The sequence below is a fragment of the Streptomyces sp. NPDC005551 genome, assembly GCF_042871785.1.
Taxonomy (GTDB): domain Bacteria; phylum Actinomycetota; class Actinomycetes; order Streptomycetales; family Streptomycetaceae; genus Streptomyces.
In genome coordinates, this window is sequence record NZ_JBIAJE010000017.1 from 55,757 (window position 1) to 99,935 (window position 44,179).

Annotated in this window: 37 protein-coding genes (1 of these 37 only partly in view); 25 read left to right on the plus strand and 12 right to left on the minus strand. The window is 71.8% G+C overall.

The window, feature by feature from the left end; genetic code table 11:
- Nucleotides 1-398 carry the beginning of a YhgE/Pip family protein gene (locus tag ACFYP4_RS33520; RefSeq protein ID WP_388790626.1) on the minus strand. It extends 1,687 nt beyond the left edge of the window, so the window shows 398 of its 2,085 coding nt (coding positions 1-398); it begins with the start codon at nucleotides 396-398; its stop codon lies beyond the left edge, outside the window.
- Entirely contained in the window at nucleotides 370-1,311 is a 942-nt protein-coding gene (locus ACFYP4_RS33525) for an ATP-binding cassette domain-containing protein (RefSeq protein ID WP_388790629.1), read from the minus strand. The genes ACFYP4_RS33520 and ACFYP4_RS33525 overlap by 29 nt, the downstream gene beginning before the upstream one ends.
- Before the next feature lie 183 nt (nucleotides 1,312-1,494).
- Here ACFYP4_RS33525 and ACFYP4_RS33530 point away from each other — a divergent pair, with 183 nt between their 5' ends.
- The 3 genes from ACFYP4_RS33530 to ACFYP4_RS33540 all read left to right on the plus strand — a co-directional run bounded on the left by ACFYP4_RS33530 (nucleotide 1,495) and on the right by ACFYP4_RS33540 (nucleotide 3,785).
- On the plus strand, nucleotides 1,495-2,034 hold the full coding sequence (locus ACFYP4_RS33530; RefSeq protein ID WP_358853489.1) for an SAV_6107 family HEPN domain-containing protein: 540 nt from the start codon (nucleotides 1,495-1,497) through the stop codon (nucleotides 2,032-2,034).
- 312 nt (nucleotides 2,035-2,346) lie between these two features.
- Entirely contained in the window at nucleotides 2,347-3,117 is a 771-nt protein-coding gene (locus ACFYP4_RS33535; protein WP_358853488.1) for a methyltransferase, read from the plus strand.
- Nucleotides 3,118-3,392: 275 nt separating this feature from the next.
- The gene (locus ACFYP4_RS33540) at nucleotides 3,393-3,785 is read left to right on the plus strand and encodes a DUF3040 domain-containing protein (RefSeq protein WP_358853487.1); all 393 of its coding nucleotides are present in this window, start codon (nucleotides 3,393-3,395) and stop codon (nucleotides 3,783-3,785) included.
- Between the two features lie 394 nt (nucleotides 3,786-4,179).
- Here ACFYP4_RS33540 and ACFYP4_RS33545 read toward each other — a convergent pair whose 3' ends face one another.
- The 4 genes from ACFYP4_RS33545 to ACFYP4_RS33560 form a co-directional block, all read right to left on the minus strand.
- Complete coding sequence (locus ACFYP4_RS33545; protein ID WP_358855306.1) at nucleotides 4,180-6,570, minus strand: DUF3488 and transglutaminase-like domain-containing protein; 2,391 nt, start codon at nucleotides 6,568-6,570, stop codon at nucleotides 4,180-4,182.
- Nucleotides 6,567-7,928: a DUF58 domain-containing protein gene (locus ACFYP4_RS33550; RefSeq protein WP_388790634.1), complete on the minus strand. Its 1,362-nt coding sequence runs from the start codon at nucleotides 7,926-7,928 to the stop codon at nucleotides 6,567-6,569. Before ACFYP4_RS33550 ends, ACFYP4_RS33545 begins: the two co-directional genes overlap by 4 nt.
- Nucleotides 7,928-8,965 carry a MoxR family ATPase gene (locus ACFYP4_RS33555; protein ID WP_358855308.1) on the minus strand — a complete coding sequence of 346 codons (1,038 nt, stop codon included), beginning with the start codon at nucleotides 8,963-8,965 and terminating at the stop codon, nucleotides 7,928-7,930. The genes ACFYP4_RS33550 and ACFYP4_RS33555 overlap by 1 nt, the downstream gene beginning before the upstream one ends.
- 232 nt (nucleotides 8,966-9,197) lie before the next feature.
- Nucleotides 9,198-9,746, minus strand: a complete 549-nt coding sequence (locus ACFYP4_RS33560) for a carbonic anhydrase (RefSeq protein WP_358855309.1) — start codon at nucleotides 9,744-9,746, stop codon at nucleotides 9,198-9,200.
- 430 nt (nucleotides 9,747-10,176) lie between these two features.
- Here ACFYP4_RS33560 and rsmH point away from each other — a divergent pair, with 430 nt between their 5' ends.
- From rsmH to ACFYP4_RS33640, 16 genes are all read left to right on the plus strand, one after another.
- Entirely contained in the window at nucleotides 10,177-11,178 is a 1,002-nt protein-coding gene (rsmH, locus tag ACFYP4_RS33565; RefSeq protein ID WP_388790638.1) for a 16S rRNA (cytosine(1402)-N(4))-methyltransferase RsmH, read from the plus strand.
- Between the two features lie 79 nt (nucleotides 11,179-11,257).
- Nucleotides 11,258-11,803, plus strand: a complete 546-nt coding sequence (locus ACFYP4_RS33570) for a septum formation initiator family protein (RefSeq protein ID WP_388790640.1) — start codon at nucleotides 11,258-11,260, stop codon at nucleotides 11,801-11,803.
- 5 nt (nucleotides 11,804-11,808) lie between these two features.
- Nucleotides 11,809-13,761: a peptidoglycan D,D-transpeptidase FtsI family protein gene (locus ACFYP4_RS33575; protein WP_388790643.1), complete on the plus strand. Its 1,953-nt coding sequence runs from the start codon at nucleotides 11,809-11,811 to the stop codon at nucleotides 13,759-13,761.
- Between the two features lie 208 nt (nucleotides 13,762-13,969).
- Entirely contained in the window at nucleotides 13,970-15,490 is a 1,521-nt protein-coding gene (locus ACFYP4_RS33580) for a UDP-N-acetylmuramoyl-L-alanyl-D-glutamate--2,6-diaminopimelate ligase (protein WP_358855313.1), read from the plus strand.
- A 4-nt stretch (nucleotides 15,491-15,494) separates the two neighbouring features.
- Nucleotides 15,495-16,901, plus strand: a complete 1,407-nt coding sequence (gene murF, locus ACFYP4_RS33585; protein WP_388790647.1) for a UDP-N-acetylmuramoyl-tripeptide--D-alanyl-D-alanine ligase — start codon at nucleotides 15,495-15,497, stop codon at nucleotides 16,899-16,901.
- Entirely contained in the window at nucleotides 16,901-17,971 is a 1,071-nt protein-coding gene (gene mraY, locus ACFYP4_RS33590) for a phospho-N-acetylmuramoyl-pentapeptide-transferase (protein WP_358855322.1), read from the plus strand. The genes murF and mraY overlap by 1 nt, the downstream gene beginning before the upstream one ends.
- Entirely contained in the window at nucleotides 17,953-19,371 is a 1,419-nt protein-coding gene (gene murD / locus ACFYP4_RS33595) for a UDP-N-acetylmuramoyl-L-alanine--D-glutamate ligase (RefSeq protein ID WP_388790650.1), read from the plus strand. Before mraY ends, murD begins: the two co-directional genes overlap by 19 nt.
- A gap of 67 nt (nucleotides 19,372-19,438) precedes the next feature.
- The gene (gene ftsW, locus ACFYP4_RS33600; RefSeq protein WP_358855316.1) at nucleotides 19,439-20,791 is read left to right on the plus strand and encodes a putative lipid II flippase FtsW; all 1,353 of its coding nucleotides are present in this window, start codon (nucleotides 19,439-19,441) and stop codon (nucleotides 20,789-20,791) included.
- Nucleotides 20,792-20,797: 6 nt separating this feature from the next.
- The gene (murG, locus tag ACFYP4_RS33605; RefSeq protein WP_356170210.1) at nucleotides 20,798-21,892 is read left to right on the plus strand and encodes an undecaprenyldiphospho-muramoylpentapeptide beta-N-acetylglucosaminyltransferase; all 1,095 of its coding nucleotides are present in this window, start codon (nucleotides 20,798-20,800) and stop codon (nucleotides 21,890-21,892) included.
- Nucleotides 21,893-21,907: 15 nt separating this feature from the next.
- Nucleotides 21,908-22,702: an FtsQ-type POTRA domain-containing protein gene (locus tag ACFYP4_RS33610; protein WP_358855317.1), complete on the plus strand. Its 795-nt coding sequence runs from the start codon at nucleotides 21,908-21,910 to the stop codon at nucleotides 22,700-22,702.
- Nucleotides 22,703-22,977: 275 nt separating this feature from the next.
- Nucleotides 22,978-24,168 carry a cell division protein FtsZ gene (ftsZ, locus tag ACFYP4_RS33615; RefSeq protein WP_358855318.1) on the plus strand — a complete coding sequence of 397 codons (1,191 nt, stop codon included), beginning with the start codon at nucleotides 22,978-22,980 and terminating at the stop codon, nucleotides 24,166-24,168.
- 26 nt (nucleotides 24,169-24,194) lie between these two features.
- On the plus strand, nucleotides 24,195-24,902 hold the full coding sequence (gene pgeF / locus ACFYP4_RS33620) for a peptidoglycan editing factor PgeF (RefSeq protein WP_388790675.1): 708 nt from the start codon (nucleotides 24,195-24,197) through the stop codon (nucleotides 24,900-24,902).
- A 6-nt stretch (nucleotides 24,903-24,908) separates the two neighbouring features.
- A complete protein-coding gene (locus ACFYP4_RS33625) occupies nucleotides 24,909-25,628 on the plus strand; it encodes a YggS family pyridoxal phosphate-dependent enzyme (protein WP_358855319.1) in 720 nt (239 codons plus the stop codon).
- A 129-nt stretch (nucleotides 25,629-25,757) separates the two neighbouring features.
- Nucleotides 25,758-26,399, plus strand: coding sequence for a cell division protein SepF (locus ACFYP4_RS33630; RefSeq protein ID WP_358855320.1), 642 nt, complete (start codon nucleotides 25,758-25,760; stop codon nucleotides 26,397-26,399).
- A 49-nt stretch (nucleotides 26,400-26,448) separates the two neighbouring features.
- Nucleotides 26,449-26,739, plus strand: a complete 291-nt coding sequence (locus ACFYP4_RS33635; protein WP_121403530.1) for a YggT family protein — start codon at nucleotides 26,449-26,451, stop codon at nucleotides 26,737-26,739.
- Nucleotides 26,740-26,791: 52 nt separating this feature from the next.
- Nucleotides 26,792-27,955 (plus strand): DivIVA domain-containing protein, encoded by a 1,164-nt coding sequence (locus ACFYP4_RS33640; protein ID WP_358855321.1) that lies wholly within the window; start codon nucleotides 26,792-26,794, stop codon nucleotides 27,953-27,955.
- Nucleotides 27,956-28,304: 349 nt separating this feature from the next.
- Here ACFYP4_RS33640 and ileS read toward each other — a convergent pair whose 3' ends face one another.
- Nucleotides 28,305-31,451, minus strand: a complete 3,147-nt coding sequence (ileS, locus tag ACFYP4_RS33645; protein WP_388790658.1) for an isoleucine--tRNA ligase — start codon at nucleotides 31,449-31,451, stop codon at nucleotides 28,305-28,307.
- Between the two features lie 609 nt (nucleotides 31,452-32,060).
- On the opposite strand from ileS, the gene ACFYP4_RS33650 reads away from it, so the two are divergent.
- The 5 genes from ACFYP4_RS33650 (at nucleotide 32,061) to ACFYP4_RS33670 (ending at nucleotide 37,282) form a co-directional block, all read left to right on the plus strand.
- Entirely contained in the window at nucleotides 32,061-33,284 is a 1,224-nt protein-coding gene (locus ACFYP4_RS33650) for a TraR/DksA C4-type zinc finger protein (protein WP_388790662.1), read from the plus strand.
- A 75-nt stretch (nucleotides 33,285-33,359) separates the two neighbouring features.
- Complete coding sequence (lspA, locus tag ACFYP4_RS33655; protein ID WP_358855661.1) at nucleotides 33,360-34,064, plus strand: signal peptidase II; 705 nt, start codon at nucleotides 33,360-33,362, stop codon at nucleotides 34,062-34,064.
- A 75-nt stretch (nucleotides 34,065-34,139) separates the two neighbouring features.
- Complete coding sequence (locus ACFYP4_RS33660; RefSeq protein WP_358855662.1) at nucleotides 34,140-35,084, plus strand: RluA family pseudouridine synthase; 945 nt, start codon at nucleotides 34,140-34,142, stop codon at nucleotides 35,082-35,084.
- Nucleotides 35,081-35,548 carry a GNAT family N-acetyltransferase gene (locus ACFYP4_RS33665; RefSeq protein WP_358855663.1) on the plus strand — a complete coding sequence of 156 codons (468 nt, stop codon included), beginning with the start codon at nucleotides 35,081-35,083 and terminating at the stop codon, nucleotides 35,546-35,548. Before ACFYP4_RS33660 ends, ACFYP4_RS33665 begins: the two co-directional genes overlap by 4 nt.
- Nucleotides 35,549-35,695: 147 nt before the next feature.
- Nucleotides 35,696-37,282: a Na+/H+ antiporter gene (locus tag ACFYP4_RS33670; protein ID WP_358855664.1), complete on the plus strand. Its 1,587-nt coding sequence runs from the start codon at nucleotides 35,696-35,698 to the stop codon at nucleotides 37,280-37,282.
- A 201-nt stretch (nucleotides 37,283-37,483) separates the two neighbouring features.
- On the opposite strand, the gene ACFYP4_RS33675 is transcribed toward ACFYP4_RS33670, so the two are convergent.
- Nucleotides 37,484-38,599 carry a mechanosensitive ion channel family protein gene (locus tag ACFYP4_RS33675; protein WP_388790666.1) on the minus strand — a complete coding sequence of 372 codons (1,116 nt, stop codon included), beginning with the start codon at nucleotides 38,597-38,599 and terminating at the stop codon, nucleotides 37,484-37,486.
- A 93-nt stretch (nucleotides 38,600-38,692) separates the two neighbouring features.
- Here ACFYP4_RS33675 and ACFYP4_RS33680 point away from each other — a divergent pair, with 93 nt between their 5' ends.
- Nucleotides 38,693-39,262 carry a dienelactone hydrolase family protein gene (locus tag ACFYP4_RS33680; protein WP_358855666.1) on the plus strand — a complete coding sequence of 190 codons (570 nt, stop codon included), beginning with the start codon at nucleotides 38,693-38,695 and terminating at the stop codon, nucleotides 39,260-39,262.
- Nucleotides 39,263-39,298: 36 nt separating this feature from the next.
- On the opposite strand, the gene ACFYP4_RS33685 is transcribed toward ACFYP4_RS33680, so the two are convergent.
- The 4 genes from ACFYP4_RS33685 to ACFYP4_RS33700 form a co-directional block, all read right to left on the minus strand.
- Nucleotides 39,299-40,285 (minus strand): zinc metalloprotease, encoded by a 987-nt coding sequence (locus tag ACFYP4_RS33685; protein WP_358855667.1) that lies wholly within the window; start codon nucleotides 40,283-40,285, stop codon nucleotides 39,299-39,301.
- A gap of 319 nt (nucleotides 40,286-40,604) precedes the next feature.
- Nucleotides 40,605-42,287, minus strand: coding sequence for an alkaline phosphatase D family protein (locus tag ACFYP4_RS33690; protein ID WP_358855668.1), 1,683 nt, complete (start codon nucleotides 42,285-42,287; stop codon nucleotides 40,605-40,607).
- A gap of 78 nt (nucleotides 42,288-42,365) precedes the next feature.
- Nucleotides 42,366-43,178 carry a DsbA family protein gene (locus tag ACFYP4_RS33695; protein WP_388790671.1) on the minus strand — a complete coding sequence of 271 codons (813 nt, stop codon included), beginning with the start codon at nucleotides 43,176-43,178 and terminating at the stop codon, nucleotides 42,366-42,368.
- A 112-nt stretch (nucleotides 43,179-43,290) separates the two neighbouring features.
- Nucleotides 43,291-43,977 carry a hypothetical protein gene (locus ACFYP4_RS33700; protein ID WP_358855670.1) on the minus strand — a complete coding sequence of 229 codons (687 nt, stop codon included), beginning with the start codon at nucleotides 43,975-43,977 and terminating at the stop codon, nucleotides 43,291-43,293.
- Nucleotides 43,978-44,179: the final 202 nt, after the last annotated feature.

Genomic DNA, 44,179 nt, shown 5'->3' on the forward strand with positions numbered 1-44,179 from the left:
TGGAGCGCGCCCGTCTCGGGGGAGTCCCCGGAGCTGGACGCGATCCGCCGGCTGAAGTCCTCCGGCATGGTGAGCGACAGGTAGTACGTGCCGTCCTCGACGCCCCTGCGGGCCTCGGCGGCGCTCACCTCGTGCCACTCGAAGGTGTCGCTCTCGTGCAGCCCCTTGGTGATGTCGTCGCCGGCGTTCAGCTTCCGTCCGGCGGCGGTCGCCCCCGCGTCGTCGTTCACCAGTGCCACGGGGATGCGGTCCAGGCGCCCGTACGGGTCCCAGAACGAGTACAGGTAGAGGGCGCCGTAGAGCAGGGGCAGCAGCAGCAGGGCGGCCAGTGCCGCGCGCGGCAGCCTTCCCCTGCCGAAGCGCCGAAGCTCAAGCGCGGCCAGTTTCGGCGAGCGCATCCGCCGTCTCCTTGTCGTCGTCCTTATCGGCCCTGTCGGCCCTGTCGGCCCTGTCGGCCCTGTCGGCCCTGTCGGCCGTGCGACCGTTGCGGTCCTCGCGGTCCTCGCGGACTTCGTCGTGCCGGGCCGCGTGCCCGGGTTCGTCCCGATGGCCGGGGCCGGGGTCCTGTCCCGCGTCCGGGCCGGGCTCTTCGGGTGCGGGGCCGGTGGAGACGACGACGGCTCCCTCGGGGGCCTCGCTGCACACCGCCACGACCGTGGTGCCCGACGCGGCCAGCGACCTCAACAGGGCCCAGACCTCCGCCCGTTCGGCGTCCGACAGCTTGAGGTCGGTGTCGTCGACGGCCAGCAGCCGCGGTTCGCCGACGAGGGCCAGCGCGACGGAGAGCCGCAGCGCCTCCAGCCGCTCCAGGTCGCGCACGGCCGTCCGCGTTCCCTTCGGCAGGGTGGCGGGGTCGAGTCCGGCGGCCCGAAGGGCCCGTTCGGCGCGCTGTCCGGCCTCGGCCAGCCGCTCGGCACGCGGGCGCAGGAGTCCGCGCACGGTGTCGCGCAGCGGGCCGGTGAACCGGCGCCGCAGCAGCGCACGTTCGAGGAGGTGCTCCCCGACCGTCAGGGCCGGCTCCAGGTCCGTGACGCCGGGGACATGGGCGAGCGCGCTGATCCCGCGGACCGCCGCCATCTGCTGGGGCAGCGCGAGGGAACCGACCGACGCCCGCCCCTCGGTGGGCTTCATCCGCCCGGTGAGCGCGAGCAGCAGGCAGGTCCGGCCGGAGCCCGACGGTCCCTCCACCGCGATCAGCGAGCCGGGTTCCGCGTCGATGCCGACGCCCCGGAACGCCCAGCCGCGCGGCCCCTTGAGGCCGAAACCCTGCGCACCGACGGCGACCGCGGCGACTTCTTCTGACTCGCCCATGTCCCCCCTCGCTCCCCTGAGGCGGGGCCACGCGGGCCCCTTTTGAACTGACTGGTCAGTGCAAAAACTATCTCGAACCCCTGACCGAGGCAAAAGGCCAGGTCGGAACGGATTGTCAGTGCCATAGCTCACGATGGGTACATACGGCCACAGTGCCGTCACACAGACGACAGGAGGTTCGTCATGGCCACCTCTTCCGCAGCCGCCGCCCACCGGCGCGGCGCCGCCGGCCCTGCACCCTCACTGACCGGTCCGGCGAGCGACGTGCACCCCGTGCTGCGCCGGACGACAGCTCCGCCCGCAGCCCTCGACCTGCTCGCCCAGGCCCGTGCCGGGCTCGAGGAGGCGACCACCCTCGAGACGCCCAACGAGCGCTATGCCACGGCGCACCTGGCGGCCCTGCGCACCGCCGCCGCCGTGCTCGCCGCGCGGGGACGCCCGGAGACCACGCCCCGGCGCCGGGCGCGCATCCGGAGCGCCTGGGAAGTGCTCCCCGAGATCGCGCCCGAACTGGCCGAGTGGGGCGCGCTGTTCGCTTCCGGAGCCGGGCGCCGGGCCCGCGCGGAAGCGGGCATACAGGGCGCGGCCGCCCCGCGGGACGCCGACGACCTGATACGCGACGTGGCCATGTTCCTGCGCCTCGTCGAGCGGATGCTGGTCCTCCAGCCGGTCCTGCCGCAGCCCAGGCAGGACGAGGACCGAGAGGTCCCGGACGCGGGGTGAGCGCGGGCCGTCGCGTTCGGCCGCTGCCGGGGCGGCCCGGGAGCGGCGCGTGGCCGGCCGGCGGTCCGCCGCGTGCTCGGTCGCGGCACCGGCGGGTGACCATCGTGGATCCGCGCGACCCACGGCGTGATCCACACCGTCATCCGCCGCGTGATCCATGGCGTGATCCACCGCGTGATCCACCGCGTGAGACGGCGAGCCGGGCACGGCGGCGGAGGCAATAAGGTGGGAGGCGCATGCAGCCTCCCAGCGGGAGGCGTCCCGATCGCTCCGCCGGACAGCAGGCGGTGCCGCGCCGAGGAGTCAACTGCCGTGTCGGACCCGATGCGCCCCCGCGCCGCCCTCCGTACCGCCGTGGTCTGGGAGGTCCTCCAGGACGCTCTCGACCGCCGCGTGAAGGCCACGGGACGGGAATCGCTCGACGTCCTCGACACCGGGGGCGGCAGCGGCAACTTCGCGGTGCCCGTGGCCCGCCTCGGCCATCGCGTCACGGTCGTCGACCCCAGCCCGAACGCACTGTTCGCGCTGGAGCGCCGCGCCGGTGAGGCGGGCGTCGCCGACCGCGTGAAGGGCGTCCAGGGCGATGCCCACGGCCTCTTCGACGTCGTCGAGCGCGGCGGCTACGACGCGGTGCTCTGCCACGGCGTCCTGGAGTACGTGGACGACCCCGCCGAGGGCGTGCGCAACGTGGTGGACGCCCTGCGCCCCGAAGGCGTGCTCAGTCTGCTCGCCGCCGGTCTGGGCGGAGCGGTGCTCGCACGCGCCCTCGCCGGGCACTTCAAGGAGGCCAGGCAGGCGCTCGACGACCCGGACGGACGCTGGGGCGAGGGTGATCCCGTACCGCACCGCTTCACCGCCGCACAGCTCACCGCGCTCGTCGAGGGCGCGGGCCTGCGGGTCGGTGCCGTGCACGGCGTGCGGGTCTTCGCCGACCTGGTCCCCGGCGTCCTCGTGGACACCGAACCGGGCGCCCTCGACGCGCTGCTCAAGCTGGAGGCCGCGGCGGCCGAGCTCGCCGCCTTCCACTCCGTGGCGACACAGCTCCATGTGCTGGGTGAGTCCCGGGGTGCCGGCGAGGCGTGAGCCGCCGTCCGTGACGCGCCGCTGATCAGCGCCGGGGCGGCGGATGGAGTACGCCACAGGCCCCCCGATCGGGCGCCCCGCGCCGTATGATCGAGGGAGACCACCCGGCATGACGGGTCGGCCGCCGGGGAATGCACGCTCCAGCGGGCCGGACCGCCGTGGCGGGTTCCGGTTGGCCGATTGGCGTAGAGGGGCGGGTTTCACGGGGGCGATTCCCTGCCTATCCTGAAGGGGACCCCCAGTCGCCCCGGCGACTGCACGATGAGGAGGACTCCGTGCCGCTCTCGGAGCACGAGCAGCGAATGCTCGAGCAGATGGAGCGAGCGCTGTACGCCGAAGATCCCAAGTTCGCGACAGCGCTTGAGGGAAGCGGGCTGCGTACGTACACCCGGCGACGGGTCTACCAGGCGGTCGCGGGCTTTCTTGTGGGTATCGCGCTCCTCATGGCCGGAATGGTCGCCCAGCAGATCTGGATCAGCGTGGTGGGCTTCCTCGTCATGCTGGGCTGTGCGGTGCTCGCCGTCACCGGTTGGCGCAAGGCCCCCAAGCCGGGTGAACAGCCGGCCGCCGGTGCACCGGGCGTCCGTCGTCAGCCGCGGCAGCGCCGCTCCATGATGGACCGCATCGAACAACGCTGGCAGCGCCGTCGAGACGAGCAGGGTCACTAGGGCCTGCCCTGACCCTGCGGGTCGCCGCAGCCACAGACATCGCGTGAGGGGGTGTCCCGCCCGGCCGGGCGGGACACCCCCTCACGCATGCCTTCACCCGGCCCCGGCTGGCGAGCCGGTCAGTCCCGCCGCGAGCGACGGGGCGAGGCCGCCCGCCCGGAAATGTGGAGCGGGCCGGTCCGCCTGCCCGGAGAGGTGGAGCAGGCCGGTCCGCCCGCCCCGGAGAGGTGGAACGTGCCGGTCCGCCCGGTGCGGCCAGGCGCGGTGAGGTGTGCCGCAACCGGCTTGCGGGCCGTCCCTCCGTCCTCGGGAACCGACAGGGGCCCCTCCCGCCGGTGACCGGGAACCGACAGGGGCCCCTCGCCCGGCGTCGGGCGAGGGGCCCCTGCTCGCGTCAGCCGTTCTGGCCCGAAGGGCGTCGCAGCAAGGCCGCCCGGCGCGCGGCGAGTCCGGAGCGCAGGGCCGTCCAGCGGGACGAGGCGGCCCAGGCCACCCGGACGGCCGAGCGCGGCGCCAGCAGCGCCCGCAGCCGGGTGGAACGGCTCACCGACGCCCGGAGCGCGTCCGTGACCCGCCGGGCGTCCTCCGCGATCCCTGCCGCCGGGTGGGGACGGGGAGCGTAGAGGACCTGCTCCACCGTGGACGCCAGCCGGTGCAGCGCCGCCTCCGCGGGCGGATCCAGCCGTCCGAGCCGGACGATCCGCGCGGCCGCCCCGCGCGGTGTCCGGGACTCGTCCGGCCCGATGCCGTGGTCCCACGCCGTGTCCGTCACCTCCTGCCAGGCGGCGAGGGCGTGAGCCGCGAGGGCCTCCTCCGAACGCCCGTGCGCCCCGAGCCGCACAGCCCGGACCCGGGCCCGCCACAGCATCGGCAGGAACGGGACCGCCAGTACCGCGAACCCGGCCAGGACGAGCAGCGGCAGCAACCACCAGGGCCGACCGCCGTCGTCGGAGCCGGCCGTGGCCAGGGCGGACTCGCTCGGGCAGGCCTCCAGCTTCTTCTGCTGGACCGAGCAGCTCTCGCTCACCGACGGCGCGGCGGACGGGGCCGTGGACGCCGACCCCGACGGCCTCGGCACCGACGGGACGTTGCTGTCCGGGGTGTCCGCCTGCGTGTACTCGGGCACCGTGCCCCGGTTGGGGGTGGGCTCGAAGCGGGTCCAGCCGACCCCTTCGAAGTACAGCTCGGGCCAGGCGTGCGCGTCCCGCAGACCCACCGACATCGAACCGTCCGCCTGCGGCGAGCCGGGCGTGAAGCCCACCGCGACCCGGGCCGGTATGCCCAGGGTGCGGGCCATCGAGGCCATCGCGAAGGAGAAGTGGACGCAGAAGCCCTCCTTCTCCCGCAGGAAGCGCGCGATCGCGGCGGAACCGCTGCCGACCTGCACCTGGGTGTCGTACGTGAACCCGCCGTCGACGGCGAAGTAGTCCTGGAGGTCGACCGCCCGCTCGTAGTCGTTCGTCGCGTCCTCGGTGACCTTGAGCGCGGTCTGCGCCACCTCGGGCGGCAGCGACTCCGGGACCTTGGTGAACTCGCGCCGCAGGGCGTCCGGCGGCTGCGGGGCGGAGGCCAGCTGCTCCGCGGTCGGCTGCACGATCAGGCTCGCCACCTCGTACCGCGCGCCGCGGGTGTTCTGGCCGTGGTCACCGACGAGCGTGCGGCCCAGCGGTTCGTAGCGCCAGTTGCCGTCGATGTCCACCTTGCTGGCGGGGTAGGGCATCGGCAGCCAGTCCTGCGCGTACCAGTCGGACGCCGAGATGCGCGTCCGGATCTCCGACCGGCGGATGTCGGGACCGAGGCCGACCGGGGTCGGCAACGTGTCCGGCACCGCCTGGATGCGGCGCTGGGCCGGCTTCCAGGCCGTGCCGTCGAACTCGTCGAGGGAGACGATCCGCAGATACAGGTCCTGTGTGTCCTCGGTGTCGGTGCGGTACGACATGACCTGGCGGTCCTCGTTCACGTTCAGGCTGTCGCGCAGCGAGACCAGGGGGTTCACCGCGGAGATCGTGCCGCCGCCCCCGGCGCCCGCCCCGGCGCCGGTCCCGGCGCCGTCCAGCAGGCCGCCGTCCAGGGCGGGCAGACCGAGCGGCACCACCAGGGCGATGCCCAGGGCCACGGCGCCGATGCGCCGCCCGGTGCGGACGGGGGCGACCGCGCCGCTCCCCGCGTCCGGACCGGGGCCGCGGGGTCCGCCGCCGAAGACACGGCCCCACTGGGAGAGCCGTTCCCGCCCCTCCGCCAGCAGCAGCATGAGATATCCGCAGGCCGCGAGCAGGAACCACAGCCACGCGGTGCCGCCGTCCGAGAGGCCCGCGGCGACCGAGTACAGCGCGAGCAGCGGCAGCCCGGCCGGGGCGGCGCTGCGGAACGTCACCGCGAGCGCGTCCACGGCGAGGCCGATCACCAGGACTCCGCCGACCAGCATCAGCCGGATGCCGTCCGACAGCGGCGCCGGGATCGCATACCGCCCGACGTCGTCCGAGCCCGCCTGGAGCAGGGTCCCCAGCCGGTCGAACACCTCCGGTCCCGGGATCACGCCCCCGAGGGCCTGCCCGCGCGCGAAGGTCAGCGTCAGCAGCACCAGCGTCACCAGGGCCTGCAGACCCACCGTCAGCGGCCGGGCCAGCGGCACCCGCCGGGCCAGCGCGCCCACCGTGGTCTGGACCGTCAGCAGCAGGGCCGCCTGCAAGATCCACGTCGCCGGGTCGACCAGCGGCAGCAGGGCGCAGGAGGTCAGCAGTGTCGCCGCCGCGGCACACAGCGCCAGTCGTGCGCGCCCGCTCATGAGCCGCCTCCCATCGGGCTGCCCGTGGCCGCGGCGCTCGTGCGCTGCCGGTCGGTCTGCCGCCACAGGTCGGCGAGATCCGCTCCCCGCGGCACCTTCACCGCGGTCCAGCCCGCCTCACGCAGCATGCGCAGCCTTCTTTCCCCGTTTCCGTCCGGCGGGCCGGGGACACCGGACGGCTGCCGCACCCACGCGTCGCTCTCCAGCAGGAAGGCGAGGGCGCCGCCGCTGCGCCGGCGCATCCTGGCGAGCACCGTCGCCTGCTCCTCGTCCAGGTCGCCGAGGAAGGCGATCAGCAGCCCCTCGCTCCCGCCGCGCAGCGCGTCGTAGGCGCGCGACAGGCCCGCCCCGTCCGAGTGGTCCACCACGGCGAGCGTGTCCATCATCAGCCCCGCCGCGTCGGCGGACTCCTGGGTGGCGCCCGCGAAACCGTCGGCGCTCTCGCCGGGCACCGAAGTGCCCGTGTCCGTCAGCAGCCGCACGGAGAAGCCCCGTTCGAGCATGTGGACCAGGGTGGAGGCCGCGCCCGACACGGCCCACTCGAAGGCCGCGTCCGGGCCGGCGCCGGCGTAGGCGATGCCGCGGGTGTCCAGCAGGACCGTGCAGCGGGCGCGCTGCGGCTGCTCCTCGCGGCGCACCATCAGCTCGCCGTAGCGTGCGGTCAGCCGCCAGTGCACCCGGCGCAGGTCGTCGCCGTGCCGGTAGCCGCGGGGTATCACGTCGTCCTCGCCGGCCAGCGCGAGCGAACGCTGCCGCCCGTCGCCGTACCCCTTCGCCTCGCCGCTCAGCCGCACCGGCGGCAGCGGCTCCACGCGCGGGATGACCGTCAGGGTGTCGTACGTCGAGAAGGAGCGGGTCAGCTCGCACAGCCCGAACGGGTCGGCGAGGCGCAGCTGGAGCGGGCCCAGGGGATAGCGGCCGCGCAGGTCGGAGCGCACGCGGTAGGACACTTCGCGGTGGCCGCCCGCCTCCATCCGGTCCAGGACGAACCGGGGACGGGGGCCGAGCACGTACGGAACCCGGTCCTGGAGCATGAGCAGCCCCGTGGGCAGCCGCGAGACGTTGTCCATCCGCAGGTGGACGCGGGCCTCGGAACCGGCGGGCACGCGCGCGGGGGAGAGCCTGCGGCTGCCGGTGACCCGGTAGCGGGTGCGGTACAGCACGGTCGCGCACAGCAGCGGCAGCACCGCAAGCAGCAGGCCGACCCGCAGCAGATCGCTCTGTCCCAGGACGTACGCGCAGACGCCGGCCGCCACTCCGGCTGCCAGGAAGGAACGCCCGCGTGTCGTGAGTCCGGCGAGCGCCGTGCGCAGCCCGCCCCCGGACTCCTCCGCGTGGCCCGTCCCCCCGGCCGTCATCACAGCCTCCGGGGCGGCTGCTGGTCGAACGCGGGCGTGCCGCGGCCCATGGCGAACCCGCTCTGCGGCTGGGGAGCCGAGGGCACGGGCGTGCGCTGGAGGATCTCCTGGACGACCTGCTCGGCCGTACGGCGGTTCAGCTGTGCCTGTGCCGTGGGCAGCAGCCGGTGGGCCAGGACCGCCACGGCGAGCGCCTGGATGTCGTCCGGCAGCGCGTACTCCCGGCCGCTGAGGGCGGCCGACGCCTTCGCCGCGCGCAGCAGATGCAGCGTGGCGCGCGGCGAGGCGCCGAGTCTGAGGTCCGGGTGCGTACGGGTGGCCGCCACCAGGTCCACCGCGTAGCGCCGGACCGGCTCGGCGACGTGGACCGTGCGGACCGCGTCGATCAGCTTCACGATGTCGTGCGCGTGCGCCACCGGCTGGAGGTCGTCCAACGGGGAGACGCCGCCGTGGACGTCCAGCATCTGGAGCTCGGCCTCCGCGCTGGGATAGCCGATGGAGACCCGGGCCATGAAGCGGTCGCGCTGGGCCTCGGGCAGCGGATAGGTGCCCTCCATCTCGACCGGGTTCTGCGTGGCCACCACCATGAAGGGGCCCGGCAGCTCGTAGGTCTGCCCGTCGATGGTGACCTGGCGCTCCTCCATGGACTCCAGGAGGGCCGACTGGGTCTTGGGGGAGGCGCGGTTGATCTCGTCGCCGATCACGATCTGCGCGAAGATCGCCCCCGGTTTGAACTCGAAGTCCCGGCGCTGCTGGTCCCAGATGGACACCCCGGTGATGTCCGAGGGCAGCAGGTCGGGCGTGAACTGAATGCGCCGCACCGAGCAGTCGATGGACCGCGCCAGTGCCTTGGCCAGCATCGTCTTGCCGACGCCGGGGACATCCTCGATCAGAAGATGTCCCTCGGCGAGCAGCACGGTCAGCGAAAGCCGTACGACCTCTGGCTTGCCCTCGATCACTCCCTCCACCGAACTGCGGACTCGCTCCGCGGTGGCGGTCAGATCCGTAAGGCTCGCTCGATCGTCATAGGTCGTCACCCGGCCCTCCTCGGCCCGTTCTCGGGCCGACGCTGCGATGCGGACCGGCCCACCCCGAAACACGGACACCACGCGCGGAAAGTTCCGCGTGACGCCACATCCGCATTCTTGTTGCCGTTACCGGTTCGTGTCACTCGACTGTGGACAACCGGCCTTGCTATGTCACGGCTTACGACCTTTTGGGTACGGACGGTGCCCGTCGCTTCCGTGCGACGGGCACCCCGGGGCCCGGCTAGGCGGGGTCGATCTCGCGCAGCAGACCCGTCTTCACGTCGAAGACGAAGCCGCGTACGTCGCCGGTGTGCAGCAGGAACGGCGAGGTGCGCACCCGCTGCATCGACTGCCGTACGTCCTGCTCGACGTCCCGGAAGGCCTCCACCGCCCAGGCGGGACGCTGGCCGACCTCCATCTCCAGGTCGTGCCGGAACTCCTCGGTGAGGGACTCCAGGCCGCAGCCCGTGTGGTGGATGAGGACGACGCTGCGCGTGCCGAGCGCGCGCTGGCTGATCGTCAGGGAGCGGATCACGTCGTCGGTGACCACCCCGCCGGCATTGCGGATGGTGTGGCAGTCGCCGAGCTGCAGGCCGAGCGCGGCGTGCAGGTCGAGCCGCGCGTCCATACAGGCGACCACGGCGACCTGGAGCACCGGACGGGCGTCCATACCGGGGTCGCTGAAGGCGGCGGCGTACCGCTCGTTCGCGCCGACGAGCCGGTCGGTGACGGAGTCCCCGGCGGCTATGGCGTCTTCGGGCTCTGTGGGCACGGATGCAGAAGTCGTCATGCGGAAGACGTTACTGGTCACCCGGGGCGCGGTCCTGCTGTGAGAGAGGACAAAGAACGCCATCGCGGCTTGTTGTGAGCTAATCCACACGGGCGGTGACGGGGCGCCCGAACGGGTGATTCCGGCGGGTCCGCCGCTTCGGAGGGGGTGCGGCCCGCGACGCGCAAGCCGGTTGATTGACCGCGAGACACCGTGGACTAAAGTGACGCGAAGCGGGAGGCGAGGTTCTCCCCGCAGGACTTTTCACCCGGAGGGCCCGGTGATTTCCCGGGGTCTCCCCGCGTGCGCGGCGCGCACGTACGGCTCGGCCTCCTCCCGCTCCCGGTCGGCTGACGCCACTCATCAGGCGCAGGCGGACCTCCCCTTCCGGAGCGGGCGGGGACCCGGCGGTGCGTACGGCCGCGCCGGATCTGAGAGGGCCCAGGTTCAAATGGGGCGCGAAGCGCATGCGAATGAGGGCGACGCCGGGCGACGGGAGGGCCAGAGCCGGCATGTCCCGGTGATGCTCCAGCGGTGCCTGGACATGCTGGCGCCCGCGCTGGAGCGGCCGGGAGCGGTGGTCGTCGACTGCACCCTCGGTCTCGGCGGCCACAGCGAGGCACTGCTGACCCGCTTCCCCGAGGCACGGCTCGTCGCGCTCGACCGGGACAAGGAGGCGCTGCGGCTGTCCGGGGAGCGGCTCGCCCCCTTCGGCGACCGCGCGACCCTCGTGCACGCGGTGTACGACGAACTGCCCGACGTGCTCGACCGCCTGGGCCTGACGCACGTCCAGGGCGTGCTCTTCGACCTCGGCGTCTCCTCCATGCAGCTCGACGAGGCCGACCGCGGCTTCGCCTACGCGCAGGACGCCCCGCTCGACATGCGCATGGACCAGACGACCGGCATCAGCGCCGCCGAGGTCCTCAACACCTACCCGCCCGGCGAACTCGTGCGGATCCTGCGGGCGTACGGCGAGGAGAAGCAGGCCAAGCGGATCGTGTCCGCCGTCGTGCGCGAACGCGCGAAGGAGCCCTTCAGCAACAGCGCCCGGCTCGTCGAACTGATCCGCGACGCGCTGCCGCAGGCCGCCAAGCGGACCGGCGGCAACCCCGCCAAGCGCACCTTCCAGGCCCTGCGCATCGAGGTCAACGGCGAACTGACCGTCCTGGAGCGGGCGATCCCGGCCGCGGTGAAGGCGCTCGCCGTCGAGGGCCGGATCGCGGTGCTGTCGTACCACTCCCTGGAGGACCGGCTGGTCAAGCAGGTGTTCGCGGCCGGCGCCGCCTCCACCGCGCCGCCCGGACTGCCGGTCGTCCCCGAGCGCTACCAGCCCCGGCTCAAGCTCCTCACCCGCGGTGCCGAACTTCCCACCGAGGAAGAGATCGCCGAGAACCGGCGGGCGGCTCCCGCGCGGCTGCGCGGGGCGCAGCGCATCCGCGAGGAAGCCGAGTGAGGCGTACGAAGGGGGCCGTGTGAGGCACACCGAGGGGGAGCGCGAGTGAGTCGCGAACCCACACGCACCGGGAGGGTCCGTGCGTAGGAAACCCCAGCTCCGGGGACGCGCCGCACAGCTCGCGCGGCTGCTCCCGGCCGGTGCGGGCCAGGCCGCCCGCACCCCCTTCGTCCTGCTGGTCGTCCTGCTGCTCGGCGGGGGGCTGATCGGGCTCCTCGTGCTGAACTCCGCGCTGAGCGAGGGGTCGTTCCGGCTCGACGACCTCCAGCGGGAGACGAAGAGCCTCACCGACGAGGAGCAGGAACTCCAGCGGGACGTGGACTCCTACTCGGCACCCGACGCGCTCCAGCGGCGCGCCCGCGAGCTGGGCATGGTCCCCGGCGGCGACCCGGCCTTCCTCGAACCGGACGGCACCGTCAAGGGCGTACCCGGACCGGCCGTCGAGCGGTCCTCGCTCCGCGACCCCGTGGTGCTGCCGCCCGAGGCCATCGCCCCGGCGGCCGGCCCGGCTCCCGCACCGGCCGCGAGCGACTCCTCCGGGCAGTTCCTCACGGCCGCACCCACAGCGCCGCCTCCCACCATCCCCGCCCCGTCCGCAGAGCCCTTCACAACCCCCGGCAGGTGACGGAAGTGTCCGACAGGGAACCGCCGCGCCGCCGCGTGCCAGGACCGGCCCGGCCCGCCCGCCCCGCGGGCCGGTCGCGTCCGGGCCCCGGCGCCCGCCCCGGCCGCCGCCCGGGCGCGCCCCGGCCGGGCGCCCCGCGCATCATCCGTCTCGGCAGCCCGCGCCCCCGGCTGCGCATGGTCAGCCTGGCGCTGACCCTGGTGATGCTCGCCTTCGTCGTACGGCTGCTCCAGGTGCAGGCCGTGGACGCGAGCGCGTACGCCGCGAAGGCCGAGCAGAACCGCTACGTCGGACGCACGCTGGCCGCCGAGCGCGGCGGCATCACGGACCGCAACGGCGTGGAGCTGGCGACCAGCGTGGACGCGTACGACATCACGGCCGACCCCATGATGTTCACGCCCGGTACGACGAAGACGACGGACGCGCCCGAGCAGGCCGCCGCGCTCCTCGCCCCGATCCTGGGCCAGGACATGGAGACCGTCGCCGGGAAGCTGAGCACGAAGAACTCCCGCTACACACTGCTGGCGCACCGCCAGACGCCACAGGTCTGGAAGCAGATCAAGGACCTGAAGACCACACTCGCGGCGAAGGCCGAGACCGACGAGGGCACCGTCAACGTCCTCGCGGGCGTCCTCGCGGTCCCCGCCAGCAAGCGCGTGTACCCCAACGGCGAACTCGCCGCCGGGATACTGGGCTGGGTCAACGCCGACGGCAAGGGCGGCGGCGGGGTCGAGCAGCAGCTGGACGAAGAACTCGCCGGCAAGGACGGCAAGATCCGCTACGCCCAGTCCGGCGGACGCCAGGTGCCGACCGCGGGCTCCACCGAGACGCCCGCGGTGGCCGGTTCCGACGTCGAGCTGACCATCGACCGCGACATCCAGTGGGCGGCGCAGAACGCCATCTCCGAACAGGTGAAGAAGTCCGGGGCGGACCGCGGGTACGTGATGGTGCAGGACACCCGGACCGGCGAGATCCTCGCCATGGCCAACTCGCCCGGCTTCGACCCGAACGACCTCTCCCAGGCCAGTTCGGCGGCGCTGGGCAACGCGGCCCTCCAGGACGCCTACGAGCCCGGCTCCACCGCCAAGGTCATGTCGATGGCCGCGGTGCTGGAGGAGAACGTCGCCACGCCCGCGACGCACGTCGTCGTGCCGAACCGGCTGCACCGCGGCGACCGGCTCTTCCAGGACGACATCGACCACCCGACCTGGAACCTGACGCTCAACGGCGTCCTCGCCAAGTCCAGCAACATCGGCACCATCCTGGCCACCGGCCAGCTCGGCAAGACGCAGAAGCAGGCCAACCGCATCCTCTACACGTACCTGCGCAGGTTCGGCATCGGCAGCCCCAGCGGGCTCGGCTTCCCGGGTGAGACGAAGGGCATCCTCGCGCCCGCCGACAAGTGGTCCACCTCGCAGCAGTACACGATCCCTTTCGGCCAGGGCGTGTCGATCAACGCGATGCAGGCCACCTCCGTCTACTCGACGATCGCCAACGGCGGCGTACGTGTCGAGCCAACTCTCGTGCGCGGCGCCAAGGGGCCCGACGGGCGCTTCACTCCGGCCCCGAAGCCCAAGAAGACGCGGGTCGTGAGCAAGAAGACGGCGAAGACCCTCGCCCAGATGCTCGAGTCCGTGGTGGACGACGAGGAGGGCACCGGGACCCGGGCCCGCATCCCCGGCTACCGGGTCGCGGGCAAGACCGGTACGGCCAACCGTGTGGATCCGGCCACCGGGAAGTACCACGGATACACCTCGTCGTTCGCCGGATTCGCGCCCGCGGACAAACCGCGGGTCACCGTCTACTGCGCGATCCAGAACGCCACCAGGGGCAGTTACTTCGGCGGCCAGATCTGCGGGCCCATCTACAAGCAGGTCATGGAGTTCGCCCTCAAGACCCTCCAGATCCCGCCCACCGGTGCCGGTCCCGCCCGGCTGCCCGTCAGCTTCACACCCTGAACCCGGCTCCACGCCCTGATCAGCACCGACCGGAAACCCAGCACCATCCGGAACACCGACCAGGAACCAGCTCGTGACAACGATCACTCCCGACCACGGGAACCAGGGCCACCCGAGCCCCTCACTTCGCTCCGGCGGGGGTGTGCCCGGTACGCTCACCGCCGTGCCACACGCTGATCAGTCCCAAACCACCCAGAAGGGCGTTCCTGTGACATTTCCGGGGCCGCCGCGACCGGTTCGGATCTCCGCCACACCCCTCGCGGAGCTCGCCGATCAGCTGGGCGTCACCGTCCCGGCGCCGGCCGCGGACATCACGGGCATCACGCACGACTCCCGTGCCGTACGCCCCGGGGACCTGTACGCGGCCCTGCCCGGCGCCCGGATGCACGGCGCCGACTTCGTGACGCAGGCGGCTGGCCTCGGCGCCGCCGCCGTGCTGACCGACCCGACCGGAGCCGACCGCGCCGCCGCCACCGGTCTGCCGGTGCTCGTCGTCGACGAGCCGCGCCGGGAGATGGGCGAACTCGCGGCCACGATCTACGGCCACCCCGGCCGCGACCTGCTCCAGATCGGCATCACCGGAACCTCGGGCAAGACCACCACCGCGTATCTCGTCGAGGGCGGCCTGAAGACGGTCCGCTCCACCGGCCTGATCGGCACGGTCGAGATGCGTATCGGCGACGAGCGCATCAAGTCGGAGCGCACCACCCCCGAAGCCACCGACCTCCAGGCACTGTTCGCGGTGATGCGCGAGCGCGGCGTCGAGGCGGTCGCCATGGAGGTCTCCAGCCACGCGCTGGTCCTCGGCCGGGTCGACGGCTGCGTCTTCGACATCGGCGTCTTCACCAACCTCAGCCCGGAGCACATGGAGTTCCACTCCGGCATGGAGGACTACTTCCAGGCGAAGGCGCAGCTGTTCACGCCGGAGCGCAGCAGGCTCGGCGTGGTCAACCTCGACGACGAGTACGGCCGCCGGCTGGTCAAGGAGGCCACCGTCCCGGTCGTCACCTTCTCCGCCGAGGGGCACCCGGACGCCGACTGGCGGGCCGAGGACGTCCAAGTCGGCCCGATGGACTCGACGTTCACCGTGACCGGCCCGAAGGGGGAGCGGATCACGGCGAGGTCGCCGCTCGCCGGCACCTTCAACGTGGCCAACACGCTCGCCGCGATCGTCGCCCTCGCCGCCGCCGGGATCGGCCCGCAGGACGCCGCGGACGGCATCGCCGCCGTGCCGGGCGTACCGGGCCGCCTGGAGCGCGTGGACGAGGGCCAGCCCTACCTCGCGGTGGTCGACTACGCCCACAAGACGGACGCCGTCGAGTCGGTCCTGCGCGCCCTGCGCAAGGTCACCGAGGGCCGCCTGCACATCGTGCTCGGCTGCGGCGGCGACCGGGACACCACCAAGCGGATGCCGATGGGCGCCGCCGCGGCGCGGCTGGCCGACACCGCCGTACTGACCTCCGACAACCCCCGCTCCGAGGACCCGCTGGCGATCCTCGCGACCATGCTCGCGGGCGCCGCGGAGGTGCCCTCGCACCAGCGCGGCGAGGTCGCGGTCTTCGAGGACCGGGCCGCCGCCATCGCCGCCGCCGTCGCCCGCGCACGGCCCGGCGACACCGTGCTGGTCGCCGGCAAGGGCCACGAGCAGGGCCAGGACATCGCCGGGGTGGTCCGTCCCTTCGACGACCGCCAGGTGCTTCGCGAAGCTATCCAGAAGACCCAGGGATGAACTTGTGATCGCCCTCTCTCTCGCCGAGATCGCAGAAGTCGTCGGCGGGCAGACGCACGACATACCGGATCCGTCGGTCATGGTCACCGGACCAGTCGTCCGGGACTCCCGTGACGTGGAGTCCGGCAGCCTCTTCGTCGCCTTCGTCGGCGAACGGGTGGACGGCCACGACTACGCGCGCGCGGTCGTCGACGCCGGTGCGGCCGCCGTACTGGCCTCGCGGCCGGTCGGGGTGCCCGCCATCGTCGTCGAGGACGTGCAGGCGGCGCTCGGCGCCCTCGCACGGCACGTCGTCGAACGGCTCGGCGCGACCCTCGTGGCCCTCACCGGCTCCGCGGGCAAGACCAGCACCAAGGACCTGATCGCCCAGGTGCTGCGGCGCAAGGCGCCGACCGTCTTCACACCCGGCTCGCTCAACAACGAGATCGGGCTGCCGCTCACCGCGCTCAGCGCCACCGAGGAGACCAGGTTCCTCGTCCTGGAGATGGGCGCCCGCGGTATCGGGCACATCCGCTACCTCGCGGGCCTGACCCCGCCGAAGGTCGGCCTCGTCCTCAACGTCGGCAGCGCCCACATCGGCGAGTTCGGCGGCCGGGAGCAGATCGCCCAGGCCAAGGGCGAGCTGGTCGAAAGCCTGCCCGAGGACGGCGCCGCGATCCTCAACGCCGACGATCCCCTCGTCCGTGCCATGGCCTCCCGCACGAAGGCCCGCGTGATCCTCTTCGGAGAGTCCGACGAAGCGGACGTACGTGCCGAGAACGTCCGGCTCACGGAGACCGGACAGCCCGCCTTCAGCCTTCGCACACCCTCCGGGTGCAGCGATGTGACCATGCGCCTGTACGGTGAGCACCACGTGTCGAACGCGCTCGCCGCGGCCGCCGTCGCCCATGAGCTGGGCATGTCCGCAGACGAGATCGCCCGTGCGCTCTCCGAGGCGGACTCCCTCTCCCGCTGGCGCATGGAGGTCACCGAGCGCCCGGACGGCGTGACGGTCGTCAACGACGCCTACAACGCGAACCCCGAGTCCATGCGAGCCGCCCTGCGCGCGCTCGTGGCGATGGGCAAGGGGAGGCGGACCTGGGCGGTGCTCGGTCAGATGGCCGAGCTCGGGGACGAGGCGCTCGCCGAGCACGACGCGGTCGGACGGCTCGCCGTCCGGCTCAACGTCAGCAAGCTCGTCGCGGTCGGGGGCAGGGAAGCGTCCTGGCTCCAACTGGGCGCATATAACGAGGGTTCGTGGGGTGAGGAGTCGGTGCACGTGTCCGACGCACAGGCGGCTGTCGACCTGTTGCGCAGCGAGCTGCGCCCAGGGGATGTCGTACTCGTGAAGGCGTCCCGGTCGGTCGGTCTCGAACGGGTGGCGCAGGCGCTGCTCGAGACCGGCACCGAGGGTGAGGTCGCAGCCCGATGATGAACCAGATCCTGTTCGCGGGAGTCATCGGCCTCTTCCTGACTCTCGTGGGCACGCCGCTGCTGATCAAGCTGCTGGCCCGCAAGGGCTACGGCCAGTACATCCGGGACGACGGCCCGCGCGAGCACCACAGCAAGCGCGGTACGCCGACCATGGGTGGCATCGCGTTCATCCTGGCCACGATCATCGCCTACTTCCTCAGCAAGGTGATCACCGGCAAACCGCCGACGTTCTCCGGGCTGCTGGTGCTCGGCCTGATGGCGGGCATGGGCGTGGTCGGCTTCCTGGACGACTACATCAAGATCGTCAAGCGGCGTTCGCTCGGTCTGCGGGCCAAGGCCAAGATGGCCGGCCAGCTGATCGTCGGCGTCTCCTTCGCGGTGCTCTCGCTGCAGTTCGCGGACAACCGCAACAACACCCCGGCCTCCACGAAGCTCTCCTTCGTGCAGGACTTCGGCTGGTCCATCGGCCCGGTCCTGTTCGTGGTCTGGGCCCTGTTCATGATCCTCGCGATGTCGAACGGCGTGAACCTTACGGACGGTCTGGACGGCCTCGCCACCGGCGCCTCCGTCATGGTCTTCGGCGCGTACACCTTCATCGGCGTCTGGCAGTTCCAGGAGTCCTGCGCCAACGCGCAGACCCTCGCCAACCCGGGCGCCTGCTACGAGGTGCGCGACCCGCTCGACCTCGCGGTCGTGGCGGCGGCCCTCATGGGCGCCTGCTTCGGCTTCCTGTGGTGGAACACCTCGCCCGCCAAGATCTTCATGGGTGACACCGGCTCGCTGGCCCTCGGCGGCGCGCTGGCCGGTCTCGCCATCTGCTCCCGCACCGAGTTCCTGCTCGCGCTGCTCGGCGGCCTCTTCGTCCTGATCACCATGTCGGTCGTCATCCAGGTCGGCTCCTTCCGCCTCACCGGCAAGCGCGTCTTCCGCATGGCGCCGCTCCAGCACCACTTCGAACTCAAGGGGTGGTCCGAGGTCCTGGTCGTGGTCCGCTTCTGGATCATCCAGGGCATGTGCGTGATCGTCGGACTCGGCCTCTTCTACGCAGGATGGGCAGCCAAGAAGTGACCGACTGGCAGGGGAAGAACGTCACCGTCGCCGGGCTCGGCGTCTCCGGCATCCCGGCGGCCCGCGTGCTGCACGGCCTCGGCGCCGTCGTCACGGTCGTCAACGACGGCGACGACGAGCGCGCGCGGGCCCAGGCGGCGGAGCTGGAGGCGCTAGGCGTCTCCGTGCGGCTCGGTGACGGGGCGACCCTGCCCGCGGGCACCGAACTCGTCGTCACCACGCCCGGCTGGCAGCCGGGCAAGCCGCTGTTCACCGCGGCCGCCGAAGCGGGCGTCCCGGTGTGGGGCGACGTCGAACTGGCCTGGCGCCTGCGCGGCCCGGACGCGGCGCCCTGGCTCGCGGTCACCGGCACCAACGGCAAGACCACGACCGTGCAGATGCTCGCCGAGATCCTGAAGGCGGCCGGGCTGCGCACCGCCGCCGTCGGCAACATCGGCGTCTCGCTGCTCGACGTCGTCCTCGGCGACGAACCGTACGACGTGCTCGCCGTCGAACTCTCCAGCTACCAACTGCACTGGGCGCCCTCCCTTCGCGCCCACTCCGCCGTCGTCCTCAACCTCGCGCCCGACCACCTCGACTGGCACGGCTCCATGCAGGCGTACGCCGCCGACAAGGGCCGTATCTACGAGGGCAATCGCGTCGCCTGCGTCTACAACGTGGCCGACAGGGCCACCGAGGACCTGGTGCGCGAGGCGGACGTCGAGGAGGGCTGCCGGGCCGTCGGCTTCACGCTCGGCACGCCGGGGCCCTCCCAACTCGGCGTCGTGGAAGGCATCCTGGTCGACCGCGCCTTCGTCGAGGACCGGCAGAAGAACGCCCAGGAGCTGGCGCAGGTCTCCGACGTCCAGCCGCCCGCCCCGCACAACATCGCCAACGCCCTTGCCGCGGCGGCCCTCGCGCGCGCCTACGGGGTGCCCGCGGCGGCCGTACGCGACGGGCTGCGGGCCTTCCGGCCGGACGCCCACCGCATCGCGCACGTCGCGGACGTGGACGGCGTCGCTTACGTCGACGACTCCAAGGCGACCAACACCCATGCCACGGAAGCGTCGTTGGCCGCCTACGAGTCGATCGTGTGGATCGCGGGCGGCCTCGCCAAGGGCGCGTCCTTCGACGAGCTGGTCACCAGGTCCGCGAAGCGGCTCCGGGGCGCCGTGCTCATCGGCGCCGACCGCGCCCTCATCCGGGAAGCGCTGGCGCGACACGCGCCCGAAGTCCCGGTCGTCGACCTGGACCGGACGGACACTGGGGCGATGCGCGCGGCTGTCCAGGAGGCGCGACGGCTCGCGGAGCCGGGGGACACGGTACTGCTGGCCCCGGCCTGCGCCTCGATGGACATGTTCGCCAACTACAACAAGCGCGGTGACGCGTTCGCGGAGGCGGTTCGCGAACTCGGCGCCTGACCCGGCCGCCTGCCGGGCGACCTTGGGAGGGACGGACGCGTGACACCGTTGTGGCCCGGAGACGCCGATGCCCAGTAGCCGTACCGGCCGGCCCCCCGTGCAGCGGGCCGCCAGGCGTCCCGCCGTGCCGCGCCCCCCGGGCGAGAACCCGCTGCGCGGCTTCGTCGTGCGCGCCCGCCGCGCCTGGGACCGGCCGCTGACCGCGTACTACCTGATCTTCGGCAGCAGCCTGCTGATCACCGTGCTCGGCCTGGTGATGGTCTACTCGGCCTCGATGATCAAGGCGCTCCAGCTGTCCCTGCCCGGGTCGTACTTCTTCCGCAAGCAGTTCCTGGCGGCCGCCATCGGCACCGGGCTGCTGCTGCTCGCCTCACGGATGCCGGTGAAGCTGCACCGGGCGCTGGCCTACCCGATACTGGCCGGTTCGGTCTTCCTGATGATCCTGGTGCAGGTGCCGGGGATAGGGATGTCGGTCAACGGGAACCAGAACTGGATCTCCGTCGGCGGCCCCTTCCAGCTCCAGCCCAGCGAGTTCGGCAAGCTCGCGCTCGTGCTGTGGGGCGCCGACCTGCTCGCCCGCAAGGAGGACAGGCGGCTGCTCGCCCAGTGGAAGCACATGCTGGTGCCCCTGGTGCCGGTCGCCTTCATGCTGCTCGGGCTGATCATGCTCGGCGGCGACATGGGGACCGCGATCATCCTCACCGCGATCCTGTTCGGCCTGCTGTGGCTCGCCGGTGCCCCCACGCGGCTCTTCGCGGGCGTCCTGGCCGTCGCCGCGACGATCGGCGTCATCCTCATCAAGACCAGCCCCAACCGCATGTCACGGCTCGCCTGCATCGGCGCGACGGATCCCGGCGCGAACGACCAGTGCTGGCAGGCCGTGCACGGCATCTACGCCCTCGCGTCCGGGGGGCTCTTCGGATCCGGGCTCGGCGCGAGCGTGGAGAAATGGGGTCAACTGCCCGAAGCGCACACCGACTTCATCTTCGCCATCACCGGGGAGGAACTGGGTCTGTCAGGGACGCTGTCGGTGCTCGCCCTCTTCGCGGCTCTAGGCTATGCGGGTATCCGCGTGGCCGGACGCACGGAGGACCCCTTCGTCAGGTATGCCGCGGGAGGCGTGACCACCTGGATCACGGCGCAGGCCGTGATCAACATCGGTGCGGTGCTCGGCCTGCTGCCGATCGCCGGAGTCCCGCTCCCGCTGTTCTCCTACGGGGGTTCCGCCCTGCTGCCGACCATGTTCGCCATCGGGCTGCTGATCGCCTTCGCACGCGACGAGCCCGCTGCGCGGGCTGCGCTTGCCATGCGGCAACCCCGCTTTGGTAGAAAGCGTGCTGCGGTCAGAGGTTCTGGAGAACCTCGGAGATGGAACACGATGCGACGGCGTGCCTCGGCGCGTTCGTCCGGAGAGCGGTGAATTTCGGTGCATGTCGTACTCGCCGGCGGGGGGACCGCCGGCCACATCGAGCCCGCGCTCGCCCTCGCGGACGCCCTGCGCAGGCAGGACCCGACCGTGGGAATCACGGCCCTGGGCACGGAGCGCGGACTTGAGACCCGACTGGTGCCCGAGCGGGGCTACGATCTCGCGCTGATCCCCGCCGTGCCGCTGCCACGCAAGCCCACGCCCGAGCTGATCACCGTCCCCGGACGGCTGCGCGGCACGATCAAGGCCGCCGAGCAGATCCTGGAGCGCACCAAGGCGGACGCCGTGGTCGGCTTCGGGGGCTACGTCGCCCTCCCCGGCTACCTCGCCGCCAAGCGCCTCGGGGTGCCGATCGTCATCCACGAGGCCAACGCGCGGCCGGGCCTGGCCAACAAGATCGGCTCGCGGTACGCCGCCCAGGTCGCCGTCTCGACGCCGGACAGCAAGCTGCGCGGCGCCCGCTACATCGGCATCCCGCTGCGCCGCTCCATCGCCACGCTGGACCGTGCCGCCGTACGCCCCGAGGCCCGGGCCGCCTTCGGCCTGGACCCCGCCCTGCCGACCCTGCTGGTCTCCGGCGGCTCGCAGGGCGCCCGGCGCCTCAACGAGGTCGTCCAGCAGGTCGCTCCGTACCTCCAGCAGGCCGGCATCCAGATCCTGCACGCGGTCGGGCCCAAGAACGAACTGCCGCAGGTCCAGCAGATGCCGGGGATGCCCCCCTACATCCCGGTACCGTACGTGGACCGGATGGACCTCGCGTACGCCGCGGCCGACATGATGCTCTGCCGGGCGGGTGCGATGACCGTCGCCGAACTCTCCGCCGTCGGGCTTCCGGCCGCCTACGTCCCGCTGCCCATCGGCAACGGCGAACAGCGGCTCAACGCCCAGCCGGTGGTCAAGGCGGGCGGCGGACTGCTGGTCGACGACGCGGAACTGACGCCCGAGTGGATCCAGGCGAACGTGCTGCCCGTGCTGGCCGACCCGCACCGGCTGTTCGAGATGTCCCGCGCCGCCAGCGAGTTCGGCCGCCGGGACGCCGACGACCTGCTCGTCGGCATGGTGTACGAGGCGATTGCGTCGCGCCACCGCGCGTGACAGAAGGCAGGGAGCGTGGCCGGACCGACGACCGCCGAACGTGGCGAACGCCAGAAACCGCAGTCCGGCCCGCCCCGGCCGCCCCGCGTGGGGCGGCTGCCCCGCCCTCGTACGCTCATCATCCTTTTGCTCGCCCTGGTGTTGACCGGCGCCGCCTCCGTCTGGGTCCTCTACGGCTCCCACTGGCTGCGGGTCGAGAAGGTGTCCGCCTCCGGCACGCGGGTCCTGACGGCGCGGCAGGTGCGCGACGCGGCCGAAGTGCCGGTCGGATCCCCGCTCGTGTCGGTCGACACCGACGCCATCGAGGCCCGGCTGCGCCGGAAACTGCCCCGGATCGACTCGGTCGACGTCGTCCGGTCCTGGCCCCGGGGCATCGGACTGAAAGTGACCGAACGCACCCCGGTCCTGATCGTCAAAAACCCTGAAAAGGGCGGCAAGTACGTCGAAGTGGACGCGAAGGGAGTGCGATTCGCCACGGTTTCACGCCCCCCGAAGGGCGTCCCGGCACTCGAACTGACGATTTCTCACTCCGCGGGGCTGCGCCGCTTCGGCACCGGCCGACTGGTCCGCGAGGCGGTCCGGGTCGCCGGCGACCTGCCGGCGGCCGTCGCCCGCGACACCCGCACCGTCAAGGTCCGCTCGTACGACTCCATCTCGCTGGAGCTGAGCGGCGGCCGCACGGTCACCTGGGGCAGCGGCGAGCAGGGCCGCGCCAAGGCCCGTACGCTCACCGCCCTCATGAAAGCAGCTTCCGGAGCCAGGGACTTCGACGTCAGCGTGCCCACCGCCCCTGCGTCAGCCGGGAGTTGACGCACATTCGCGCAGGCCAGCACCCTGGTTGGGCAGCGCTACGCCTGATCACATAGGGTGAAAAGAAAAACGGGAGGTTCGGCGTGTTCGTTGAACGTGCGCCACTTGTCGACTTAGTGTCCTGTTCGGAAGAGTCCAAGGAACAGACACACTGGTAACCCTAAACTTCAGCGTTAGGGTTCGGGTCGGCGTTCGGACCGTCCCATTCGGCATCAGTCGTCGGATCGCGAGACAGCGAGGCGGCGACACGTAACTCGAGGCGAGAGGCCTTCGACGTGGCAGCACCGCAGAACTACCTCGCAGTCATCAAAGTCATCGGTGTCGGCGGCGGTGGTGTCAATGCCATCAACCGGATGATCGAGGTCGGTCTCAAGGGCGTCGAGTTCATCGCCATCAACACCGACGCGCAAGCTCTGTTGATGAGCGACGCCGACGTCAAACTCGACGTCGGCCGTGAACTCACCCGCGGACTCGGCGCAGGAGCCAACCCGGCCGTCGGCCGCAAGGCGGCCGAGGACCACCGCGAGGAGATCGAGGAGGTCCTCAAGGGGGCCGACATGGTCTTCGTGACCGCCGGAGAAGGCGGTGGCACCGGCACCGGCGGAGCACCCGTCGTGGCCAACATCGCCCGTTCGCTCGGCGCCCTCACCATCGGCGTGGTCACGCGCCCCTTCACCTTCGAGGGGCGCCGCCGGGCCAACCAGGCCGAGGACGGCATCGCGGAACTCCGCGAAGAGGTCGACACCCTCATCGTCATCCCCAACGACCGGCTGCTGTCCATCTCGGACCGCCAGGTCTCGGTCCTCGACGCGTTCAAGTCGGCGGACCAGGTCCTGCTGTCCGGTGTGCAGGGCATCACCGACCTCATCACCACGCCCGGCCTGATCAACCTCGACTTCGCCGACGTCAAGTCCGTGATGTCCGAGGCGGGTTCGGCCCTCATGGGCATCGGCTCGGCCCGCGGCGACGACCGCGCGGTGGCGGCCGCGGAGATGGCGATCTCCTCGCCGCTCCTCGAAGCCTCCATCGACGGCGCGCGCGGCGTGCTGCTCTCCATCTCCGGCGGCTCCGACCTCGGCCTGTTCGAGATCAACGAAGCCGCCCAGCTGGTGAGCGAGGCCGCGCACCCCGAGGCCAACATCATCTTCGGCGCGGTCATCGACGACGCCCTCGGCGACGAGGTGCGGGTCACCGTCATCGCCGCCGGCTTCGACGGCGGCCAGCCGCCGTCCAAGCGGGACACCGTCCTGGCGTCCTCGTCGGCCAAGCGTGAGGAGCCCGCCCCGGTGCGCTCCTCCGACAGCCGCCCGACCTTCGGCTCGCTCGGCAGCGTCACGCCGAAGGAGGCTCCGGAGCCCGCTCCGGAGCCTGCCAACGAGCTGCCGGTCGCCCCGCCGGTCCCGCCGTCCCGCTCCTACTCGGACAGCGCGGCCGAAGAGCTGGACGTGCCGGACTTCCTGAAGTGATAGGACATCGCTCCGGAACGAGCACACTGGGCGGCGCCCACTTCGCCTTCACCGACCGGTGGGGCGGAGTGAGCGCCGTTCCGTACGAGGAGCTCAACCTCGGCGGCGCGGTCGGCGACGACCCCGACGCCGTACGCACCAACCGCGAACTGGCCGCCAAGTCCCTGGGACTCGACCCGGCCGGGGTCGTGTGGATGAACCAGGTGCACGGACCCGACGTGGCGGTGGTCGACGAGCCGTGGGGGGACCGGCCCGCACCCGAGGTCGACGCGCTCGTCACGGTCCGGCGCGGCCTCGCCCTCGCCGTACTCACCGCGGACTGCACGCCGGTGCTGCTCGCCGACCCCGTCGCCGGGGTGGTCGCCGCCGCGCACGCCGGGCGGCCCGGCATGGTCGCCGGAGTCGTGCCGGCCGCGGTCGCGGCGATGGCGGAGCTCGGCGCCGAGCCGTCCCGGATCGTCGCCCGCACCGGGCCCGCGGTCTGCGGCCGGTGCTACGAAGTGCCGGACGCCATGCGTGCCGACGTCGCCGCGGCCGAGCCCGCGGCGTACGCCGAGACCAGCTGGGGCACGCCGGCGGTCGACGTGACCGCGGGCGTGCACGCGCAGCTGGAACGGCTCGGGGTGCGCGACCGGGAGCAGTCGCCGGTGTGCACCATCGAATCGGATGACCACTTCTCGTACCGACGGGACCGCACGACCGGGCGGCTCGCCGGCTATGTCTGGCTGGACTGATGGGGCATGACGGACCGTAAGGCGCAACTCGCCGCCAATCTGGCGGAAGTGGAAGAACGCATCACCGCGGCGTGCACGGCGGCGGGGCGCAGGCGGGAGGAGGTGACCCTGATCGTGGTCACCAAGACCTACCCGGCGAGTGATGTGCGGATCCTCTCGGAACTCGGTGTGCGGCACGTCGCCGAGAACCGGGACCAGGACGCGGCACCCAAGGCCGCTCAGTGCCAGGATCTGCCCCTCTCGTGGCATTTTGTCGGTCAGTTGCAGACCAACAAGGTTCGCTCCGTGGTCGGTTATGCCGATGTCGTGCAGTCCGTCGATCGTCCCAAGCTCGTCACAGCTCTGTCGAAGGAAGCGGTCCGGACGGGGCGGGAACTGGGCTGCCTCATCCAGGTCGCGCTCGACGCGGGGGAGAGCGGCCGGGGCGAGCGCGGCGGCGTGGGCCCGGGCGGGATCGAGGAGTTGGGGGACCTCGTCGCGGGCGCCCCCGGGCTCCGGCTCGACGGACTGATGACCGTCGCGCCCCTCACCGGGCCGTACGCGGGCCGCCAACCGGCGGCGTTCGAGCGGCTGATGGATTTGTCGACTGTCCTGCGCGGCGCTCATCCGGCTGCGAACATGGTCTCCGCAGGGATGAGTGCGGACCTCGAGCAGGCCGTGGCCGCCGGAGCGACACATGTACGCGTCGGCACTGCGGTACTCGGCGTCCGCCCCGGGCTCGGGTAACGTCGCCAAGAAGTCGGACCACAGCAGAAAATATGGTCATTCCGCCGATAGGCGGGCAAAACGACCTCGTGGATCGCGGGCACTTGGCAAGTCGTCAGCCGATCCACCACAGAGCGGAGGACTCAGAGCATGGCCGGCGCGATGCGCAAGATGGCGGTCTACCTCGGCCTCGTGGAGGACGATGGGTACGACGGCAGGGGATTCGACCCCGACGACGACTTCGAGCCCGAGCTCGACCCGGAGCCCGAGCGGGACCGCAGGCGGCACGAGCCGTCTCACCAGTCGCACCAGGCACATCAGCCGCAAAGGGACGAACCGGTGCGAGTGGTGCAGCCACCGGTGCAGCGCGACCCCGTGCCGCATTCCGCTTCGCTCGCCGCGGAATCCGGGCGTCCCGCACGAATCGCCCCCGTGGCGTCCATCACACAAGAACGACAGAACATGGAGAAGAACGCACCGGTGATCATGCCCAAGGTCGTGTCCGAGCGGGAGCCGTACCGGATCACCACGCTGCACCCGCGGACCTACAACGAGGCCCGTACCATCGGGGAACACTTCCGTGAGGGCACCCCGGTGATCATGAATCTGACCGAGATGGATGACACGGACGCGAAGCGACTTGTCGACTTTGCGGCCGGTTTGGTGTTTGGTCTTCACGGCAGCATCGAGCGGGTGACGCAGAAGGTGTTCCTGTTGTCGCCTGCTAACGTCGATGTCACGGCGGAGGACAAGGCCCGCATCGCAGAGGGCGGGTTCTTCAACCAGAGCTGAGACGCAGGACCGGACACGGCACGGAACAGGGGAGAGGGACGCACGGATCATGGGCGTGGTTTTGGAGATTCTCTACGTCGCGCTGATGTGCTTCCTCATCGTGCTGATCTTCCGGCTGGTCATGGACTACGTCTTCCAGTTCGCCCGCTCATGGCAACCCGGCAAGGCGATGGTGGTCGTTCTGGAGGCCACCTACACTGTCACCGATCCACCGCTCAAGCTGCTGAGGCGGTTCATTCCGCCACTGCGTCTCGGGGGCGTGGCACTTGACCTGTCCTTCTTCGTACTGATGATCATCGTCTACATCCTGATCACTCTCGTGGGCAATCTCGCGAGGTGACTGTGGACGATACGGTCTTGCCGACTGCCGATGACTACGTTGAGGTGAAGAGATGCCGTTGACCCCCGAGGACGTGCGGAACAAGCAGTTCACGACCGTCCGCCTCCGAGAAGGCTATGACGAGGACGAGGTCGATGCCTTCCTCGACGAGGTCGAAGCCGAACTGACGCGCTTGCTCCGCGAGAACGAGGACCTGCGCGCCAAACTGGCGGCGGCCACGCGCGCGGCTGCGCAGAACCAGCAGCAGGGCATGCGCAAGCCGCCCGAGCAGCAGGACCAGCAGCAGCACCAGCAGCATCAGCAGCAGGGTCCGCCGCAGGGGATGCGCGGTCCGGGTGCTCCCGTGCCCGCCGGCATATCGGGCCCGCCGCAGCAGCAGATGGGTGGCCCCATGGGTGGTCCGCCCCAGCTGCCGAGCGGTGCGCCGCAGTTGCCCGCCGGCCCCAGTGGCCAGGGCGGTCCGCAGGGTCCCGGTCCGATGGGCCAGGGTCCGATGGGCCAGGGTCCCGGTCCGATGCAGGGCCAGATGCAGGGCCAGATGCAGCAGCACATGGGCGGCCCGATGGGCGGTCCCATGGGCAATCACGGCCCGCAGATGCAGCAGCCCGGTCAGGGCCCCGGCGGCGACAGCGCCGCCCGTGTGCTCTCGCTGGCCCAGCAGACCGCCGACCAGGCGATCGCCGAGGCCCGCTCCGAGGCCAACAAGATCGTCGGCGAGGCCCGCAGCCGAGCCGAGGGTCTCGAGCGTGACGCCCGTGCCAAGGCCGACGCGCTGGAGCGGGACGCGCAGGAGAAGCACCGCGTGGCGATGGGCTCCCTGGAGTCCGCTCGCGCCACGCTGGAGCGCAAGGTCGAGGACCTGCGCGGCTTCGAGCGCGAGTACCGCACGCGTCTGAAGTCGTACCTGGAGTCGCAGCTGCGTCAGCTGGAGACCCAGGCCGACGACTCGCTGGCTCCGCCGCGTACGCCGGCGGCCGCGTCGCTGCCGTCGTCGTCCGCGCCCTCCATGGCGCCGGCCGGTGCGAGCGCTCCGGGCTACGGCAACCAGGGCATGGGTGGCAACCAGTCGCAGGCCGGTCCTTCCTACGGCGGTCAGCAGCAGATGTCCCCGGCCATGACGCAGCCGATGGCGCCGGTGCGGCCGCAGGGGCCGTCGCCGATGCAGCAGGCTCCCTCGCCGATGCGTGGCTTCCTGATCGACGAGGACGACAACTGACGGCCTTCCGTACGCCTTAGGCGTCGGCAGCGTCAGGGCGGGGCCCCCGGGTGATTCCGGGGGCCCCGCCCTTTTGTCGTGCCGTGCGGCTGCCTCTTTCGTGCTTGCGGGGCGGGGCGGGGCAGGGACGGCGAAGGCCCGGTGCCACTGTGGATGCGGTGGCACCGGGCCTTTCTCCGTGCCCGGTGCGGGGGTGGGCGTGGGGGTTTCTTCGCCCCCTCCGCCCCTTCCCGTCCCGTTCCCGGGGGCTATGCCCCCGGACCCCCCTTGTCGCGCTGCGCGCTCGTCCTCAAACGCCGGACGGGCTGGATCACCTGCGCCCCGGGCTGTCTCCGGTGCCGGGCGGGCTTCAGGTGGCCTTGCGGAGGTGGAAGGTCAGGGACAGGGGCTCGTCCGTGAAGGCCGGGCCGTAGGTGTCGTCGGGTTCGGCCTGGGCGAAGTCCGTGGCGAGGACCTCGTCCGCGATGAGGGCGGAGTGCTCGGACAGGGCGGCGATGACGGCCGGGTCGGTGGCGGTCCAGCGCAGGGCGATGCGGTCGGCCACGTCGAGGCCGCTGTTCTTGCGGGCCTCCTGGATCAGGCGGATCGCGTCACGGGCGAGGCCCGCGCGGCGGAGTTCCTCGGTGATCTCCAGGTCGAGGGCGACCGTCGCGCCCGAGTCGGAGGCGACGGACCAGCCCTCGCGCGGGGTCTCTGTGATGATCACCTCGTCGGGGGCCAGGGTGACCGTCTCGCCGTCGACCTCGACCGAGGCCGTGCCCTCGCGCAGGGCGAGGGACAGGGCGGCCGCGTCGGCGTTCGCGACGGCCTTCGCGACCGCCTGGACGCCCTTGCCGAAGCGCTTGCCCAGGGCGCGGAAGTTCGCCTTGGCCGTCGTGTCGACCAGCGAGCCGCCCACCTCGGAGAGGGAGGCGAGCGAGCTGACGTTCAGCTCCTCCGTGATCTGCGCGTGCAGTTCCGGGTCGAGGGACGCGAAGCCGGTCGCGGCGACCAGCGCGCGGGACAGCGGCTGACGGGTCTTGACGCCGGACTCCGCGCGCGTGGCACGGCCCAGTTCCACCAGGCGGCGGACGAGGACCATCTGCTTCGACAGCTCCGGGTCGATGGCGGACAGGTCCGCCTCGGGCCAGGACGAGAGGTGCACCGACTCCGGGGCGTCCGGGGCGACCGGGACGACCAGGTCCTGCCAGACCCGCTCGGTGATGAACGGGGTGAGCGGGGCCATCAGGCGCGTGACGGTCTCGATGACCTCGTGCAGGGTGCGCAGGGCCGCCTTGTCGCCCTGCCAGAAGCGGCGACGGGAGCGGCGCACGTACCAGTTGGACAGATCGTCGACGAACGCCGACAGGAGCTTCCCGGCGCGCTGGGTGTCGTACGACTCCAGGGCCTGCGTCACCTGGTCGGTGAGCGCGTGCAGTTCGGACAGCAGCCAGCGGTCGAGGACCGGGCGCTCGGCCGGGGCCGGATCGGCCCCGCTCGGTGCCCAGCCGGAGGTGCGGGCGTACAGGGCCTGGAACGCGACCGTGTTCCAGTACGTGAGGAGGGTCTTGCGGACGACCTCCTGGATCGTGCCGTGGCCCACCCGGCGGGCCGCCCACGGGGAGCCGCCGGCCGCCATGAACCACCGCACCGCGTCGGCTCCGTGCTGGTCCATCAGCGGGATCGGCTGCAGGATGTTGCCCAGGTGCTTGGACATCTTGCGGCCGTCCTCGGCGAGGATGTGGCCGAGGCACACCACGTTCTCGTAGCTGGACTTGTCGAAGACGAGCGTGCCGACCGCCATCAGCGTGTAGAACCAGCCGCGGGTCTGGTCGATGGCCTCCGAGATGAACTGCGCCGGGTAGCGGCTCTCGAACACCTCCTTGTTCTTGAAGGGGTAGCCCCACTGCGCGAACGGCATCGAACCCGAGTCGTACCAGGCGTCGATGACCTCCGGGACGCGGGTCGCCGTCCGGCCGCAGCCGTCCTCGGGGCACGCGAAGGTGACCGCGTCGATGTACGGGCGGTGGGGGTCCAGGCCTGACTGGTCCGTGCCCGTCAGTTCGGAGAGCTCCGCGCGGGAGCCGACGCACGTGAGGTGGCCCTCCTCGCAGGTCCACAGCGGCAGCGGGGTGCCCCAGTAGCGGCTGCGGGAGAGCGCCCAGTCGATGTTGTTGTTCAGCCAGTCGCCGAAGCGGCCGTGCTTGACCGAGTCGGGGAACCAGTTGATCTTCTCGTTCTCCTGGAGGAGACGGTCCTTGACGGCCGTGGTGCGGATGTACCAGGACGGCTGTGCGTAGTACAGGAGCGCGGTGTGGCAGCGCCAGCAGTGCGGGTAGCTGTGCTCGTACGGGATGTGCTTGAAGAGCAGACCGCGCTGCTGGAGGTCCTCGGTGAGCTTTTCGTCCGCCTTCTTGAAGAAGACGCCGCCCACGAGCGGCACGTCCTCCTCGAAGGTGCCGTCCCGCCGGACGGGGTTCACGACGGGCAGGCCGTAGGCGCGGCAGACCTTGAGGTCGTCCTCACCGAAGGCGGGGGACTGGTGGACCAGACCCGTACCGTCCTCGGTGGTCACGTACTCGGCGTTGACCACGTAGTGGGCCGGCTCCGGGAACTCGACGAGCTCGAACGGACGTCGATAGGTCCAGCGCTCCATCTCGGCGCCGGTGAAGGTCTCCCCGGTGGTCTCCCAGCCCTCGCCGAGCGCCTTCTCGACGAGCGGCTCGGCGACGACGAGCCGCTCCTCGCCGTTCGTCGCGACGACGTACGTCACGCCGGGGTGGGCGGCGACCGCGGTGTTGGAGACCAGCGTCCAGGGAGTCGTCGTCCAGACGAGGAGGGCGGCGTCGCCGGCGAGCGGACCGGAGGTGAGCGGGAAACGGACGTACACCGACGGGTCGACGATCGTCTCGTAGCCCTGCGCCAGCTCGTGGTCCGACAGACCCGTCTCGTCGCGCGGGCACCACGGGGCGACGCGGTAGTCCTGGACCAGGAGGCCCTTGTTGAAGATCTCCTTCAGCGACCACCAGACGGAGTCCACGTACTCGGGGTCCATCGTGCGGTACGCGTCGTCGAGGTCGACCCAGTAGCCCATGCGGTTCGTGAGCTCGGTGAAGGCGTCGGTGTGGCGCGTCACGGACTCACGGCACTTGGCGTTGAACTCGGCGATGCCGTACGCCTCGATGTCCTTCTTGCCGTTGAACCCGAGCTCCTTCTCCACCGCGATCTCGACCGGCAGGCCGTGGCAGTCCCAGCCGGCCTTGCGGGCCACGTGGTAGCCGCGCATGGTGCGAAAGCGCGGGAACACGTCCTTGAAGACGCGCGCCTCGATGTGGTGGGCGCCGGGCATGCCGTTGGCGGTGGGCGGGCCCTCGTAGAACACCCACTCGGGTCGGCCCTCGGACTGCTCGAGGCTCTTGGTGAAGATCTTCTGCTCGCGCCAGAAGTCGAGCACGGCGTGCTCGAGGGCGGGCAGGTCGACCTGGGCGGGCACCTGGCGGTACGTCGGCGCTGTCATCAGCGAGCTTCCTCCAACGGACTTTCTGCCTTCCGTCGGAGGGACGAGAGCTCTGTTGCCGTAGCTACGGACGCCGTGTGCGGCGCGCTCCCGCGGTACCACCCTCCTTGGCCCTCCGGTGCGCGGTGTGCACCGGTGAGCCCCCTCATTGGGGTCGCGATGCCGGCTCTACTGGCCCCGTGCGGGGTGTTCTTCCGGCGGCTCCGGGGTGATCTTCACGTCGCGCTGGCCCCCGGGCTTCCACCGTCCCCGGGTCGCTCCTGGCCGCCTACGCCGCTACTCGTCCCCATCCACGCTTTTCGCTCCGCCCAGTGTACGGCGCCGCGGGGACAGCGGCCGACCGCTTTTGCGGGGTCGCGGCCGGTGCCGCGCGGGGCCGCTCCGGGCCGCGGGCTGACCCGAATGGCGCGGCGCCCGGGTCCGGATCCCGGGACGCCGGGATCGGCGGATTACCCGGCGGGGAGCTGGGCACAACGCTTGCAGGCTCGCCGCACGGCATCCGTGGGGCGGGCGAATCGCGGGCGTGCCCCGTTGCCGCGGGCCTGAAGTCGATTTATCGTCCCAGCACGATTCGCGAGCAAGATCACAATATGTGAAGGGGCCGCGGCCATGGTGGCGAAGAAGACCGCCGTACAGCAGTCGGCGTCCGGCAGATCCACGGGTCCGGCGGCCAAGGACGTGGGGGGCCGGAAGCACGCACAGGAGGCACCCGCGGCGCGCGCCGCGGGGAAGGCCGCCGCCACGAAGACGTCCGCGTCGACGACGACGGCATCCAAGGGGTCCGCATCGAAGACGTCCGCCGCGAAGGCGGTCGCCACGGAGACCGCCGCCAGGCGGGCGACCGCCTCGGAGGTGGTGGCGGCCCCCGCGAAGGCGGCCGCGAGGAAGGCTTCCCCGGCGAAGGCCTCCTCGGCGAAAGCTTCCTCCGCGAAGAAGGCCGCCAAGAAGGCCACGGCCGCCGAGGAGGCGGCGGCCGGGAAGACCACGGGCCGGAGGACGGCCGCCTCGGGCAAGGGCACGGAGGCGGCACCGGCCGGGGCGGACGGGACACCCGCGCGGGCGACGGCGGAGCCTGCGTCGGTGAAGGGGCCGGCGAAGACGCCGGTGAAGAGGGCTCCCGCGAAGAGGGCATCCACCGCCGGCGGGAAGAAGGCCTCGGCACGAAAGGCGGTACCGGACGCGCCGGGCCGGGCGGAGGGCGCCGCGGCGCAGGGCGACGAGGAGAACGGCACCACCCGGAGGGCCGGTGCGAGGAGTGCGGCCCCCAGGAGCACCAGCAGGGCCGACAAGGCGGTCGCGTCCGCGGCCGAGGGCGCGGCGGAGGCCGCGAAGAAGACGGGAGCCACGACGGTGGTTGCGAAGAAGACGGCCGGCACGGCCACGGCGGCGAAGAACCCCAGCGCGCTCCCCAAGGCGCGGATCGCCGGGGCGGATCCCGGCGAACTCGCGGTGCGCCCCGGCGAGGACCCCTGGACCCCGGAGGAGGTCGAGGAGGCGCGCGCCGGGCTGGCGTCCGAGTCGGCGCGGCTGAGCGCGGAGATCACGGCCTCCGAGGAGGCCCTGGTCGGCCTGATGCGGGACTCCGGCGACGGGGCCGGTGACGACGAGGCCGACACCGGCACCAAGAACATCACCCGTGAGCACGAGATGTCCCTCGCGGCCAACGCGCGCGAGATGCTCGACCAGACCGAGCGCGCCCTCAGCCGTCTCGAAGCGGGCACCTACGGGCTGTGCGAGAACTGCGGCAACGCCATCGGCAAGGCGCGGATGCAGGCCTTCCCGCGGGCCACTCTGTGCGTCGAGTGCAAGCAGAAGCAGGAGCGCCGTTACTGACCGTCCTGAGCACGTGTCCGGGCAGGCACGTGCCGTACTCTCTCCTCAGTCAGGCACCTAGGTTGAGGGACTCACGTGGCAGAGGCGGAGCGCATCATCGGTACGCCGGAAACCCCCAGCGCGTCGGGGGCCGAGCCGGAGCGGTCCGAGGGGCACGCGGCGCCGGGGGAGCGGTCCGGCTCCGACGGGGCGCGGGTCCCGGCCGACCGGTCCGGCGCGGGCTCCGCGGCGCCGGCCGAGGGCGCGGGCGAGAGCGCCCCGGACGGGGCGGCGGACGGGCCCGCGCGGCCCGGGGGCAGGCGCCGGATCGCGGTCCTGTTCACCGTGGCCGCGCTGGCGTACGCCCTCGACCTCGTCAGCAAGATGCTGGTCGTCGCGAAGCTGGAGCACCACGCGCCGATCGAGGTCGTCGGGGACTGGCTCAAGTTCGAGGCGATCCGCAACGCGGGCGCGGCCTTCGGCTTCGGTGAGGCCTTCACCATCATCTTCACCGTGATCGCGGCGGCCGTGATCGTGGTCATCGCCCGGCTCGCGCGCAAGCTCTACAGCGTGCCGTGGGCGATCGCGCTCGGCCTGCTGCTGGGCGGCGCGCTGGGCAACCTGACCGACCGGATCTTCCGGGCGCCCGGCGTCTTCGAGGGTGCGGTCGTCGACTTCATCGCGCCGAAGCACTTCGCGGTCTTCAACCTCGCCGACTCGGCGATCGTCTGCGGCGGCATCCTGATCGTGCTGCTGTCCTTCCGCGGGCTCGACCCCGACGGGACCGTCCACAAGGACTGACGGCGCTCCCCTCCACGGGCACTGGCGTTCGGGTTCTGGTCAGGCGGTGCCGGACCCGTCCGGCATACTCGACGGGTGAGCACGATTCCCGAGATCCGTACCCTGCCCGTGCCGGACGGCCTGGAGGGCGAGCGCGTCGACGCCGCCATCTCCCGCATGTTCGGCTTCTCCCGTACCAAGGCGGCCGAGCTGGCCGCGGCAGGCAAGGTGCTGGTCGACGGCACGGTGGTCGGCAAGTCCGAACGGGTGCACGGCGGCGCCTGGCTCGAGGTGGAGATGCCCCAGGCACCCGCCCCCGTGCAGGTGGTCGCCGAGCCCGTCGAGGGCATGGAGATCGTGCACGACGACGACGACGTGCTCGTGATCGTCAAGCCCGTCGGTGTGGCCGCCCACCCCAGTCCCGGCTGGTCGGGGCCGACCGTGATCGGCGGGCTCGCCGCCGCCGGGTACCGCATCTCGACCTCGGGTGCCGCCGAGCGCCAGGGCATCGTGCACCGCCTCGACGTGGGCACGTCGGGCCTGATGGTCGTCGCCAAGTCGGAGTACGCGTACACGTCGCTCAAGCGCCAGTTCAAGGAGCGCACGGTCGACAAGCGCTACCACACGCTGGTCCAGGGACACCCGGACCCGACGAGCGGCACCATCGACGCCCCCATCGGCCGGCACCCCAACCACGACTACAAGTGGGCGGTGACCGCCGAGGGCAAGGACTCCGTCACGCACTACGACCTGGTCGAGGCGTTCCGGGCGGCGTCGCTGCTCGACGTCAAGCTGGAGACCGGCCGCACCCACCAGATCCGCGTCCACATGGCCGCCCACCGCCACCCCTGCGTCGGCGACCTGACCTACGGCGCCGACCCGACGCTCGCCAAGCGGCTGGGCCTCACCCGGCAGTGGCTGCACGCCGTGCGGCTCGGCTTCGAGCACCCCGGTGACGGGCAGTGGGTGGAGTTCGGGAGCGAGTACCCGCAGGACCTCCAGCAGGCGCTGGACAAGGTGCGGGAGGAAAGCTACGCATGACCGCCGCCTACGTGGTGCGTGTCGCGGAGGACGCCGCCGACCGTGAAGCGTGCTTCGCGGTCCGCAAGGAGGTCTTCGTCGTCGAGCAGCGGGTCCCCCAGGACATCGAGTACGACGCGTACGACGCCGGTGCGCTGCACGTCCTGGCGGTCCGCGACGACGGCGTGCCGCTCGGCACCGGCCGGCTCCTGCACGGCGCGGCGGCCGCCGCCAAGACGGGCGGCGACGCGGGTGTCGGCTCCCTGGGGCGGCTCGCGGTGACGCGGGAGGCACGCGGCCTCGGCGTCGGAGCGGCGCTGGTGCGTGCCATCGAGGACGCGGCACGCGCGCGTGGACTGACCGCGGTGGACCTGCACGCGCAGACCCACGCGCTGGGCTTCTACGAGCGGCTCGGCTACGTCGCGTACGGGCCCGAGTTCCAGGACGCCGGGATTCCGCACCGGTCGATGCGGCGCTCCCTGTAGCGGTGGCCGACTGCGTTCCCGGGGCGGAGCGGTGGCCTACGGCGTGACCCTTCCGGACCCCTGCCGTCGCGGCGTGAGGATTCGGCACGTGGCACGCTGGACGTCTGGCCGTTCTTGATCGTCTAGACCGTCGGAGCGCTGAGAACCGTGGATCAGTTGGCCCTGTTGTTCGTGCTGCTGCTCGGGGCCGTGGTGAGCGTCCCGGTCGGCGAACGGTTCGGGCTGCCCGCGCCGATCCTGATGACGCTCCTCGGGATCGTGCTGGCGCTGCTCGACTTCGTCCCGAACGTGGACATCCCGCCCGACCTGATCCTGCCCGCGCTGCTGCCGCCGCTGCTCTACGCCGCGGTGCGGCGCACCTCGTGGAGACAGTTCGCCGCCAACAAGCGGCCGATCTTCCTGCTGGCCGTGGCGCTGGTGTTCGTCACGACCGTGGTGGTGGCCGTGGTCGCGGGCGCCATCGTGCCCGGGCTGCCGATCGCCGCCGCCGTCGCGCTCGGCGCCCTGGTCGCCCCGCCCGACCCGGTGGCGGCGACCGCGGTCGCGGGACAGCTGGGCCTGCCCCGCAGGCTGGTGTCGATACTGGAGGGCGAGGGCCTGTTCAACGACGTGACGGCCATCGTGCTGTACCACGTCGCGATCGCCGCCGCCGTCAGCGGAACGTTCTCCCTGCCGGGCGCCGCCCTCGACCTGGTGCTGTCCGCGGTGGTCGCCCTCGTCGTCGGAGTGGCGCTCGGCTGGGGCGCCAACAAGCTGATGGACCTGCTGGGCGACCCCACCCTGCAGATCGGCCTGACGCTGCTGGTGCCGTACGCCTCCTACGTCCTGGCCGAGGAGCTGCACGGGTCCGGGGTGCTCGCCGTGCTGACGACCGCGCTGTTCCTCGCCGAGTACTCCACCGACGCCGACGACGTGATGGCCCGGCTGGCCGGGCACACCGTCTGGGACGTGGTGGACACGCTGGTCACCGGTGTCGCGTTCGGCCTCATCGGGCTGGAGCTGCACAACGCCGTCCGCACCGCCGAGGGGCGCTGGGGCGAGATGCTGGGCTGGGCCGCGGCCGTCGTGGTCGTCGTCGTCCTCGTCCGGCTGTTCTGGCTGCTGCCGGCGACCTGGCTGACCAAGCGGTTGCACGCGAAGCGGGACTACGACGAGGACATCCCGACCTCCTGGCGCGAGACCGTGGTGATGTGGTGGTCGGGGATGCGCGGGGTGGCCTCGGTCGCCCTGGCGCTGGCGATCCCGCTGAAGATGGACGACGGCTCGCCTTTCCCCAACCGGGACGAGATCATCTTCATCGCCTTCGGGGTCATCATGGCCACGCTCGTGCTCCAGGGGCTCACCCTGCCGTTCCTGGTCAGGAAGCTCGGGGTGCGCCCCGACACCGACAGCGAGAAGGAGTTCGAGAAGGGGCTGGCGATCCGCGCGGCCAAGGCCGCGAAGCGCAGGCTCAAGGAGATCGAGGAGGTGGAGGAGCTGCCGGAGGACCTGTCCGAGCAGTTGCTGCGCCGGGCCTTCGACATCGGGCTGCGGATCAGTCCCGAACTGGGCGACGACGAGCGGCGCGAGGCGCACGCCCAGCGGGCCCGGCGGATCAAGAAGGTGCGCCGGATCCAGGCGGAGATGATGAGCGCGGCGCGGCACGAGGTGCTGTCCGCGCGCAGTGAGCCGGGGGCCGACCCGGAGATCGTGGACCGGGTGCTGCGCCATCTGGACGTGCGCAGCCTGCGGTGAGCGGGACGCGGCTGTGGACGGGCACGGCCTGTGGTTGGCATGTCGCGGCACCGGACGTGCGCGGCCCGCGGTGAGCGGGGGTGTCGCCGTGTGCGCCCGGTCCACCGGCGGGCGACGTGGAACGGGGCCCGGCGGCCACGGGGTCGAGCTGTGGTCACCGGGCCCCGCCGTCGGGAGCAGCTGAGTGCCGCCGCTGGGGGGTCAGCCGCGGCCGGTCCGCGGTGTCTCGTGGATCCGCCGGGGTGCCCCCTCGAAGGGCGACCGCCCGTTCCTCCTGCCCGACGGCAGCAGCACCGCGTCGGCCGTGTTGACGCGGGGCAGCGCGTAGGGGTGCTCGGCGGCCAGCCAGCGGATCATCTGCTCGCGCACCGTGACCCGCACCGTCCATATGTCGTCCGCGTCCTTCGCGGTCGCGAGGGCGCGGACCTGGATGGTGCTGGGGGTCGTGTCGGTGACGGCGAGACCCCAGTCGCGGCCGTCCCAGGCGGGGCACTCCCGGAGGATGTCGCGGAGCTTGTCGCGCATCTGGGACACGGGGGCGGTGTGGTCGAGGTGGAAGAAGACGATGCCGGTCATCTGGGCGCTGCCGCGCGACCAGTTCTCGAAGGGCTTCGAGGTGAAATACGACACGGGCATCGTGATCCGGCGCTCGTCCCAGGTCCGTACCGTCAGGAACGTGAGCGTGATCTCGTCGATCACGCCCCACTCGCCGTCCACCACGACCGTGTCGCCGAGCCGGACCATGTCGCCGAAGGCGATCTGCAGACCCGCGAAGAGGTTGCTCAGGGTGGACTGGGCGGCTACACCGGCGACGATGCCGAGGATTCCGGCCGAGGCCAGCAGGGAGGCGCCGGCCGCCCGCATCGCCGGGAAGGTGAGCAGCATCGCACCGGCCGCCATCACCCCGACGATCGCGGTGACCACGCGCTGGATCAGGGACACCTGGGTGCGCACCCGGCGGACCCGGGCGGGATCGCGGTGGGCGTTCGCGTAGCGGGTGTACGAGGTCTCGACGATCGCCGCCGCGATGCGCACCACCAGCCAGGCGGCCGAGCCGATGAGGACCAGGGTCAGGGCGCGGCCGATGACGACCCGGTGGTCCCGGAACAGCTCGACCTGGTCGTACGCCCCTCTGAGCAGGGCCGCGCACAGGACGAGCTGGAAGGGGACCCGGCCGCGGCGCAGCAGTCCCCACATCGGGGTTTCGTGGTGCCGGGCGTCGGTGCGTCGCAACAACTGGTCGACGGCCCAGCCGGCGACCAGAGTGAGGACGACCGAGCCGCCGACGATGATCAGCGGACGCAGTACGTTCTCCATGCCTGCGCGCCTAACCGGCTGAGGCGACCTGAACCTGTGATCTCGGGTACGCCCCCGGCCGTCACTGTCGGTGCGGGCTGGCACGATGGCCTCATGAACATCATGCTCTTTCACTCGGCCTACGGGCCGCGCCCCGCGGTGCGTGCGGCGGCGGAGCGGCTGCGTGCGGCGGGACACGAGGTGTGGACGCCCGATCTCTTCGAGGGGCGCACCTTCGAGACCGTCGAGGAGGGCATGGCCTTCAAGGACGAGATCGGCAAGGACGAACTGCTGAAGCGGGCGATCCTGGCGGCCGCCCCCTATTCGGAGCGGGGGCTGGTGTACGCGGGTTTCTCGTTCGGTGCCTCCGTCGCGCAGACCCTGGCCCTCGGCGACGACAAGGCCCGCGGGCTGCTGCTCCTGCACGGCACCTCCGACATCGCGGAGAGCGCCTCGGTGGACGAGCTGCCGGTCCAGCTGCACGTCGCGGAGCCCGACGCGTTCGAGACGGACGACTGGCTGAGCGCGTGGTACCTGCGGATGCAGCGCGTCGGCGCCGACGTGGAGATCTACCGGTACGCCGGTGCCGGGCACCTCTACACGGACCCCGGCCTGCCGGATTACGACGCGGAGGCGGCCGAGGCCACCTGGAAGGTGGCACTCGGCTTCCTCGACTCGCTCTGAGGGCCGGGGAGTGATCTCGGACACTCCCCGCGGGGCTCAGCCGGCGGCCCGGTAGGCGGCCCAGCTCTGCTGCATGCGCGTCACCTGGCCCGAGGTGAACTGGTACATGCAGGCGTCGTACGTGTAGTCCATGAAGTTGTGGATCGGGTCGACGCCCGACTTGCTGGTGCAGGTGTCACGCCCGGTCGGGCACTCGTAGGCGGCGCTCTTCTCGGCCGGGGTGTCGGTGACGTAGTCGCCGTTGCCGTTGCAGCCGCCCTGGAAGGTGTGGTAGAGCCCCATCCAGTGGCCGACCTCGTGCGTGGCGGTGTCGCCCTCGTCGTAGTGCGTGGCCGAGCCGCCGGGCAGTGAGGTGTCGAGGACGACCACGCCGTCCATGGTGGGGCTGGACTTGTAGCTGCTCGGGAAGGTGGCCCAGCCGAGCAGCCCGCCGCCGAGGTTGGCGGTGTAGATGTTGAGGGCGTTCGCGCCGCCCTTGCGGAGGGCGGTCTTCATGGCCTTCTCCGCCGTCGAGCCCGAACTGAGGTTGTACCAGGCCGCGTTGTTCGTGTAGTCGGTGCCGGCCAGTGTGAACTGGTAACCCGAGTCGGTGTTGCCGGTGCCCTGGCCCGCGTAGGCCGCGTTCAGCACGTTCAGCTGGCTGCTGATCTGGGCCGAGCTGAGCTGGCCGGTGGCGCCGTCGTGGATGACGTGGAAGTACACCGGGATGGTGGCCGTGGCGGCCGCGGCGGACAGCCGCCCGCCGCTCGCGCGCAGCTTGTCGAGCTTCTTGTGCAGGTCGGCGTCCATCGCCTGGGCCTTGGCCTGGGTGAGCTCGTTGGGCTCGGCCGCGTGCTGACCGGCCTTGGGGCGGGCCTCCCGGGCGACGGAGCTCGCCCCGTCGGCGCAGTCGGTGGCCGGAGCCGTGGCCGCCGCGACGCCGGTGGGCGCGGAGAGGGGAGCGAGCATGAGCGTTCCGGCCATGACGGCCGTGCCGAGAAGGCGTCTGCGCACAAGGGGGGATATTCGGGCAAGCGCACGCATGCTGACTCCTAGCGGATGCGGTGGGGAGGGCCTTTTTTTGGCCGCCGCCGGGAGATTACGTGGACATGATGAATCTTGAAGAGAAACGTTCCGGCCCAATCAAACGTCAGGCGAACACGGGCAATTGGGAGAAGAAATTCGGTCCCGGGCGCCGAGTTTGAGACCACGGCGTAACGAGCGCGGTGACCACGGCGGGTGGTGTGTCCGGATTCGGACCGGGCGTGGCGCCACCCGCCGTAGTGGCGTGATCTTCCGTTAACAGACCGGGGGTGAAGTGTCGGTGGCCGAAAATCGCCCCCGGTCCGCAGGTGCTGCCGGGCTAACGCACGGGCGCGTACACCCGCTCGACCTTCTGCGTACCGCTGCGGGTGCGGTACGAACGGGCCCAGGACGAGGTCGCGTCCGGGTCCCTGCGGTCGGAGAGCACGTAGTAGTCCATCTGCGCGCGGTCCGCGGTGATGTCCAGGACGCCGTAGCCGTGGCGGTCCGTGTCGACCCAGTGGACATGCCGGTTGGCGGCGCGGATCAGCGGCGAGGCCACCGTCGACACGGTGCCCTCGGGCACCTTGACGATGTCGTCGAGGTTGTCGGACGTGACCGAGGTGACGACGAACTCCGTGGCGGCCGAGGGCGACAGCGGATACGTGCCGGCGTCGACCGGCACGTCGTTGGCCCACGCCATGTGGATGTCGCCGGTCAGGAAGACGGTGTTGCGGATCGCGTTGGCGCGCAGGTGGGCGAGCAGTTCCCGGCGGTCGTCCGTGTAGCCGTCCCACTGGTCGGTGTTGAGGGCGATCCCCTCCTGCGGCAGCCCGAGCAGCTTGGCGAGCGGCTTGAGCAGGTCGGCCGGGAGGGAGCCCACCGCGAACGGCGAGATCATCACGGAGTTGCCGACCAGCCGCCAGGTGGCGTCCGAGGCCCGCAGGCCCGCCTTGAGCCAGTCCAGTTGCGCCCGGCCGGTCAGCGTACGGTCCGGGTCGTCCACCGCGCCGCTGCCCGAGGACGCCTGCTGCGAGCGGAAGCTGCGCAGGTCGAGCAGCGAGAGGTCGGCCAGCTTGCCGAAGCGCAGCCGGCGGTAGGTGGTGCCCTCGATCGCCGGACGGACCGGCATCCACTCGAAGTACGCCTGCTTCGCGGCCTGCTGGCGGGCGGACCAGGCGCCCTCGGCGCCCTCGGTGTGGTTCACCGCCCCGCCCGGCCAGGCGTTGTCGGCGAACTCGTGGTCGTCCCAGATCGCCACGACCGGCGCCGCGTGGTGCAGGGCCTGCAGATCGGGGTCGGTCTTGTAACGCCCGTGCCGGGTGCGGTAGTCGGCGAGGGTGAGGATCTCGTTCGCCGGGGCGTGCGGCCGCACGACCGTGCCGCGCGCCGCGTACTCGCCGGACTTGTACTCGTAGATGTAGTCGCCCAGGTGCAGCCAGGCGTCCAGGTCGCCGCGCGCGGCCAGGTGCCGGTACGGCGAGAAGTAGCCCGCCTCCCAGTTGGCGCAGGAGACCACGCCGAAGCGCAGACCGGCCACCCCCGCGTCGGCGGCCGGGGCGGTACGGGTGCGGGCGGCGGGGGAGTCGGTGCCGCCGCAGGAGAAGCGGAACCAGTAGTCGGTGGCCGGGCGCAGGCCGCGGATGTCCGCCTTGACGGTGTGGTCGGAGGCGGCCGAGGCGGTGGTGGACCCCTTGGCGACGACCGTGCCGAACGCCTTGTCCTCGGCGACGGTCCAGGAGACCTCGACGTCGGGGCCGAGCCCCGAACCGGGTATCGCCTCGGACGTGGGGGTCACCCGGGTCCACAGCAGGATCCCGTCGGGCAGCGGGTCGCCGGAGGCGACGCCGTGCAGGAATGCCGGGGTCCCCGCGGCGGCCCGGGCCGGGAGCGTGGCGGCGAGCGGAGCCGCGAGGACGGCGGTGGCCGCCGCGGCCTTGACGACCGTACGGCGGCGGGGGGCGCGCAACTCGGCGACGCCCGTGGTGTCTTGCGACTCGATGGATCTGTATCGACTGGTCACGGACGATCAGATTACTGACCGGTACGCGAAAGAGCGGACGAACTGTCGAAAGTTCGCCCGCTCTTGGCTGCCGGTACGTCAGGCCTTGAGCGCCTTGTCGATCGCCGTCCGGTACTCGGCGACGGTCATCGGCGCGGTCTTGCCGTCCGAGCCGACCACCTCCTTGCCGTCCATCTTCAGCGTCGGCGTCGCGGAGACACCGCTCTTGTCGAACGTGGCCGACATCTCCAGCGCCCACTTGTCGTAGGTGCCGTCCTTCACCGCCTTCTGGAACGCCTTGTTGTCCTTGAGGGCGTCCACGGTGTCGGCGACCTTGATCAGGTACGCGTCGTCCTTGAACTTGTCGTCCGTCTCCTCGGGGTGGTACTTCGCCGAGTAGAGGGCGGTCTTGTACTCCAGGAAGGCGTCGCTGCTCACGTTCAGGGCGGCGCCCATGGCACTGAGCGCGTTCCTGGAGCCCTCGCCCGGGGAGCCGTTGTCGATGAACGTGGCGCCGATGTACCGGATCTTGTACTTGCCGTCCTCGACGTCCTTGTCGACGGTCGCGCCGACGGCCTGCTCGAAGCTCGCGCAGACCGGGCAGCGCGGGTCCTCGTACATCTCCAGGGTCTTCTCGGCACCGCTCTTGCCGATGACGACGGTCGTGCCCTTCGCGCCGGTCGTGTGGGCCGGCTTGACGAGCCTGTCGTCCTTGGCGGCCTCCCAGTAGCCGGGCTTGTTGTTCTGCACCACGGTGTACCCGATGCCGCCGGCTATCGCGAGGACACCGACGACCGAGCAGGCCACGACGACCTGCCGCTTGACCTTGGCGCGCCTGGCCTCGCGCTCGCGCTCCTGGCGCAGCCGCTCACGGGCCGCCATCTTCGACGCCTGGCTGTTCCGCTTGCTCATAGTGGTGATCTCCCTGGGGGACGCGCACACGTCGTGCGCGGAATACGTCGGGGGGACTGCTGGTGCTCAGGCCGGTGCCCCGGGTTCCGCCGGGCTCCTGCCGGGCTCCTGCTCAGGCGGGAACGGCGGAGCGGGGCGGTCCCCGGCGTCCCAGGGAGTGCACGAACAGGGAGGTCCGGGCGGCGGCGGCCCGGCGGACCGGACGCGGCGGCCTGCGCACCGGAGCGAGCCGTACCCGCACGGCGGCGACGCCGAGCAGCAGGGGCCGGAAGGTGGCGGCGCCTACCGCGCGCAGCAGCTGAGCCAGGGCCCGCTCGCCGCGCCGCAGCCAGGCCGCGGCCAGCAGCCCGACGCCCACGTGCGCACCGAGCAGCAGCCAGGCGGCCCCCGGGTCGGCGTGCGCGAGCAGGGCCGCCGCGGAGCCGCCGTGGCCCGCGGTCACGCGGGCGAGCGGGGCGCCGACGTCGGTGCCGCCGCACAGCACGTCGAGGCCGACCGAGCGCAGCGGACCGGCGACCGGGCCGCCCGCCCGGCCGTAACAGACGTGCTGGCCCGTGGTGAAAACCGTGTCGGCGGCCAGCTCCAGCGGGATCAGCAGGGCGGCGATCCGGCCGAAGCCGCGCTCGCGGCCCGCGAGCGCGTACGAGACGGTGAAGACCGCGGCGGCGATCGCGGCCACCGTGCTCAGCGGCAGCGGAAGCCGGGACAGCAGCACGTGCGACGCCGTCGAGAGCGTCACGACGACGGCCGTGAACAGAGCCGCGCGAAGGGCTCTGAGCCGGGTCCCGGATATGTCCATAGCGCTGGAGAGTGTCCCACGGGCCGCCATAAGAGCCCCCTAAAGGGTTCCTGTGTGTCACCCGAGCGTTGTGGCGGGCGCGGGGCCCCGGGCCCCCCCCCCCGCCGGGGGGGCCCCCCCCGGGGGGGGGGGGGGGGCGGGCCGGCCCCCCCCCCCCGGGGGGGGCGCCCCCCCCCCCCCGGGGGTGGGGGCCCGCGGGGCG

What these genes read in the sequence shown, in the direction of transcription:
- ACFYP4_RS33525 (WP_388790629.1), bottom strand. Translation starts at nt 1,311, where the DNA reads ATGGGCGAGTCAGAAGAAGTCGCCGCGGTCGCCGTCGGTGCGCAGGGT.
- ACFYP4_RS33530 (WP_358853489.1), top strand. Translation starts at nt 1,495, where the DNA reads ATGGCCACCTCTTCCGCAGCCGCCGCCCACCGGCGCGGCGCCGCCGGC.
- ACFYP4_RS33545 (WP_358855306.1), bottom strand. Translation starts at nt 6,570, where the DNA reads ATGAGCGGGCGCGCACGACTGGCGCTGTGTGCCGCGGCGGCGACACTG.
- ACFYP4_RS33550 (WP_388790634.1), bottom strand. Translation starts at nt 7,928, where the DNA reads ATGACGGCCGGGGGGACGGGCCACGCGGAGGAGTCCGGGGGCGGGCTG.
- ACFYP4_RS33560 (WP_358855309.1), bottom strand. Translation starts at nt 9,746, where the DNA reads ATGACGACTTCTGCATCCGTGCCCACAGAGCCCGAAGACGCCATAGCC.
- rsmH (WP_388790638.1), top strand. Translation starts at nt 10,177, where the DNA reads ATGGGGCGCGAAGCGCATGCGAATGAGGGCGACGCCGGGCGACGGGAG.
- mraY (WP_358855322.1), top strand. Translation starts at nt 16,901, where the DNA reads ATGAACCAGATCCTGTTCGCGGGAGTCATCGGCCTCTTCCTGACTCTC.
- murD (WP_388790650.1), top strand. Translation starts at nt 17,953, where the DNA reads ATGGGCAGCCAAGAAGTGACCGACTGGCAGGGGAAGAACGTCACCGTC.
- ftsW (WP_358855316.1), top strand. Translation starts at nt 19,439, where the DNA reads ATGCCCAGTAGCCGTACCGGCCGGCCCCCCGTGCAGCGGGCCGCCAGG.
- ACFYP4_RS33625 (WP_358855319.1), top strand. Translation starts at nt 24,909, where the DNA reads ATGACGGACCGTAAGGCGCAACTCGCCGCCAATCTGGCGGAAGTGGAA.
- ACFYP4_RS33630 (WP_358855320.1), top strand. Translation starts at nt 25,758, where the DNA reads ATGGCCGGCGCGATGCGCAAGATGGCGGTCTACCTCGGCCTCGTGGAG.
- ACFYP4_RS33635 (WP_121403530.1), top strand. Translation starts at nt 26,449, where the DNA reads ATGGGCGTGGTTTTGGAGATTCTCTACGTCGCGCTGATGTGCTTCCTC.
- ACFYP4_RS33640 (WP_358855321.1), top strand. Translation starts at nt 26,792, where the DNA reads ATGCCGTTGACCCCCGAGGACGTGCGGAACAAGCAGTTCACGACCGTC.
- ileS (WP_388790658.1), bottom strand. Translation starts at nt 31,451, where the DNA reads ATGACAGCGCCGACGTACCGCCAGGTGCCCGCCCAGGTCGACCTGCCC.
- ACFYP4_RS33650 (WP_388790662.1), top strand. Translation starts at nt 32,061, where the DNA reads ATGGTGGCGAAGAAGACCGCCGTACAGCAGTCGGCGTCCGGCAGATCC.
- ACFYP4_RS33665 (WP_358855663.1), top strand. Translation starts at nt 35,081, where the DNA reads ATGACCGCCGCCTACGTGGTGCGTGTCGCGGAGGACGCCGCCGACCGT.
- ACFYP4_RS33675 (WP_388790666.1), bottom strand. Translation starts at nt 38,599, where the DNA reads ATGGAGAACGTACTGCGTCCGCTGATCATCGTCGGCGGCTCGGTCGTC.
- ACFYP4_RS33680 (WP_358855666.1), top strand. Translation starts at nt 38,693, where the DNA reads ATGAACATCATGCTCTTTCACTCGGCCTACGGGCCGCGCCCCGCGGTG.
- ACFYP4_RS33685 (WP_358855667.1), bottom strand. Translation starts at nt 40,285, where the DNA reads ATGCGTGCGCTTGCCCGAATATCCCCCCTTGTGCGCAGACGCCTTCTC.
- ACFYP4_RS33695 (WP_388790671.1), bottom strand. Translation starts at nt 43,178, where the DNA reads ATGAGCAAGCGGAACAGCCAGGCGTCGAAGATGGCGGCCCGTGAGCGG.
- ACFYP4_RS33700 (WP_358855670.1), bottom strand. Translation starts at nt 43,977, where the DNA reads ATGGACATATCCGGGACCCGGCTCAGAGCCCTTCGCGCGGCTCTGTTC.